Origin of the sequence: Neorhizobium sp. T7_12 (assembly GCF_002968535.1) — a bacterium.
Classification (GTDB): Bacteria; Pseudomonadota; Alphaproteobacteria; order Rhizobiales; family Rhizobiaceae; genus Neorhizobium; species Neorhizobium tomejilense.
The window spans coordinates 1-53751 of sequence record NZ_PVBK01000026.1 but is presented as its reverse complement, the minus strand read 5'-3'; the positions used below and the strand labels follow the sequence as shown (position 1 = coordinate 53751).

Genomic DNA, 53751 nt, shown 5'->3' with positions numbered 1-53751 from the left:
CCGTGCCCGAAATCCAGGGAACCGACACCCGAAGGGCCGAGACCAAGACGGCCTCCGGCTTTGCGATCGTGTCCGGCGAGGGAGTGGCGCAGTGGTCGGGGCGGTCCTATGCGGCGCTGGCGCGGGCAGGGTTCATGAAGAACCCGGTCGCCTATCGGGCGGTGCGGATGATCGCCGAAGCCGCCGCAGCCGTGCCGTGGCTTGCCTATGATGGGGCGACGGAGGTTGTCGAACATCCGGCGCTGGCGCTCTTGACGCGGCCGAATGGCCGGCAGGGCGGGCCTGACTTTTTCGAGGCGCTTTACGGGCACCTGGCGCTTTCCGGCAACGCCTATGTCGAGCCGCTGTCGATCGGCGGGAGCTTACGCGAACTGCATCTGCTGCGGCCCGACCGGGTGAGCGTGGTCGAGGGCCGCGACGGCTGGGTGGCGGGCTACGACTATCGCGCCGGCGGCACCACGCGGCGGCTGCCGGCCGAGAGCGATGGCGTCTCACTGCTGCATCTGAAGCTGTTTCATCCGCTCGACGACCATTGCGGCTTTCCGCCGCTTGGTGCGGCGGGTGCCGCGCTCGACCTGCACAATGCGGCGGCGAGCTGGAACAAGGCGCTGCTCGACAATTCCGCAAGACCTTCCGGCGCGCTGGTCTACCAGCCGAAGGACGGCGGCAACTTGTCTGCCGATCAGTATGAGCGGCTGAAGGACGAGCTGGAGGCGGGTTATTCCGGCGCCGTCAATGCCGGTCGGCCGCTGCTGCTCGAAGGCGGGCTCGACTGGAAGGCGATGGGCCTGTCGCCGAAGGACATGGATTTCATCGAGGCGAAGAACGGCGCCGCCCGCGACATCGCGCTCGCCTTCGGCGTGCCGCCGATGCTGATCGGCATTCCCGGCGACAACACCTATGCCAATTACCAAGAAGCCAACCGCGCCTTCTACCGGCTCACCGTGCTGCCCTTGATTGCGCGAACGGCCGCGAGCTTTTCCGCCTGGTTGTCTGAAGCTTATGGGGGCAGGCTGCGGCTGGAACCGGACCTCGACCGGATCGCCGGCCTTTCCGCCGAGCGCGAGGCGCTGTGGGCGAGGGTCGGTGCGGCGGCGTTCCTGAGCGACGAAGAGAAGCGCGAGGCGGTGGGGTATTAATCCGTAAGGAAGGGGTGTAGATTGTAATACGTCGTATTACAAATGGAGGCTCTGATGGCCAAGCCCGTTCTTTCAGACCCGATCACGCTGCGCCTGCCGCTCGACATCCTTGAGGACATCGAGAAGATCGCTGAGACAGCGGACAGAAGCCGATCCTGGGTGATCGTCCGGGCGCTGAAAGCCTACCTGACCACGGAGGGAAGCGAGCTTCTGGAAATTGCCGCGGCGCGCCAGGACGTGCGCGACGGCAAGGTCATGGATATGGACGACCTTCTCGATGAACTGGATGGCTTGAATGCTGCGGATGAAAAATCCCGGACCGATGCCGCATGAAGAAAGTCCGCATCTCCACGATGGCTGCGGACTACATCAGGTCCGAGCGGACCTACCTCGGCAGGTTCAGTGCTCCGGCGGCACGGGAACTGCACAGGAAACTGCGGAATGCCCGGTCGCTTCTGTCACAGCATCCGGAGATCGGCAAGGTCAAACCGGGCTCCAATGGCGTCAGGGTCCTGGTGATTGCGCCCTATCTCATCGAGTACGAAGTCGATTCCGACGGCGTGCTGATCCTGATCGTCAGGCACGGCAGGCAGGATGATCGGCCCGATGAGGACGAGGACGTCTACGCGGAATAGACGGGCGGCTTGGCGTTGCTCAACGCGTCTTTTGCCACTCACTCAACTTGCGAAGTGCCGGACTCAACTTCCCAGCAGGTAGCCCCAAGCGATTCTGAACATTCATGGAAACTGGATCCGCCGACGCTGCGTCGAGCGCGGAACGGCTGGTTGCATGGCAGCAGCGCCGTTCGGTCCATATGCGTGCATCATAAACAAGAGAGATTAAAAATGGCTGACCTCGGAAACGATCCGGCCGCCCTGGCCGGCATCTGGGCCGCCAAGGCGGTGGGCGCCACGGCGGGAGCCGGTGTGTCGCTGATCTATCTACTGCCGAAGAGCCGCCGCGAGGCGGCGAGCCGGTTTCTGACGGGCCTGAGCTGCGGGATGATCTTCGGAGGGCCGACCGGGCTTTGGCTGGTCGAGCGGCTGGGGATCGAGGCTGAGCTTTCCGGCGCGGAAGTGATGCTGACGGGGTCGGCGGCGGCCAGTCTTTGTGCCTGGTGGGTGCTCGGCGCGCTGGCGAGGATCGCCGTCAGATATGGGGGACGGGGCGGTTAAACTCGGGGTTACCTCTTCCCTCGTATCCGGCTGCAGGTCAAATCCAAGACATTCAGGAGAATACCAATGCACGCTTATCGCGGGCCGCGCCCGAACGCGCGCAAATTCGCCAATCTGGAACTCGCTGGGCTTACAGGCGACGGAGTGTTTTCCGGTTATGCCAGCGTCTTCGGCGAGGTCGATCTCGGCAAGGATACGATCGAGCGCGGCGCCTTTCGCAATTGCCTCGTCGAGCGCGGGGCGATGGGGGTGCGGATGCTCTACCAGCACGACCCTTCCGAGCCGATCGGCGCCTGGCGGACGATCCGGGAGGATGCCCGCGGGCTTTATGTCGAAGGCATGCTGTCGCCGGGCGTCGCCCGCTCCCGCGAGGTGCTGGCGCTGATGAAATCGGGCGCGCTCGACGGGCTGTCGATCGGGTTTCGCACGGTCAAGGCCCGCACCGACGCCAAGACGGGCGTGCGCAAAATCCTTGAGGCCGATCTGTGGGAAATCTCGGTGGTGACCTTTCCGATGCTGCCATCGGCGCGGGTCTCCAACGTCAAGCATGCGCGGTTCTTCCGCGACAGGGAAACCGAACTCGTCCGCCAGATGCGGCGGGCGGCGAAGATGATGATGAAATCAACCTTCAAAGGAAAAGCGATATGACGGAGCAGGCGAGAACGATGGCAAGCGTAGCGCCCGAAGTAAAAGCCGTGCCGGAAACGGTGACGGCGGCCTTCGACGAATTCATGGAGGCGTTCGAGGCCTTCAAGGAGGTCAACGACCGGCGCCTCGGCGAGATCGAGCAGAAGCTGACCGCCGACGTCGTGACCCGCGACAAGATGGACCGCATCAACCGTGCCGTCGACGACCAGAAGAAGGTGCTCGACCAGCTGGTGCTGAAGAAGGCCAGGCCGCAACTCGGCCGCGGCGGTTCGGAGCTTTCGGCAGAGGCCGTGGAGCACAAGGCGGCCTTCGACGCCTATGTCCGCCGTGGCGAGGAAAACGGTCTGCGCGAGCTGGAGGCCAAGGCGTTTTCGGGCGGGACTGGCGCCGACGGCGGTTATCTCGTGCCGCCGGAAACCGACACGGAAATCGGCCGGCGGATTTCGGCGGTCTCGCCGATGCGGGCGCTCTCGACCGTGCGTACCGTATCCTCCGCCGTGCTGAAGAAGCCGTTCGCGGCGGCCGGGCTTTCGACCGGCTGGGTGGCGGAGACCACGGCGCGGCCGCAGACCAATACGCCGCAGCTCACCGAACTCTCCTTCCCGACCATGGAGCTCTACGCGATGCCGGCGGCGACGCAGTCGCTGCTGGACGACTCGGCGGTCGATATCGAGGCCTGGATCGCCGGCGAGGTGGACATCGTATTTGCCGAGCAGGAGGGCGACGCCTTCATCCGCGGCGACGGCACCAACAAGCCGAAAGGATTTCTGTCCTATCCGACGGTGGCGGAAGGCTCCTGGAGTTGGGGCAATCTCGGCCATATCGCCACCGGCGTTGCCGGCGGCTGGAAATCGACAGGTCCTTCGGATACGCTGATCGAGCTCATTTATGCGCTGAAGGCCGGCCATCGCCAGAACGGCACGTTCATGATGAACCGCAAGGCGCAGGGCGATATCCGCAAGTTCAAGGACGGCGACGGCAACTATCTCTGGCACCCGCCGGTATCGGCCGGCCAACCGGCCTCGCTGATGGGCTTTCCGATCGCCGAAGCCGAAGAAATGCCCGACGTGGCGGAGAATTCGCTCTCGATCGCGTTCGGGGATTTCCGTTCCGGTTATCTCGTCGTCGACCGGGCGGGCGTGCGTATCCTGCGCGATCCCTATTCGGCGAAACCCTACGTGTTGATTGTTTTTACACTACTTTCGCGCATCCTCTTAGCAACACTTTTGGGAAGCGCGGGCATTGACGAACATTTCAAAACGACCAGCGTACTCGTACATTCGTATGAGTACAGAGAAACAGATCAAGGGCGATAGTTTACGGCGTCAGTTGGTCTGGAGCGAGAACTTCGCACAACGACATGACCTTGAACTGCAAGACACAACGGCCTTCGCTGATATCGGGGTCAGCGCATGGAAGGGCTTGAACCGTACAAAGGGCAGGCTCGGCGCATTCATCGAATTGGTCAGAGACGGAACAATCCCGTCGAGCAGTTACCTGCTCATCGAAAACCTCGACCGCCTCTCACGAACGACCCCACTTGAGGCGCTGGACCTGTTCAAGGAAATCCTGAAACTCGGCATCACCGTAGTTGCCCGTGGTGAGTACGGCGAGGAAGAGATTTACACGTGGACCAGCATAAATTCCAATTCGAACCAACTCATCAGCACGCTCTCATCCATGCTCCGAGCCAATCGGGAAAGCGAACGTAAGAGCCAGATCATCAGAGAGGCGTTCGAGAACAAGCGGGCGTTGAGCCGGAAAGGCGTGAAGACCAATCAACGGCCTCCGCATTGGATCACGGCGACAAAGATCGCCAAAGGTGAGTTCGAATATTCCCTCAACGACCGAGCACCCCTTGTGCAGTGGATTTTCGAGCGCAGCGCAGATGGCGTGGGCTTCGACAAGATCGCTAGAGATTTGAATGCGCGTGGCGAGGCTACGTTAAAGCCGAGCAAGCAGGGCTGGTTTCACACGAGCGTTGCCAACATCATCACCAACCGCTCTGCGATAGGTGAGTATCAGCCGTATGAGGAAGTGGATGGGACGAGGATTGCGCGTGGTGATCCTATTGCCGACTATTATCCCCCGGTCGTCACCAATGACCTATGGCTACGGGCGCAGAAACTACCACATCGAAACAGAAAAGGCGGTCGCGCCGGGACGAGGTTTAGCAACCTGCTCGATGGCTTGACCAGTTGCACTCACTGCCAATCGCGCATGTACATGCTCTGCAACAGCCGGAGTAGCAAACAGTGGCAATACCTCGTTTGCAGTGGAAACTTCCGCAAACTCACCAAAGAGGTTGAGGTGGAGGGTGTCAAACAAACCGTCCCGATCTGCACCGATGGTACGGCACGTTTTCGTTACGATCTGGTCGAACAGTTCATCCTCGACAACGTGATGGAGTTTGGCATTTCGGATCATATGCGGATCAAGAAGGCCGATGCAGAACTGAAAGCCGTGGATGAGGCAATAGCCGATCTGTCGGTGAAGTTGGAAAGTCTCCGGTCAAGAGAACAGCGATTGTTGACCCTCGTGGAGACCGAAAACGACGATGAAATTCCTGGGCTTCTCACGGCTCTGAAATCCCGAACCAAGGAACGCAAGGAAGCCGAGGAGCAACTTACGACGCTCACCCATGATCGCGATGTGACTATGGCGAAGCAGAAGGCGCTTGATCCGGCCAGTGCGATTGAGGTCATGCGTGAACAGTGGGAAGCCAGCGAGGACGACGGTATCAGGTATGGCCTTCGTGTCCGCACCAACACGGCAATGCGCGAGGTTATCGACTTTATCACTTTCGACAGCATCGAGCAGACCTACACCGTGATCCTGTTTGGTGGTCTCCGTGCGTACAAGTTCCCCAACGTCAAGTTCGTGAAAGGCCCGATCAAGGTCACTCCGATGGTTGTCGATCTCACTCGCTTTGCCGCTGAGATGCCCTCGCACTTCGACATTCATCGTGCTGATCAAGCCGGGAAAATCCCGCTCGATCCTAAACGGCGTCTGGTCAACGACATGCTCGTCCGTAAACGGATGAAATCCGCATCGTAAAGAGTTGGTCGGGCTTCAACTCTTCACTCGCCCTTTGATTGCACGGCTATAAAACTCTGAGTTGTTAACAACAACAGGAGTTTGCAATGCTGTTTCGGGTTTGGGGTAAGATCGACGGTGCGAAGTTTGATCAGGTCTATTCGAGCGTAGCGGAGTGGAAAGCAGAGCGCGCAATGATCGAGCGCGTTTCGGCTGTTTCGGTTCTCGGCATGGCAAGCGTTGAGGTCGCTTGATGGAATTGCTGCCGGATATGCTTCGACTGCGCCTGATGCTCAATCATCAACTGCGCAACGCTGACCACGTGCCGGTCGTGAAGTTCTTCACACCATGGGCGAATGCGACGTGGTTGATTGTGGACATGGACCCCGACGACAGGGATCTGATGTTCGGCCTTTGCGACCTGGGCCTTGGTGAGCCTGAACTCGGATACGTGCTTCTCAGTGATCTTGAGGAACTTCGAGGTCCAGCGGGATTGACCGTGGAACGCGATCTCTATTGGAGACCGACTAAGCCCTTATCGGTGTATCATCGCGCGGCTCGTGCTGCGCAACGCATCGTAGAACCGGATTGATGGGAATGAGCGTTGGCGTTATAAACTCGCGCCATCGCTTCCGCAATCGCCTTCTCAACCGGACTGTCACTGATAGCATCAGGGTCGTGTGCGATGACGTCCAACGTCTGGTCAATCAGTGCTTCTTTCTGCGGCCCAGTCAGATAGTACGCACCAGCAATGCGTTCCAGATACGGCCTCAGAATGCCCTTGGATGCACGTGATCCAAACATAACGATCCCTCCCGACATGCAGACGTGAGCACACGGATGGTCGCGCCTGATGAACAGATTAGTAGCGGCGATTACGCATATCTGAGAGAAATATGCGGTGCATGGCCAAAAAACAAGACTCTCTCCACGTCAGCGGATCTGGGTTATTTCCGACTACGTTAAGGGTACGTTCGATGAGGTCTTCTCGGTCGGCCTCTAGTCGGTAGAACCTAGCAGCGTAGCGGAGAAGTTGCGGTCTCAACGGGACACGATCTTGAGTAACGATGCGTGAGTGAGGGTTGAGCATCACGCTCCTCCTTCAATCAAAAGAGTATCAAATCTTCCGGTGAAAGCATAGGACTAAAGTCTAATGTCTGATACCGTACGAAGCGGCAGACGACTGACGACATCAGTGCTTGAATGCTTCGACAAGACCTTTGACACCGCCGATGACGAAGTACACGCCGATGTACGCCCCATATGCGGCGAGCAGATACCACGCGGGCATCGACATGACGTATCGGATGAGGTCGGACACGGTGAAGGCATCCATTTGCTTGCTCCTTTGACGCAAAAAGCCAGCGTTAGTGCCGCTGGCTTCAAAGGGCGAGTTTTCATGTGCCGAAGGGTAAATGAGGGGAACTACGCGAGCAAACAAGTTCCCCTCACCAGAGCGATCAATGCGGCGGGCATCGATTGCATATTGGAATGCTAATATATCGAGTTTAACGGTTTGTAATTGACGATTGTCAATTCACCAATCACCCGCGATTAGGTCAGCCAGTTCTTCATCCATCGGAGGTTCGTTATCGTTGGCCGCACCTTCACGCACTTTCAGAAGGTTGGCCTTGTGATAGGCGAGGAACCATTCGGCCTTCTTGCGCTCTTGCTCGGTCACATCGCCGACATCAGGAATGACGATCCTTTCGCCGTCATCCAGCGATCGCAAGAAGTCTTCGTACACGGTGATATTCGCCTGATTCGATTTGATCAGTTCCAGTTCCCAAGCCTCATATTGGCGTTCCATTGGGTGCTCCGCGTTTTCGGCAAGTGTCTCCCATGTCTCTAATAACCCCCTGTAGTCGGGTTCGTTCAACTCATCCGCGAAATTACACACGGCACAAGGCCTTCCAGCGCCACCACAGTCACAGGCATACTCGCCTGTCCATGGCCTGTGTGAATGGTTCTCGCACACCCATCCGGTGTTATGGCAGTTATCGCAAAGCGGTCTCATTCGGGGGTAACTAGGTCACTTGCCGATCTTGAAAAGGCAAAAGGAAACCCACTCGGAAGGAGTTAAGAACCGAGTGGGCGTCGTGAGGAAAGATGAATCATAAGCAAGCGCCTCGTAGCATAGAGACGTATTCATCAATCCTATTTATCCGGCTGACTGGATTTGGCTGCTCTTAACTCGGCAAGCCATTGGGTCTTCGTCAGCGTGGTTCGCTCGACGACCTCTTCGACTAACTGCATCTGTCGATCATCCACTTTACGTGTCCGGCGTTTCCGTGGTTTGGTATTCATTTGTGTGAGATTTTCCATACCCGCATTATACGAGCCTTCGCCGGTGACTGCGATATTCATGACTACGGGCGAGACATCATCGCCCCGCCCGTTGAGCAGCCAGACGATCATTGCGTCCGCCGGTATTTACTGCAAAAAACCAAGTTCCCATTTGGAGGGCTCATGCGGATCAAGTTTCAATCGCCAACGGACGATCTCCGATTTCCGATCAATCTGCTGGACGATCAGTCGGTCGTGACCAAGGACGGCGAGTATCTTGGCACGTGGGGTGATATTGACGACGCCATCTACACGTTCACCCCAGATGGACATACTGACGAACTCTGCAGCCATCCTTTTATTTCCGGCCTATGCGAGCGGATTGAAGATTGGATGAAAACGCGCTGATGCTGCAGAAAAGTGTCGTGTTACCCGACACTTAGGAAACTCTTCAAAGAGGCCCAAAGAGCAGCGGCACGGAAACGCGCACTGCGACTGCGCAGGCATCGCGAACGCAGCGGACGACGCTGTGAGACGTGCTGCCGAGCGTTTTGAACGCGGCTGCTTCGCGCTGTTTCGGTTTGCTTTTCGCGCCCCTTTTTCTCTCAACCCCAAGCGGAAACAAAAGCCTTGAACGGAGGAGCAAAGCGACCAAACGGAGTGACGACGGAGCGGAGCGACCAAACCAATGGCTATGCCGCCAGTCGTAAGTGGAGTTTCCAACTGGAAACGAGCGCAGCGACACGCGAGTAGCAGAGATGAGCGGGTTTTGAGTGCCAACGAAAAACGCGAAGCGATGCGTGAAGCCGCCATTTATGGGTCGTTGCTTCTAGCCAAGGTGGGGCTATCTACTTCTACGAAGTAGATGGTTCTACGTTGTTTAGTAGTAATGATCCATGCTTGTTTATAATAATATGGATCTATTTTGTTTAGTACCTGAAAACAATATTGACGCCAGAAAAATCAGTCAAGCATAATGGATAAATAAAAGATAACATAATTATTCCAGGTGCTTAATGACTATTCGAATTTCCCCACAACAGGTCTTGGCCGCGATCACTGCTCCACGCAGCGGCCGTTCGATCAGCGCGGAACTGCGCGAAATACTTGAAATCAAGTACGATGCATCCCGCCGTTATCAGACCAGCCGGAACAAGGTCCAATTCGACCTGACGCTGGAGGAATACATTGGGCTGATGACGCCTTGGCAACTCGCCCAAATGGAGAAGAAACTCGCAACGGGTAATCTCCGCAAGTTCATGGGTTCCGATTTCGGCTACGTGCTGGGCTGGAAAGACAAGGCTGGCAAAGCGTCCGGCATCATGAACGCTGAAACTGCCGTCTTCTGCAATCGCGAAACCAGCAAGCGAAATCTCCAACTCAAGAAGGGAGATAAGCAGACAGAGGCAGGTAAGGCCAAGATCGCCAAAGCCCGCACAGGGACGAAGCATTCGGCTGAAACCAAGGCTGCGATCAGCAAGACCAAAAAGGGCGTTGCTCTGACGGACGAGCATAAGGCAGCGCTGAGCGTTGCTAAGAAGGGCCGCAAAATGTCTGACGCGCACAAGGCCGCTATCGCTGTGGCTCAAGCAGCGCGACATGCCGCCCGTAAGGCAGTGAAGGAGGCAGGTAATGTCTAACCAGCCCGCGACGGTCGTTCTGGAATTTCCCATGCACATGGTGCTGGAAGAAACGATCGATATCGGCGACCGCCTCGAAATGATGCGGAAGACAAAATCCGGTCTGCAAACCTACGCGATCCTTTGGCAGTACGTGGATATTGCCGTGCTTGCCGCGCTCATGCGCCGCGAGTACCGGAGCGAGATCAACACCTTTTACAACAGTTCAGAGAATTTCAACTGGCAGGCAGTTGCAGCGGATGGCGAAGTTTATGTCTTCGAACACATCATCTGCCGCCGCTGTTGGGAAGACATTAACACCGGGAATTATATCGGTGAATTTGAGTTCGATAATCCGCAACTTGCGATGATCATCAAACTTGCAGCCAAGACACCCAAGGACGCTTGGTCATTCTAACAACAAGAACAAGAATAAGGAGATCGACCAAATGCAGGAACTAACACACGGACAGAAGATCAGTCAGGCGCTCAAAGGACGCAAGTTCAGCGCTGAGAGCAGGGCCAAGATGAGCGCTTCTCATATGGGCAAGCCACGTAGCGAAGAGACGAAAGCGAAGATCAGCGCGTCTCGAATGGGCAAACCACGTGACGAGGCAACTCGCAAAGCCATCTCAGAAGGCATGAAGGCCGCGATGAAGGTCAAGCGGGAGTTGAAAGCAGCGACACAATGGAAGCACCCGAATAACCGATAAGGCTGCGTTTTGATCACCAGAAGATAAATAAAAGATAGATAACAAACAGGAGTTTCAAATGTCAGATAATCGGCAATTAATTGAAAAGATCGACAACGCAATGGCGCTGCTTCAAGCGGCTCGTGATCAACTTCATAACACTGCAAAGAAGCATATCCAAGAACCGCAAAAAACTCCCGACCTACGGCCATGGAGTGTGAAATTTGCGGAGTTTACGAACAACTATAGGAACGATCCAAACAACCAATACTAAGAATAAGAACACTAAGGAGTTAGAACAATGGAATTTTCAACAAGCGTATTCGAAGATATTTTCGAAGTCATCAACACGGTCATCGAAACTCATCCCGACACACTCGCACTTGATCCAATTGCGGATCTCAAGGCGAAGTCAACCGTGCGTATCCCATACACGAGGAAGCCCAAACTGAACGCAGCATCAGCATTCATGACGATCAAGAAGACGCAGAAGAACTGGATCGGATTGCTGTTGGGTGAACTCTCGCATTTCGTGACAGGTGCTCAAGCAGACATCGCCATCATGCACACCACGGCTAACGCGAAAAGCAGCGTGAAAAGGGCAACTCAAATCTGGCATGAGTTTGTTGTCGAACTCCACGCCGACAAGATCATCCAGCGCAACGATATCAGCGAAGCGCAAGCACGTCAGTTGGTGAAACTGATCGATCTGCTCAGCAAGAATGGTCACAAGTTGAAGAACTGCGGCACGCTGGAATTTGTTGATGAGACAGGACAGGTGCTCGCATGAAGAAATTTGATATCCGTGACCTACTACATGGCGGAGGCTATGCGAACACTGATACGCCTAGTCAATCAGCCTTTGCAGCAGCATCGATGGCAGGAATGATGAGTTTGATGACGGCTCTCGTGAGACGCGAGGCCATCAAGGATACCATAGAACGAATTTCTCCCACGTATGAGGTTGTGACCGCCAGCGGTATCACAGGCCTTCCAAAGGGAGACGATGAGAGCATTCTTTGGAATGCGATTCGTAGCGAGTGTCTAGAGTTGGTCGCGTATTATGAGCGGGTTGAGGCGAGTTTGAGAAACGGTGCCACGGAGATGATCATCGACTACGTGCCTGATCTAGGCCGCATCTCCCATTTTGCCGGGGCCTTTGCTCGCGGTGATCGCTTCATCGTCGCGAAACTCGCCTACGATGGAGGCGCAGCATAATCCTGTCCAGCAGCACAAAACAAAATGACCGCCGAAGCGGTCATTTTTCATCAGTGAGTGAGCGAACTCTTAGGCGATCTTTGGTGGTTCGCTGACAGCAGGTGCAGCACCCGGCACGTTCACGTGAACGTTGAAGATCGGTGCAACCGTGTTGGTGTTGGTGTTCGTGTTGTTGACGCCTTGGCCGTAGAGGCCATTCAGAATATTAGCCTGACGCACCATCGACCCCAAGAAAAACAGGTCGAACAACTGGCCGAGACCAAGAAGGCCAAAAGTGAAAAGCCAGAGCAGGCCGGTCATGGGCCTGTTAACGTAGAAACGATGTATTCCGCAAACGCCTACAAGGCATAGAAGCCACAATAGAAATGCGCTGAAACCCTTCTTCTGCATGATAAATCCCCCGAATGAAGTCCAATAGAGATATCACGCTTCAATGGATTCGCAATCTAAGATTTAGTTCGATCTCAGTTGTGAAAAGTATTTCAGCCGATCACGACGGGGGATTGAGGTGTTTGTTTATCATGGCGCTGATTTCGGCAATCGTACCAATCGCCAGAGCAAACGCTATCATATAGAAGCCCCGGTCGATCATGTCGGCGGTCGGCATTCGATTGGTTATTGTAGGATCTTTCTCCCATACCCCAAAGGCTATCAGCAGCCCACCCCCGGCCATCACGCCGCCGAGCAGCAGAAGAATAGTCGCGACGAAAAGCGTTATACGAGTAAAAAACAAATCAGTACCCCCTATTGATGCACCGATATAAGCGCTCAATCCACATCCGGTCTAACGGTATTTTCCAGCCGATCCCAGTCGTGGTCTTTTAGAAACGGGTTGAGCCAAGGCGTAAAAAAGGCCCGCTGCGGGCGAGCCTGTTTGAGTTGGGCATCTCGGCCAGGGGTAAAACCGTTATTGATGCTCTGGCAGACAGAAGCGGCAACTGATGACAAGGTTCCGTCACGGTCGCGCACATTTTCGTTTGTCCCCACAGCGTTCCGGTACAGCAGAGTTAATCCAGAGGCTTCAACAGCCGGAGCCGGTTATCGCCCAACAGTTCGATGGTCTTCTCACTTTCCAGCGCGAACAGCGCGTACATGATTTCGTCCTCGGTGAACTGCGCTTTGACCAGCGCGACACCAATCTCGTAGATGACGATCGGCTTGGATGGCTCCGCGTTTAACTCGCGCAAGCGGTCGATGAGGGCGGCTTTGGTCTCGTCGTGGCGGTCCATACGGTCTCTCTCGGTTTCCCCAAATATAGGTGCGGCTGAGCCAACGGCGAAGCTTCGTTCACTATCGCTCACTTCGAGCGCATATGAGCGCGTATCTGAGGATAGATAATAAATAGAACGTGGCGAAGGATACCAAGTCTTAGGTTGAACATGGTAGCCATTGGCAATAACGCTGGAGAGTCATATAGTTAAGGAGTTTCATAATGTTTGAACAACAGGTATCAATCGCGGACTTTAAGGCGGAGTTTGAACAGTTCCTCCGTGAAGCAGATGAGGTTGACGACTTTCGGCTTGCGTATCGCAGAGCGATGAACGCAGGACGGACAAATATCGCGTCCCTCGATATTCATGTTGCGACGCCCTATCGCTTCTTCAACCGAGAAGTCATAGCGCAGACACGGAAGATCATCGATACGGTCATAGTGGATGAGAGCGATCTAAACTGTCTCGTCTATCGTTTGCACGCAGAAGGTTCGGACGAGAGAACCGCGTTCTTCGACGGTTGGCCAGCATCAGCCGGTGCCGCTGAATTCACCGGCAATCTAGCCGGTTGGAACAACAAGAAGCGGATGGTGATCGGAATGCCGTTCTATATCGGCTTCGGTTCCGAGGGCGCTTGGTTCGACAAGGAGTTTATGGTCCTGCCATTCAAGGAAGCCAAATGGGCAACCGCGTTCAAGTTGCGGTTATCGACCACCAACAGCGACACATGGGAAGACATCGCTCGAATGTTCAACTGAGCGAAGCTTCGTTCACTAGCGCTCACTCCGAAAGCCCCGTTCGCAGCGGGGCTTTTTCATGCCGGTGAGAGGCCAAGGTATTTCAGCCCCGGCATCAAAATGTATGGGTAGAAGAACGTCATCATGAATATCAGGAGGACTAGCGTGTAGATCCAGTCCAAGCGTTTTCTGTTGCCGTTTAATGCAGCCATCATCTCGTTGAACTGATCATCGGTCATTAGTGCAGTCCCTTTGCCAGATGCGGTTTTACCGCTTTGGTAAATACGGGATGGCAATCAATAAAGCATCCCTAGACCTCATCAAGTCCTTCGAAGGACTCGAACTCACCGCATACCTATGCCCCGCAAACGTGCCCACGATTGGCTACGGCACGACCAAGGGCATCTCACGTGCTGATGTAGGCAAGAAGACAATCACGCTAGCGGAAGCCGAGCGACTTCTCCGAGAAGATGTCCAGCAGTTCGAAGCCGCCGTTGACCGGCTCGTCAAAGTCCCACTCACGGAAAACCAACGCGGCGCGCTGGTCAGTTTCACCTACAACTTGGGTGAGGGCAATTTCTCCAAGTCCACGCTGCTGAAGCGGCTCAACGCTGGCGATCTCAACGGAGTAGCGGTGAGTTGGCCGCAATGGAATAAAGCCGGTGGCAAAGTCCTGGCTGGTCTCGTCAAGCGCCGTGCTGCTGAACTCCGACTGTTTCAGACACCATGAGCGGCTATCGAAATCGCCTAGAGGCGAAGGTCGCAAAGACGCTCCCGGCAAGTTTCCAGTATGAGCCTCGTCGTTTCCCATTCCAGATCACCCGGCATTACCTGCCGGATTTTGTCGATGAGACGGCAAAAGAGATCATCGAAGTCAAAGGCCGGTTCACGGCGGAAGACCGGCAGAAGCATAAGGCTTTCCGCAAGCAGTACCCGGATTGGACGGTCACGCTGGCATTCCAGAAGCCGGACACACCCATCAACAAGGGCAGCAAGACCACTTATGCGGACTGGTGTGACGCCAACGGCATCAAGTGGAAGCAGGCCTAAAAGACACACCAGAGGTTATTATAAGCGCGCTGGTTCCACAGCCAGAGGATTGCATGTAAGTTCGAGTTGTTCCCTCCCAGGAGATGCGGTTTGTCTCCTACATAGACCCGGCTTTTAGTCGGGTCTCTTTTTGTTCGGATGGCTCAGGTTTTCATCTAGCAAAAATCAACATGTCGGGAACGCGCAGCGAACAACTGATGGATATCCCCAGAACACACACGGCGGGATAAGAAGCCTCTGATGGGCTGGCCCAATTAAATACTGGAGAAGACCAATACGTGTTGGTCACCAGTAGGGCAGACCAATGATCGAAACTATCGCCGCTTTTCTCGTCTCCATCGGAATCAATCCATCACACTTGCTCGCGGGTCTCGCCGGAGGCTTTGCAAGGATGATCGTGCAGGGCAAGCGGCTCACGTGGGAAGTCGTCAGCGGTAGTCTCGTCGGCACCCTCTGTGCGGTCTACCTGACGCCGCTGATCGGCAAGTGGGCGCAGTTCGACATGGCAGATATCTCCACGAACAATGCGATGGCCTTCGCAATCGGCATCATCGGCCTGTCGCTGGCTGAAGGTTTGGTGAAACTGGCGCAGCGTTGGGCTGCAAACCCTAAACTCCCCACAACACCTACGCTCGACGCGCTGGCAGAAGTCACCAAGGACGAACCAGAAGATAAATAACTGAAACAACAGGAGTTTCAGTTATGGCCACCACAATCTCACACACCCCACTAAACATCGACAAGAAGGGTGACGTGTACATCTGCACCTCTGCATCTGGCTCGGTGATTTCAACTGACCCAGAGGAACTTATTGCAGCAGTTGCGACCAATGTAGCAAAAGACCTAGCCGTCATCGTAGGCGAAGATGACGCGGCAACCTGGACCTTCGTTAAATCAGATGTCGCAGAACATTTTGTCCTGATCGATTGCCTGACATCCGGGATTTTACCTTCGAACATGAAGGTCGATCCTGCTTCACGGGCGTCACACGTCTCATACATCCTTTCAAAATATCAGCCCGAAATGATCGCCGCCGTAGAATGGATCAGGTCTAATACCAAAGGCAAAGTGAAGCCGCTGAGCGCATCAAGCGGAAACGCCCACTATTTCATGTTCGAAAACCGAGATGAGGCATTGCTGTTCAAACTCGCCCATGGAGGTGAAGCATGAGCAAGCCCCACACGCTGTTCGTGGAAGTCGACAAGGACGCGGTGCTCTACGACGAGCAATACCTTTGCCTGAGCGCCTTCGTGCTGCCCAGCGGCATCAAGGTCAACGAGGCATACGCGGGAAAGAATGAGAACGAGAATTTCATCATCGCCGCACAGGAACGGCTAAGGCAAGCCGTTGTCGCGCTGCATGTCTATCGGCTGATCGAAGGCAACGCATGGCTGAACCTCAGAGAGATCACAGCGCGTGGCGATCGTTACGGCGCAGATGTTGAGTTCAAGACCAAGGCCGATGCGATGCTGTTCAAACTCTGTCTCTAGTAGGCCTCGGTCACATAGTATTTTTCCTCATATGCGACTTCAATATTGTGATGCGCCCGCAAAATGGCATGGCGTAACGAATCGATGTGATTGTCGGAAATGACATGGGCAACTCCCGCCGCCGATTTCCCGTTTCTATGGACGCAATCGTGCCGGATTTCGACCTGCTGCATCATGAACTCTCGATCTTTCTCATCGGCGAATATATTGCAGCCAAACACCTCTTTGTAGAGCGGGTTCACCTTGCCGAAGTTGTGGTAGAGAAGTTTCGATAGGCCGGTGATCACGCGATTGCGCACGACTTCAACGGCATCGAACACATCGAGGAATGGAATAGACGCGTCCTTCAACTCTCGAAATGTGCTGATGATCGCCTTTAATGCCCGTCTATCTTCCTCCACGATGCGAATGAGCCGGTCGGACAGATAAGTCTCGAATATCGCAAAGTGCTGGCTAAAGACCATTCTATTGAAGGTTTCAGAACCAAAGCGACTGGTCTTCGCCAGATCACGCACCACGTCGAGATCCTCTAGAGCGGCAAGGAATACCCGTTCAGGCTGTTTCGCTACAACGTCGTTGATGTACCCGGAAACGTCACCCTCGGTGAAAAGGTCTTCAAGGTCGATGTCTTTGATGAGTTCGAAGGAGCCGCCCTCGTGACAGGATGCCTCGTAGTTCCATTTCTGGTCGTCGGTAGTGATGTGAACAGGAATATCAACGTAGCAGGCAGGACACTTGAAATGCACAATGGCTTGGTTGTTCGCGTCGAAATGATTGAGCATTATCGAACGCGATGAGATGCCTTCGCTGAGACGTTTGCCACACCTACAGGTGCCTCTTAAAGTAAGCATTTGATCCTCCCTTAATCGGCAACCACGGCAACGAGCCGGCGATCAACAACGATAGCATCGAGCAGGCTAACGTTCTCGTTCAGCACGTCGATAAGCCCATCAATATCAGGCAAGCGCAAGGTGAGCCGGTAAATCGCCATAGCCCCGAGCGGATCGATATCCGGGTCATTCCTCCGAAGTTCTTCCCGCTCGGATAAGGCATTGCGCTGGCATTCCTCGATGGAAGCAGCGAATGCAAGCGGCTCATCACGGCCAGGTACGATCTGAAACCCGAACACAACTAATTCCATTCCATCCCCCTCGGAGAATCACCCGCATAGGTATAGCGGCCCACAGTCATGGGGGAACTGGCAAATATGAGGGGTTCTCAAAGGCCGTCGCTATCAAGGCTTGGCGATAGGAGCGTCTTTGCCGAGCCGCCAATAATAGGCAAACACGGCAGCGCCAGCCAGATCAAGGAAGAACCAGATACCCCGAGCAAGATGGACCGGGATGAGCGGGTTGAATAGCACGGCCATGCAAACCCAGATGTACGCCCAGCCAGTCATTCCCTTGTTCGTATCCCACTGGATGAAAGCCAGCCAAGCCGCCGACAAGCAGACGACCATGCGTAGGAACGCGTAAAAGGTATAGGGCAGGGGAAGTATGGCCAGCACTAGGAGCGCGGCGGGAACTAAAAGCAGGTTTCTAACATCGTTTGTCAATTGAATGCCCCTCGGAGAATCACTCGCAATGGTATAGATTGCCGCCGGGTTTTCTACCTAGCAAGTATGGGAGTTTTGATTGGGCCTCTTAGCAGAGATACAAAACGACGCGTTGTCGGATGATGTCCCGGTATCGACCCTACTTCGCAAAGTGATGGTGCTGGCTTCAAATCTGGACAGCGACTTGCTTGAGGACTGGGTCCGGCACGAATTGCACGGGTATCCGAATGAGGTTGAGGTTCCCGCTTATCGAAAGTTCTCGATCAACTTCAAGGTCAACGGCGCAAACGCCCGCTGGCAGATGACCCGCCAAGCGGTGCCGCCTTACCTTGTCTGTCAAATCGTAAAAGATGACGACTTCCAAATCTTCGATTGCCGACAAGCAATCGGCACGATCAATACGGAAGAAATCAAGGCGAGTAATGGCAATATGTCGATCAACCTCGACAACTACATTCTCCTTATGCAGGGCAAATTGTACGAACCCAGCGTTAGTTTGACGCGGTTTTGGGGCGAGGTGTCGGCATCACAAGTTCTCGGCATCATTGATGCGGTTAGAAGCCGAGTTCTTGATTTCGTGCTCAAACTTAAGAAGACCTACCCGGGCGCTGGTGAAGTGGACGGTTTAACGATGAAGATGCCTGATGTGGAGAAGAAAGTGACCCAAATCTACAATACGACGATCCACGGCGATAACGCTGGAGCCGTAGGCAACAATACGGGTGCGACGATCACAATCACCGTCAATAAAGGGAATAAGAACGAACTCCGCCAAGAGTTGCAGAAGCATAGCGTTGAGGAAGCAGACATCCTCGAATTGGAAGCCGTGCTTGATGAGGAACCCACGCTCGATGATCCAAAGAAGTTCGGCCCCAAGGTCAAGACTTGGATCGGCAATATGATGAGCAAGGCGGCATCTGGTGCATGGAGCATTGGCCTTGGCGCTGGTGGCGCTTTAATACAGTCGGCCTTGCTTGGCTATTACGGATACAACTGACCGTGGGACGGGATAGCCAGTGGAAACGTTCGTCACAAACCTCACGACGGCAGCGGCAGTTTCGACAAGCCTGATAGCGGTATTCGCCGTAATTGCGGCGTTAGTCAAAGCAACTCGCTTCTTAGCAAACCTACCACAAGAGGTTCGGACGTACTTCTTCAAGCCCCGTTACCTTGTTATACCAACGCCGGAGGAACTGGCGAAATATGCGGTGCAGGAGTTCGAGGCGAACAGATTACCCTCGCGAGAACAGTGGCTAGAAGAGTTGCGAGGACACTATGTTGCACGGTATCGCGCGTGGAGGAAGATGTCTTGTTTCCGCGTCAAGATTATCGCGATTGGTTTCGCTGCGTTTTATTTTGTCGCGCTCGGTGTTCTCATTAATCGCGGTTCAAATCAGTACACAGAAGGTGAGTTCGCAAAACAAGTTGTAGTGGGATGTTGGGTCATATTGCTTGTTGGGTCAGTTATATGGCTTGCAATAGGAAGGGTAGGGTCAATGCTCCGAAACTACTACTGGAACTCGCAATGACTCCATGAATAGATCGTAGTTCAATAGCCAAAAGCAGGGAGAGTGCATGGGAAAGGCAAAGTCTTGGGACATGGACCTTGAGGAAATGTGGCGCGCGTTCGAGGACAGCGTCAAAGGAGAAACCCCTCGCGGTATGGCATTGGTACACGGGGCAGTCATCGAAGATATACTTACCCGTCTTCTAAAGTTTTATCTTGTGCCGGGAAAATCAACCGAAGCGATGTTCAAAGACTTCAATAGTCCATTGGGAACATTCGCATCCAAAGTGTCGACAGCATATGCAGTTGGTTTGATCGACCAAGAGGAGTTAGATGCGCTTCTTCTGTTGAAGGACATCCGAAACGATTTTGCGCATAGCCTAAGCGCACCTCTTGAAACGGCCTCGGTTAAAACAAAACTCGAGAACTTCAACCATCGTTTGCAAGGCATTTCCGGGATTCCAACAAAGGACCAATATCAAATGCTGGTATCGTTCCTGGGGGCGACACTAGCGAATAGGCTGAACCTCATCGGCAATGATCCTGATCAAAACAAACCCCTCGGTGTGACTTGGAGCAACAAACGGCCTTTCGTACTTAGCCAGAAGGAATTGGAAAAAGTGCGGTCGAAGAAAAAGTCAAAGGATGAAAGATCAACCATTTAATAGGGGATCATCCGCGACATAACTGTGCCCAGCAGACTTCACATAATAAACACGTCCATCGCGTCCGCGCTCGTCCCGGTGCGGATAATTCCGCTCTGACAACATCAGCATGAAGGGCGAGACATTCTTGTCCTTTTGCATCAAAGGGCAACCGATCTTTTCACTCGCCCTTTAATCTTTTCGGCAGCAGACAAAGAACGCACGTTCAACGTCTGAGGTCATTATGCAATACGTCGCATACTATCGAGTTTCCACACAGAAGCAGGGACAATCAGGTCTCGGACTTGAAGCCCAACAAGCAGCCGTGAAACTGTTCGCTGGTTCGCATCCGATCATTGCCGAATACACTGAGGTTGAGAGCGGCAAGCGCGATGACAGACCCCAACTAGAAGCCGCACTAGAAGACGCTGCAAAGAACAAAGCAGTGTTGGTTATTGCCAAACTAGACCGGCTATCACGTGACGTTCACTTCATCAGTGGATTGCTCAAGCGGAACGTTCCGATCAAAGCATGTGACATGCCACATGCGGATAACTTTCAGTTCCACATAATGGCAGCAGTTGCGGAGAAGGAACGCGAGATGATTGCGGAGCGGACTAAAGTGGCAATCGCTGCAAAGCGGGCACGTGGTCAAGAGTGGGGAACAAACGCTGCGCGAGTAGATGAAGCAAACACCTTTGCGAGATCGCTCTACAAAGAGATCCAGATGCTCATCAACAGCGGCACTGATACACCAGCAGCGTTGGCGCGTGCTCTTAATGAACGCGGCGTACGGACATCTAAGGGCGGTCTATGGGGTACGGGTCAAATCGTTCGGTTGCTCTCACGCATCAACGGCAATACGTCCACCGACTAACGGAGGACGAAGCAATGAGTGAACTAACACAACAATACGCTGATCAACTCATCCATGCGGTAGAAGTGCCCATGGATGATCCGTTTGCACGGCAACTCCTTGCATTAGCAGTTGCGGAAAAAGAATGCCAAATCAATCACTTCTTCGGTTGCCCTACTTACTCGATGGAAACAGGAAGAGAGCACGGAAGCAACGGTGCTTTCGGTAGATCGAAGGAAACTACATAATGGCAAACGCAATTGAACTGCTCAAGGCCGCTGCAACGACTGGTGCTGTAGGTGGTCGTAATCCGCTGGAGATCTTCAACAGCAAGATCGATGCGCAGATCGCATATGCGGGTCAAGTGAAGGATGGCAAGACGATCAATACGCGGTCGCTGTGGTTCCGCAAGGATGGTGCCGGATACGTTGTCCGCATCGGTCGCAACGGTTTCGAAATCGCTGGTAGCAAACTGTTCAAGGCTGCTGATCTCGATGTGGTGGTCGAGGTGCTGAAGGCGGCGAAGGATGTGATCGCAGCGGATAAAAAACTGCAGGATACGATTGCCCTGCATAGCATGGAGCGGTCGGAACGGTTGAAGGTCGGACGCGCTAAGAGCAAGGCGAAGAAGGCCAAATAAACACTAATCGGATTGCGCAATCCGAATGGAGCCCGGTCGGAAACGGCCGGGCTTTTCCATGGCTGCTAAATAGAACGCGCTGATGGTTTTAATCTCCTTTCGAGCGTGTGAAATTTAAGAGATTAGGGCCTCTTAATTTCCGATGGTTGCGATCAATAGCCTCAGCAGTTTCCCGCTACTGCTGGGGCTTTTCCATGCCCTCATGCTTGGCCTGGCTGCAAGCGCGGCTAACTGCGAGAAGCAGCAGGAGAGACGCACAGATGCTCTTCCGCTGCGGTCGTGGGGTTAAATGCATCAGCATGTGCGGAAGGGCTGAACGCGCTGGAAGAGCCTCCTAAGGACCCGGTGCGTACGATGTGCATCCCCCCCTATGGGTGCCTACAAAAATCTATATACCCTGCCATCCTACTGATACGATTTCCGCAATGTTTCAGTTCCTCGCTCACTGCTTAGAACATATCCAGCGGCAAGTTCAACTTCAGTTCAAACGCCTCGTCGTTAGTCATGATACCGATAAAAATCTGATTACGGGCGTGATTGAAATTTTGCCAGTTGTATGGGTTTACGCGCTTGTCATTAGGCGCATTCGTCCAATACGCATCGATGTAACAGAGGTCGGTTTGTGCGGGTAGTTCGAAACTCTTGTCCTGACCCACAAGTTTAACTAGATCGTCGTGCTGCTTTTTTTCAAGGATACCAATAAATTGATTTCCTAGCATTCGACTATATGCCGCCCCTAGATCACGGCGTATCAAACGCATACGTTTACTGCCAGCCGTTACCATATGAGTAGATTGGAAATGTCCTCCGGCTTCGTAGGTCTGCCGAATGCTGTTCTGATCCTCGTCTGTGATTAACCTGACGTTGATTTGATAACCTTGAAAGAAATCGTCAATGCCCATTGCTTGAATGCTCTTAACGGTATCCATCGCCTTTATGAATTCGGCACGTGCTTCACGCATTAGAATCCACCCCTGTACTGTTGCATTTTCGCGATACGGTTTTTCAATATAACGTTCGATTGTGCTTCATTCGTAGGAGGTTCGGTTCCGAGTAGCCGTGTCAACCAAACCTGTTGTAATCGATTGAGAGTGTTCGCTTGATTGATTTGGTTATCTTCGGCACGTTCGCAGAGATAGACTTCGTAGCCTTCTAAAGCGCGATAGGCGTTGTAGAACCGAAAGCCAATTGGCTCGTCGTGATAACTTTTAAGATACGCTGCATCCGCAAGCCATTGCTGTGGGATATCCATATCGGCATCGAACACGAACTCGCTGTGATAAACCTGCAGAAGTTGTTCCGCCTCGCTCATGAAGGCATAGCGGCGCTCTTTCTGTTTTTCCGTCTCAGTCTCTTCAGTCGTGATGCGATTTGCGTTCAATGCGAACGTGATCCGCTTCATAAGATCAGCGGTTCTGTCAGCATAATTGCGCCCGAACGCGCTCAAAGCGTCGAGGGGGTTGAATTGCTCGCGGTTAGCAAGTGCGTCTTCATATTCGCGATATGAGCGCCCGAGATACGCGCTCATGTCACTTGCGCTGAGTTTGAAACTCGCGTCTTCTTTCAGGTGTTCGATGTCTGCGAGGATCTGTTGCCGGGTGAGCGCAGATATTTTCGACATGGGTTTCTTTCCAAAAACTAGAAAGGGTGGAGACCCGAAGATCTCCACCCTTTTTGTTGGTTCAAACAGCCGCCGTGGACGTTGACTTCTTAGATGCGACCTTGTCCATGGACACCGTCACCTGCGCTTTTGCAGCGGCAAGGCGTTCCTTGTGGAACTCGTAGCCATCTGCAATCAGCGAAGTGATGTCAGCATTCTCAGCCGTTCCGAAGCAAAAGCCATACTTGCCCGGTCCCACCTGAACGACAGTGACCAGAGCATACCCGTCTTCGTTCACAGGAACGAGTTCTGGGGGAGCAGTGAAAACTGCAACCGGCTTTACTTTGGATACAGCAAGCGGAATGTAGTTGCGGACAGCGCCATTCCCTTTGCGGGGCTTGGCGTTTACCGCACGGTCCTTCAACTTGGCCGCTTCGATACCACGAACAACCTTTCCCTTTCCTGCATCAGCAGTAAGGTTTTCAAGGACAGTGGTTAGTCCGTGAACATCGGCTTCAGCCGACTTGTAAAGGTGCCGCATCGCACCCGGAAAGTTCTTGAACGAATACTCGTTCGGTACCCATTCACCGGTTGCGTCGGTCGAGCCGACAAACAATCGAGTGAATGGCAGCATGGGGTTCACACCGTCCACCGTCGGCTTCGACAAGTCGAAACCCTTGGGGAGGGTGATTTTCCGCGTCGTAGCGAGTTCGACCATCTCCTTAGAGAGATCATCGCTCTCCATGATCTTCTTCGCCATCACCACCAGATTGATGATGATCTGCGAGGAAGTCATATTCACCTGTTTGAGGTGACTTTCCAAAACGCCCGACTGCCTGGACAAAATGTCCGCAGCCGGCATGATGCTTTCCGGGGCCTTAGCCCATTCTGCAACTGACATAGAACCTGAGTTCGAAGAGTTATCCATTGTGTACACCTTTTCTTCCACTGTTATCCCCATGATCGGGGCGTGCCACCGAAGTGACGGTATGTTGATCATGGATCATTGCAGCGTATCGGCTCGGCAAAAGCGAGTTAGACCCTTCCTAACGCGGTCGAAACCTTGCCCCACGACGGGCGGCGACTGGACTGGTTAAAGGCATAGGAAATCCGCCGAAGCGGCACCCTCGTACACGAACATCAACTTCAAAGAACTGTCTGATCGATTTCTCTTTCCGACAGACCCGTTCTAGCGGACGGTCGTTGATACGAGGTGAAGGGGCGTGGTAAATTATAGACTTCGTTTGGCGTGCTAAATATCGCACCGGGCGGAGGGATCTTCATAATTATGAAGCAATCTAAAACCGACGTTCCTTTCGCGAATTTTTAGTCCCGAACTCCTATGTGTCGTCCTGGTCCTTTGGAGCGGGTAGGGTTTCAACGTAATCCGCTTCGATCACCGCACCGCGTGTCTTGGCGATACGTGCGAGAAATTCGCCCATCGGCGTAACGGTCACGTCAACATCCACCTTCTGCGCGGCCTTGCTGACGAACGGGTCGATGAAATAAGCGGCGGCTCGTTGGCGTGTCGCTGCGTTCTCGCTACTCATCATCAACTCCCGCATTACCTCAACGGCGTCCAGCGCGTTCATCTGCACGGCTTCCTTGATTTCGGCTAGTTCAGGTGGTCTACCCTTGATGTTGCCGCTCTGGCCCTTTTTCCATCCCATGTTTTTCAGTGCCTCTTTCCGTTCCGGTGTGACGATCTTTCGTTTGTCGTCTGGCTTTGTTGATTTTAGTCTCGGGATTTTCATTCGGTCTCCAACGAACGACCACCCAACTTGCGCAGGAATGCGAGAGCATCAGCGTTCTGAGGAAAGTCCACGCGGAAGCCCAAAGGCGTCGTTTCGTAGATGCTAAAGTTCTCGGTGATGTTGTCTGTGATCCACTTGCCGAAGCGCTGTTCAATCCACGTGCGTTGAGCAATCTCAGTATCCAGCGCTGGATTAGCAGCGATGAAGTTCTCCATATCACCGCGACGATGACCGCCTGCGACTTCGTATTCAATTTTCATTTGCATTCCCCGCGCCGTGCGCAATATCAACCATTCACAAGTATTTAACTCGGGGTCATCAAAACCATCATCAAACCGAAAAGGAGAACAATATGAGTGATGAAATCAGAGCCATGTTCGCGGCGAAGCGAGCAGAGGCACCAGCACGCGGTCAACGTGACCCAATTACGCTGTTCAAGGCGTCAGTTCAGACGCAAATCAAAAAGATGGATCAGGAAATGAAGAAGCCGGGTAGTGCTAAAGGCACAGCGGCGACCAACTGGTTCAAGTCCTACGGAGGTGGCTATCGTTTGCAGTTGGGCAAGAAGCCCATCGAATTGGACGGAGCAAAGTACTGGCAGGTCAACGATCTTGAAGAAGCGAAGGTGCTGTTCGAAGGCGCGCTAACGCTTGCTGATACGGATCGCGAGTTCCAGAAGGCAATTCAGGCGGCCAAGGTTGAAGCGGACACAGCGACTGTTAAAGAGACAGCAACAGCGAAGCCTAAAGGTAGCGGTAAAAAAGCAGCAACAAAGTAGGATAAGAGCCCCGGAAACGGGGCTTTTTCATTTGAAGCAGCAGGAACGTGCTGGAAGATAAATACCGCCGATAGCAATCGGTGGTACATGCAACTTACACAACAACAAGAAGCGCAATTAGCGCCACTCCTCAAACTTTATCAAAATGACATTGCAGCGTTCGTCGTGGACCTATGGGGCGACGAACAGGCGCTTCGACCCAAGCAGTTGGAATTCTGCAACGCCTTTCGCGACAACAAGCGCATCACCTTTAAAGGTGGTGTTGGCTTCGGCAAGACGCGCTCCCTCGCAATCCTCATCTGGTGGGCACTGGTAACGTTTGCCGACGTGCAGGTAACTGTATTCGGACCAACAGAAGCAAACCTTCGCGACAACGTCTGGAAGGAACTGAAAAACCTCCACGATAAGATGGACGCCGCTTGGAAGTCGCAGTTCGATATGAACTCGTTTCGAGCGTGGAGTATTGGCAAAGAGACTTCGTGCTTCGCCAGTTATCGCCTCGTCAACAAGGATAACACCGCAGCGGCTCGTGGTATCCACCAGATCAACAACTTCGTTTTCGTAGACGAGGCTGATGGTGTCGATGATATCATTTACACCGACGCGCTGACGAACATCCTTTCCGACCCCAATCCGAAACTTTGCTTGATCTCGAATCCATCGAAGAACAGCGGGTACTTCTGGGAGACATGGAACGGATCAATTGCGCCGCTGTGGACGAAGATTCACGGCAAGATGACGGATGCACCTCACGTCACGCAAGCCGACCTAGATGCAAAGGCGCTTGAATTCGGTGGTGTAGATTCGCGTCTCTACCGAACAATGGTTCTCGGTGAATTTCCAGAGAACGACGGTGATGGACTAATTCCGCGTTGGATGGTCGAGAAGGCGGTCAACAACGCAACGGCCGTTCCCGCGATTGGTACACCGCACATCTGGGGTGTCGATGCTGCTGGTTCCGGCGACAACTCCGACAATAGCGTGTTGATCAAGCGACAGGATACTGTCGTCGCCGAAATGCCAAAGACATGGCGCGGTCTCGATCCTGCCCAGTTGTCTATCGCGATCCGCTTGGAATTTGAGCGAACCCCTCCCGAACAACGTCCCGAATTCATTTGCGTAGACAGCAATGGCTTGGGCGAAGGTTTGGCTGGCAATCTCCGTATGATGGGCTTGCCGGTCAGGTTCGTGAATGTCGGTACTTCACCAACGCGGAAGCCGCACTTTTACAGCCGCCTGCGTGACCAGTTGTGGTGGGAAGCCGCGGAATGGTTCCGAAATCAGAACGTATCGATCCCTGATCATCCCGACCTGATCAAAGAGTTGGTCACGCCAACCTACACGAGCGACACCGGCAAGATCAAAATCGAAAAGAAAGACGAGATGAAGAAGCGGTTGAAGGGTGCATCACCCGACTACGCAGACGCACTGTGCCTGACCTTCGCCATCAGTCCAACACGTTACAGCAGCCTGAGCCGCGCGTTCGACAAGTTCAACAATGAACGTGATTTGCGCTGGCTGGAATAAATATCAGCAGGACTCCCAGGAAGAAAACAACGGCAGAACCAACTGCCGCGAAAGGCCAAATGGCAAAAAAGAACAAGAAGGCTGACGAGGCCGCTGTAGTCAATCGTATCGCGGTCATGGTGCGTGACGCAGTTGGTGTCTCCGTTACGAATATCGCAGACAAGCAGGCCGTTGGTCTTTCCAGTTATCGCCGCGAACCTCTTGATGGTGATCTCGACAAGAACGGCAAACCGCTACGACCGGGCAAGTCCAAGTATGTCAGCGCTGACGTTCAGGAGCGCACGGACTGGCTAAAATCCAATCTCTACAAGTTGCTGGTCAGCCAAAAGCAGATCGTCAGTTTCGAGCCAAATGGGGCGGAAGACGAGGCACTGGCAGAGCAGCAGAACGATGTAGTCAACCACATTGCCACGGTCAAAAACTCGTTCGGCATGATCATGGAAGACTGGATCGCGAACGGCATCATCACCGGTATAGGTATTGCGACGGTCGAGTTCAAAACCGAGCAAGAGGAAATGCTCCCTGAACTGATCAAGGGCCTCACCGATGAGCAACTGGTTCAGTTCGTAAACGACGAAGAAGCCGGCAAACTTGAAATCATAGAGCGCAGCGATGCCTATTCGGCTCCCGCTCCACCACCACAGCCAGGAATGCCGCCTGAGATGGCAATGCTTTCGCGACCGGTCGCTCCGATGGTTCGCGACATTAAAATCCGTCGCAAGCGTCTGAATATCACCATGCCCATCCGTGCGCTTCCACCGGAAGACTTCATCGTCTCCAAAAACGCGCACATTGACCCTCAGACCGGCGGCATTTGCGCGGACTTGCAAGGCCACAAGCGTCTTGTATCGAAGCAAGACCTGTTGGACATGAAGTTCGACAAGGCGAAGGTCGATCTAATCCCGTTCGCCAGTGACGACGATGCGCCGATGGCCGTCGAGCGCAGCAAGAATACAGACTTTGACCAAGGCGTAGACGAGACCGGCGATAAGGTGACGGTCTACGAAATCTACACGAAGATCGCCATCGATGACGACACGCCTCGCCACTACCGCATTACGATTGGTGGTGATCTGGAGAACGCGCCTGTCATGCTTGCGCATCAAGAGGTCCGCAAGTTCTATCCGTATGCGCCGTTTGTCCCATTCCCTGAGCCAAACACGCTGTTCGGCCAAAGCATGGCTGACCGCGTTGGGCAGGAACAGAACATCAAGTCAAAGTTCATCCGAAACACGCACGATAGTTTCAACAAGTTCGTTGACCCCCTCGTGTTCGTCAATCGAAACGAAGTCAACTTGGACGACCTTCGCAACCCGTATCCGGGTAAGACGATCCGCACCGACGGCAATCCCGCAAATGCGATCTCATATAACCAGCCTCAGTTTGCTGGTGCCGCTGCTATGGGCTTGATCGCACAAATCGACCAGACCATGGACAACGTGACCGGCGCTGGCGGCAACATGATGAGCGTGAACCCAGCGGATTTGCAGAACACAACTGCCACGGCAAGCACCCAGCGTATGAGCGGCCAGCAGATGCGCGTCGAGCATATCGCCCAGACTTTCGCAGCCAGCGGCATTCGCTACCTATTCCGCGTGATCATCGACCTTCTCCGCAACAACGCAGATGACGCCGCAAAACTGATCACCCGCTTGACCGGTAAATACGAGAATATGCGCGTTGACGAGTGGGACTCGGATTTAGACATCACTACCAATGTTGCGTTCGGAGTGACCGATAAACTCGGCTCGATCCAAAACATGCAGATGATTCAAGCCTTGCAGGGTGAAATGGCGCAGTTTGGTCTATCCAACCCGCAGACCGCCTATAACCGCGCCGTTCGCACTCTGGACGTTCTCGGACAGAAGAACCCATCGCTGTATTTCATCGATCCTGAGACCGCGCGGAAGCAGGCCGAGGCGCAACCAAAACAACCACCACCACCAAATCCGCTTGTCGAAGTCGAACAGGTCAAGGCTCAGGCAGCAATGGCCGAGAAGGAAAAAGATCGTCAGTTGGAGATTGCAATCGAGACCATGCGCAATGACCGCGAGAAGGACAAGGCTGCAATGGAATTCGAACTCAAGCGCGCCGAGATCACGGCCAAGTACGCGGCCCAGGTCGATATTGCCCGCGTTGAGGCTGAGACGGCCAAGCAGCGCAACGATCTGGAAATGACCATGCTTGCAAACGAGCAGGCGCAAAAGGCAGCGCAGGAACGCGCTCAGGCAGAAGCACAGGCCGCTCAGCAAGCGCAAGCGCAGCAGGTAGCAGCAATGCAAGCGCCACAACAGCAGATGCCGCCACAGGGCATGTAAGGAGTTAAATTGAAAAAAGAGGAAATCATCAATCGCGGCAATAACGCGAAACTGCTTTTGGAAGCACCGTTCTTCATCGAGACAATGGACGCGTTGAAGCGCAATGCCTGTGAGCAAATGTGGAAGACAGCGCAAGACGACACCCATAGCAGAGATATCCTGCACGCGCAGATGTTGAACTGGAACCTATGCACGAGCCAACTCAGCAAATGGGTTGAGCAAGCCGAGTACTACGCCAACGACGACGTTCCAGAGGCATAAGACAAGAGAATTCAATGCCCTGACTAAATAGTTGCACGATCAACTATTACCCAAGGCATACAAGTGGAAACGAGCAACAATCCCGACATGGGAACTGCATCGGCTACTGACAACAATTCAGCAGCAGATACATTCAAACAACTATTGGACAGCGAAAACGCTACAACCGATATTGAACGTACTGAAACTACCGAAGCACAAAATGCTTCAACATCGGAAGATGAAATCGAAGACGACGCGGAACAACCTGATGAGGACTCCGAAGGCGTTGAAGGCGATGAAACTGAAGATGCAGCGGACGACGAACAGGCAGATACTTCAAACGCCATTCCAGATGACACACTCGTAGACGTCAACGGCGAGAAGTTCACTGTAAAGGAATTGAAGGAAGGCTACAGACGTCAGTCCGATTACACGAAGAAGATGCAAGAGATTGCCTCACTCCGCAAACAGTGGATGGTGCAGGAAGTCGATAAGCATCAAATTCGTAGCGCATTTGAAAACCAGATCAACGGCCTGATGACGGTCGTTTCTCAAGAGTTTGATCTCACGGAACCGAATTGGGAAGCGGAATGGGAAAACGACCCATACGAAGCCCAGAAAAAGAAGTTCCAGTGGGAGAAGCAGCAGGAAAAGCGCATCAAACGCCTCCAAGAGATTGCTGGTTATAAAGCGCAGATCGATGAACAGAAGAAGCAATTCGAGGTCGAACAAACACGTCAACGTAAAATTGAAGCACGTGAAGTTCTAGCCAACGAAATGCCCGAAGTGTTCGGAGATAAGCACGCCAACACAAATCTTGGTGCTGTTGAAACGTTCCTCAATGAACAGGGCGTTCCAGCGGACATGATCGCAGGCATCGATAATCCGGTGCTGATCAAACTCGCATACTACGCGATGCAGCATTTGAACATCGCAAAGCAAGTTCCGAAGGCAGTGAAGGCGGTTGAAGCAAAGCCAGTTATGGCCGCGCCTACAACATCTGCATCCTCAAAGAAGCCAGCCGGCGATCACGTGACCAACTCGATCCGCAGATATCAGAAGACGAAGTTGGAAGACGATGCAACGGCGATCTTCAAAGACCTTTTGAATAATTAATTAAGGAGAAGCCAAAAATGGCCCCGGTTAAAACATCCGATCTAAAGACAATTAAGCAGTCGTGGCATAATGCCGTTTCCACAATCGACCGTGAGGAAACACCTTTCCTGAGTTCGATTGGTACGACTTCGACCACAAACATTCTTCGCGAGTTCTTCTCTAAAAAGTTGAACGATGCGGCTGCAAACGCACAGGCTGAAGGCGCAGATGCTCCAGCAGTTACAAGCACGCTCGCAGCACGCGCGGCTAACGTTTGCCAGATCTTCGCTAAGACACGTTCGGTCAGTACGACTGTTGAAGACAGTTCCACTGTCGGCGAGGTTGATCACATGGCAGAGCAGATCAAGGACGCCTCCAAGGAAATCAAGCGCGACATCGAGAAGGCTATCACTGGTCCTCAGGGTTCGGTTCTTTCCGGTACTCGCGAACTTGCTGGTGCAGAAGCGTGGATCAAGACCAACGCATCTCACGGTGCTACCGGCGTGACCGGCGGCTATAACCCAGCGACAAACGTTGTTGCTGACGTTGTTGACGGTACTCTGCGCGAATTCACCGAAACAATGCTCAACGACGCTTTCCAGGATATCTGGGAACAGGGTGGTCGTGCGAAGACAATCATGCTCGGTGGTTCACTGAAGCGTAAGTTGTCCACATTCAATGGCGGCACAACCGTTAATACGGCTGCTGACAAGAAGACAATCGTTAACGCGGTTGACTACTACGAAGGCGACTTCGGCAAGTACATTGTAAAGCCGAACTTCATCATGCGTACCCGTACAGTCCTGCTTTTGGACGAATCCACATGGGCTACATCGTACCTCACCACATTCACCAAGAAGGACTTGCCTGCTGGTGGTCTCTATGAGGCCAAGATGATCCATGCGGAACTTACGCTGGAAGCACGCGACGAAACCGGCAACGGTAAGATCGCAGACGTTCAGGCCGCAGCAGTCTAATCGAACTAACGAAGGGGCCTAATTGGCCCCTTCATTTTATCGCCCGATAAAAACAATAACAAAGAGGCGAACGTGAACAATGACAATATTCTCGACCTCACCATCGACTTCTTCCTGAAAGACGGAGAAACGAAAGTCGTACATGAGGACGCAAACAAAACCGTAGTCTGGACACGTCAAGGCAACCACGTTGTCGAAGACGTTTACCACCGCAATTTCCAAAGCCTGCTTGAACAAAATGCCGAAGAGGCAAAGGCGTTCAGCGCGACCGGTAAACTCGGCACGAACGTAAAAGTCGCGAGCATTCCGGCCAGCATCTACTACGCATGGGAACAGGAAGGCATCACAGAAGACGACGTTGAAATGGCACGTCGCCTGAATGATCCCGACTACAAGAAGTTCCGCGTGAACGGTTTGAGGCTCTAACATGGCCCTGAACGATTACGCCGCGCTCCAATCCAAGATCATCGAATACGCCGAAGAAATCAGTGTTGACGAGCCAATTGCCGATTTCATCGCCTTGGCCGAAGTCGAATTGAACGTGATCCTCAAGCACTACCGCATGGAAACTGAGGCCGTCCTAACGAGCACAGCCAATGCGGTCGAACTGCCCGATGACTTCCTCGAAGCACGCCTTATTGAAGTCGATGGCAAGATGGCCGTGCGTGTCAGCATCTACGGCGACGTTCTGAATTTTGATGAGATCGGCTATTACCAAGTCGGCAACACCTACAAGATCGTGCCCGAACAGGACGAGCCGCGCACGGTGCGTCTAGTCTACTACCGCAGCCTGACACCGCTGTCCGATGCAAATCCGACCAATTGGCTGCTGACGAAATTCCCGAACGTATACCTGCGTGCATCGCTGGTGCAGGGCTACAAGTATTTCGACAATCCGCGCATGGAAGCATCTGAGCAAGCAGCGCTGGATAAGGCGCTCGCGCTTGTCGATGCGGATCACCGTCGCGCGTTTAACAGCGGCAATACCATCATCTTCGATGGAGGTATGGCCTAATGCTCGTTGATAGCGTGTTCGGTCCTTGGACCCCTGATCTTCCCGACCTCAACAATCCGGGTGTGACAGTCGCACATAACGTCACTCCGGGTGTCGGCTCGATACCTGGCAGCGTCACCTATGGCCCGATGAAACGCGCCAGCGTCTATTCGGCTACCTCGATGGCTTCACGTCCCTTGGGCACGGCTGTTGGGCAGGATAGTTTGGGCACCGCCAAGGTCTACGGCGGTTGCGCAACGAAACTCTACAAGGTCAATCCAGCGAACCGGCAATGGCTCGACGTGAGCCGTGCTGCTGGATACGCGACCGCTGACACCGAGCAATGGCGCAGCGCCCAATATGGCTCCGCCGTGATCATGTCCAACTACACCGATGCTCCGCAGTTCATCGACATGAACGTGGATACGCAATTCGCTGACCTGACAAGTCTCGTGCAGGGCAGGTATGTCAGCGTGTTCAAGAATTTCGCGATCCTCGCGAATACCTATGATCCATTTGACGGCGCAAAGACAAACCGCATTCGCTGGTCAGCAGATGGAAATCCGTTCGACTTCAACTTCTCTGTCGCCACGCAAAGCGACTTCCAAGATATCAACGACTTCGGCTCGATCACTGGTGTTGTCACGGACGATTACGTTTGGGTGCTGATGCAGCGCGGCATTGTCCAAGGCACCTATAGAGGCGACGAATACGTTTTCCAGTTCGACACCGCTTGGAATGGCAAAGGCTGTTCGGTTCCGCAAAGCGTGGTCACAGTCGCCGGTAAGACCTTCTTCCTCAGCGATGATGGTTTCTACCAGATGGAAAAGGGCAACTTCTCCAACATCGGTATCGGCAAGGTCAACAAGACATTCCTCGCGGATGCCGACCTGAGCAAAACCCACCGCATGAGCGTTGCTGCTGATCCAGACACCTCGCTTGTGTACTGGCAATATTGCAGCAAGGCCGCAACAGACGGCTCTCCTGACCGGATCATCATCTACAATTACAACACCGGTTGTTGGTCCGATGCAGACGCGACAAGCGAAATCATCTTCAACGCGATGAGCCTTCCTTGGACAATCGACCAACTCGACGTTTACGGCACGATCGATGATATCCCCGTCAGTTTGGATAGCGCAGTTTGGGCCGGTGGTAAGCCAATGCTCTGGGGCGCAAGCCTTACCGGCGACATTCTCGTCCTTGGCGGTGCGACGCTGCAAGCGACAATCGAGACGCAAGAGCAACACCTGATCAACACGCTTCGGATGATCAACCCGCAGACGCAGGGTGATCGAACAACCGTCATCGGCGTTCGACCATTCTACGAGGGCAATGGTGCGACTGCCTCTCTCAGCGTGGGAACTCGCGCGCTGACCAACGACACAGTTGAGTGGACCCCGATTAAAACGGCAGGCGGTCGCAAGGGTTTCGCATACTTCCGAAAGCAGAGCCGGTTCCACCGTTTCCGATTGCTGCTGAACGGTGAGTGGACACAGGCATCGCTCCTGCAAATTGAAGCAAATCCGGCTGGCTACCGCTAAATACGGGATAACCAAGAGACAACTAAATGCCGATCCCATCAATCTATGACGCGACCAATGCGAAGCAGGTTCAGTCAACTGTAAATCAGTTGGTTCGTCAGTTCGACAACACAGGCAAGTTTGATCTTCCACCGAACGCAACGACAATCACGGTGCAGAACGGAAAGGTCAATCCAAACAGCGTTGTGACCCTTGCACCAAACAGCGACAACGCAATTGGTGCAACATGGTCAGTCACGTATACGACTGGCTCGTTCACAGCGAAGTTTGGTCAGGCAGTCACGACAGTTAGAACGTTTAGGTACGCAATTCACGGAGTGTAATGGCAGTCACAAAGCACGATAGTTTCGAGACATTCACACGCGAATATCATCGTTATCGTAGCCTACTGATTGAAGCCCTCAAGCATTCCCACGGCCACACGATTGAACAAATCGACGCTGGCCTGATCAATCGAGATTACCAGTTCTGGACCACTGACAACGCTTGCGCTGTGACATCGCTCACGGAGTGGCAAGGCAAGTCCGTGTGCTGCTTCTTCCTCGTAGCGGGCAACAAGTCCCGCGCATTGCTCGAAATCTTCGAAGTCGGTTTGCCCTCGGTCGAGGAATACGCGCGGTCGCATGGCTGCGAAGGCGTGCTCGGAATTGGCCGAGCCGGTTGGTCACGCATCACAACAGCATTCGGTTTCACCACCCACAAAGGGGACGACGAAACGATATATTTTAAAGGACTTGCATAATGGGTAGCACGCCAAAAGAGACCACCACAAAAACAGAACCATGGGATGCGGCAAAGCCAATTCTTCAGAAGTACTACAACAAGGCTGACAAACTCTTCGAGGCTGGCGCTCCGCAATATTATCAGGGGTCCACTGTTGCGGATCAATCCAAAGCGACAAAAGACGCGATGGCGCAGCAGGAAGCGATTGCTCGTGGTGGTCAAGGAACGGCTGCGCTGACCAACGCGCAGAACGCAGTTGCCAATATTGCTGGCGGCTCGGCTAATCCCACACAGGCCCAAGACACACTCTCGCGCTTGCAAACAAGCACAGCCGCTGGAACGAATCCAGCAGCCGGCCAAGTTGCCAACGCAGGTAATTTCACGAACGCAGGAGCGGGCTTGCAACAGCAGCAGGCGAACAATCTGGCTTCATCGAAGAACCCGGTGTTGTCGAACCTCATGGCTACGGCATCCGGCGCGAACGTCGGTAAGAATCCATACTTGGACCAGATGGTAGCAACACAGCAGGGCAAGATTGCCGACCAGTTGAAGAACGTCACGATGCCGGGCATTTCCGGTCAGGCGAACATGCTGGGTCGTTCAGGTTCGAATGCGTTCGCAACTCAGTTGAACAACGCGACATCGACAGCAGCGGAAGCGATGGGTCGAGCAGCAACCGACATGTACGGTGCTCAGTATAACACCGATATTCAGACACAGTTGAACGCGAACCAGCAGGTCGGAAACTTCTACAACAGCGACCAGCAAAACCAGATTTCCGCAAATGCGAACGTGGCGAACACCAGCAATTCTCAGCAGGCACAGCAGTTGGCCGCATTGGGCTTGCAGAGCGACATTCACAATCAGGACGTCAACAACGGCTTGAACAACTCGAAACTCCAACTGGATGCAGCGAATAGTCAGGCCGGAAATGCAAACGCCGCTGCAAACACTCAGTTGGGCGCGGCTGGCATGGCTGGCGATGCCTACGGTTACGGTTACCTGCCTTCGCAGCAATTGGGCCAGATCGGCGCAATTCAAGATACCCGCGCACAGGACGTGTTGAACGCCGACATTCAGAAGCACGATTTCGAGCAGACACAACCGATTAGAAATATCGCCGACATGATCAACATGGTCAACGGCGGTGGTTACAACAACGTGACTACCCCTGTGTACTCGAACACGGCGGGTCAGGTTGCTGGTGGTTTGGGTTCGCTTCTCGGGCTGCTCACACTTTGCGACGAGCGCACCAAGCGCACCATCCGTCAGATCGGTTTTATGCCGGTTGCCGATGGTTCGACAATCCCGATGTACGAGTTCACCTACAAGGACGATCCAGAGCAAACCACATGGGTGGGTCCAATGGCTCAAGAGGTCGAAGAGATCATTCCAGACGCGGTTATTGAAATCGGCGGTCGCAAACACATCATCACCGATACATTCGTGGAGGCCGCGTAAATGGCAAACTTCGATTTCCTAAGCATGTGGCAATCACTGACCGACGAGGACAAAAAGAAACTGCAGGAGCAGGCTCAAAGTGGTCTGCTCAACGTTGATCAACCTTCACAGGCTCCTGCACCCGCTCTGCTCGACACTTCGGCTCCTGCTGAACCTGAGAAGAAGAACCGAACGATGTTTGGCCTGCTCGACGGCATCGTTCCGCAAGACGACGAGAAACGACAAGCCCTCGCAATGGCTCTCATCCAAGGTGGTGCTGGTGCTATGATGGCTGGTGGACCTAGCCGCGATCCAATGAACTTCGGCTCTGTCCTCGGCGCTGGTATCGGTGCAGCGGCAAAAGGCTATGGCGACGCTCGCAAGGATGGTCTTGAGGAACGTCTGACCAACGCGAAACTCGGCGCGAACCAGATCAAGTTGCAGCGCGATCAGGCGAACAAAGATGCCATCGCTGCGCTCGGTATCGATACCAACAGCGATCAAGCATATAGCATCTCTCAGTTGAAGGCGTTTCACAAACTCGCCTTGGACAACAACGAGTTCGGAGCCGCAAACGCGCTGATGGAACGTATTCAGCGGCTTGATGACGAGCAGCGTAAGAACGGCGCGCTGCTCGGCCCTGATGGGTACGAACTTGCTCCCGGCGTTGCGCAATCGGCAGAAGACCTATCCCGCGCCAAGGATGCTGGCCAGTACACGACCGACCGCAAGGACTACGAGTTTGGCCTTGAAGACCCGAAATTCCGTCAGGAACGGATCGACCTTAAGCGCGCGGGTGCAACAAACATCACCAATGGCGGCGGCTCGGATAAGCAGATCTTCGACACGATGCTTGCTGAGAACGAGAAGGCACGTCAGGCGCAAAACGGCTTGAAGGGCATCTACGAGGCACGCAACGCGGTCGAAAGCGGAGGCGTGTTCGGCGCTGGTGCTGACTATGTGCTTGGCCTTCGAAAGATCGGTCAATACGTGGGCATCGGTGACGTGGACAAGATCACAAACACTGAAACCTTCCGCTCGGCTATCGCTCCGCAAGTTTCGGCAATGCTCAAGATGACGGTCGGTTCGGCCAACATTTCGAACAGTGACCGTGAGTTCGCTGAAAAGGCTGCTGGTGGTTCTATCCAACTGGACGAGACCAGCATCACACGCCTGCTCGATATCATGGAGCGCGGCAACAAGGACTTGATCACCTCGTATAACAGCAAACTCGACACCGTTTATCCCGGCGACAACGACACCTTCAAGCGAGAGCGTTCGGTTCTCGGTGGTGTTTCCGTTCCCGAATACACGCGGCCTGAGAAGAAATCGAACCTGCTGGACATCGGTGACGATGGAAAGGCTAGTCGCCCGGTCGAAACACCACCGGCTGCGGTCACGACAGTTGATGATTACAACAAACTGCCGTCGGGAGCGTCGTACATCGATCCCCGCACGAAGCAGATCAAGAAAAAGAAATAACTACCACAAGAAGCCCGATCAACGGGACGAGGTGAGACATTGGCAAGACCCGCATTGAATAACGATGCGCTTTACGCGTTCAAATATTATCAGGACAAATACAAACTCAAGCCGCATCAGGCCGCTGGTATCGTAGGCAATCTCTTCCAAGAGAGCACGATGAACCCAATGGCTCGCAATCCCGGCGATGGCCATGATGGCTCCGATAGTATCGGGCAAGGCCAATGGAATGGTGACCGTGCAAAAGCACTGAAGTCATTCGCAGCGGAGCGCGGCACGGATTTTACTGACCGTGACACGCAACTGGATTTCGTCATGCACGAAATGCAGGGGCCAGAGAAATACTCTTACGACCGCTTGATGAGCGCGCAGAACGAGCACGATGCTGCCGCTGCGATGATCGGGTACGAGCGTCCACAAGGCTACAGCAGGGCAAACCCAACGGCTGGTCACGGCTGGGATAATCGTCTTGGTGTTGCACAGGAATTGCTTGGTCGCACGCCGGAAGAAATCGCCGCCGCCGCACCTTCTCAGGTTCAGGCACGAGCACAAGGCCCTTCGCTTCTCGCTGTCGATAAGCCGGAAGCACCCGTGATCGAAACGGCAAAAGCCGACAAGCCACTCATCGACATCCCGAAAATCCTGCCGGATGAAATCTTCGGCATGGACACGGCTAAGACCGGAAAACTGCTCGGCGGTCTCGGTGAGATGATGGGCAAGAACGCCGACAGCATGAACAAGCAGGTTGCCAAAGGCGGTCGCACACAGGACGCGCCAGTGCAACTGACCGGAGCGGTTAGCGGCGTGACGCCAATGCGCGGTGACGGGACTGACGGAATGGAGCCGTGGGAACTGCTTCAAATGATGATGAAGCGCGGTAATCGCGGCGGGAGGCTCATCTAATGGCTGGTAGTGGAAGCATTTTAAAGAAGAAGCCGGAAGACGAGTTGTTCTCCCTCATGGACCAGGACGAGGTTGTCAGCGATGTTGACCCCGGCTTGGCTGCTCTGATGGATGCCGACGATGACGTTCGTGTCGGTCCAGATGAAAGCAATATCGATCCCGAAGGCGAAGCACCATGGAACGTCCGTATGGAAGTTGGTGCGCTTGAGAAGCCAGAGGACAAACTAGTCGCGCTTCGCAAGACCTATCCAGATGCGCAGCCAACGAAAGACGGCAGCAACTTCATGATGACCAACCCCGAAACGGGTAAGACCATCATGTACAATCGTGAAAGTTGGAACCCACTTAATCTCACAGCCGGTGACTTTGCCAGCATCGCACCTGAGATCGGTGAAATCGGTGGCGGTATCGGTGGTGCTGTCGGCGGTGGTATCGGTGGTGCTGCTGTCGGTTCGGCTGTCCCTGTAGTCGGCACGGCTGCTGGTGGTGTTGCCGGTGGTATCGCTGGTGCGGGCACAGGCGCAGTCGCAGGCCGTGAAGGCGTCCAGCGCGGTCTAAACTACCTGTTCGGCAACGAGGACACACGAACCGGCTCGGAACAATTGACAGACGCGGCTAAGACCTTCGCATTGAACGCGGCTGGTGAAGGCGCAGGCATGGCCGTTGCGAAGGGCGCTCGGATGGCGATCGACGCTGGCCGTCGCGCTATTGTCGGCAGTGCTGATGATGCGGCGAAGGCTGCTCAACGCGCCACGGATCTCCGCGCTATAGGTGCTGAGCCGACCGCAGGGATGGTCAATGGCAATGCCCGTATCGCGACTAAAGAACACGCACTTGCCAATACCAATTCCGGCAAACGAATTCAGGATCGCATCTCTCAGGCTTTCAATGCCCAAGGCGATGAGCACTTGCGGGTTGTTGATGGTCTCACGGGAGGCCGTGGAGCAGCGAGCAAGCAGGAACTAGGCGAGGCACTGCAAGGATACGCCCAGCGTGCCAAAGAAGCGGCTACAGCCCGCAGCGATGAACTCTACGGCCAGACCGCCCAACTTACGCAAGGTGTGAAGGCCAGCGGCGACAATATCGGCGCGGAACTGAAGCGCCTCCAAGGTCAGCGCAAATTGCTCGGCAAGTCCGCTGAACTCAATCAGGGCAAAGCCTACGATGCCGCTATTCGGCAGGCGTCGGCGATTGTCGAAGATGTCGGCAAGGGTGCTGATTTCAACGCCCTCAAACAGGCTCGTACTTCAATCCGAGAACTTGCAAATGACCCCGGCGCTGATGATGTTCTCAAGACCCGCCTCAACAGCGTTGCGGATGCTCTGACCAAGGACATGGAAGCCACTGCTAGTGCGGCTGGTCCTGATGCTTTGCAGGCATGGCGTAAGGCGAACAACCAGTTCCGTCGTCGTGTCGCAGATGACAGCATCTTCAATGAGAAGCAGTCGATTGATCCGATCCTCAAGATGACCCCGGACAAGGTGCACGACTACGTTCTTGCGCAGTCCACAAAGGGTGGCACTCGGTTGCAGGCCATTCGCCGCCAAATCGAAAAGGCCGGTGGACAAGAAGCATGGGATGATCTCGCCGGTAACACAGTCCTTCGCATGGGCCGTCAGGTCACCGAGGCAGGCGAGAGCGTCTATAATCCGACCCGCATGCTCAACGAATGGAGCAGGCTTTCGCCGGAAGCCAAGGACGCGCTGTTCAAGGGCACGAGCCGTGCGCAGTATCGTCAGGACATGGATCGTCTTGCGCGTGTGGCTGAGAATTGGAAGCCGTATCAGGGCAAAGCAAATCACTCCAACACGGCTTCGCATCAGTCGGCATTGGCAGAAATGAACCCATTGGATCGCACGACGATCTTGGGTGCGTTGTTCGCCGGTCCAACTGGTGCAGCAACAGCGATTGCAGGCAAAACCCTTGCTTGGGGCGGTCGTCGTTATCAGGCCGCGTTGCTGGCTGACCCTGAAGTGGTCAATCGCTTTGCAGGCTTCTCACGAGCATCGGTCGAAAAGGGCGGCACTCGCAAGTTCATCGAAGGCATCGCTTCGCTCGCCAAGACGGCAGCCAATCCGGCCACTCGTACTGCGCTCGACGAGTACCTACGCGAGATCAATTACCAAGAAAAAGCATGGGAACGGTAAATACGTAAGCGCGAGAGCGTGAGCACCGACAAAAACAATAAAAACAAGGTGGTAAACGCCAATGGCAGACATTTCAGATACAAAGTGGTCAGAACTTGACCCGTCGAATAACAGCGCAAGCCCGGATGGTATTCAGGGCAGTTATGCGCCGAACACAGTTGCTCCGATCCTTCGTGCAACTCGCGGTGCCATCAAGCGCGACTATGTGCAATCCAATCCCATCTACACGAGCACCGGCACTTCGACCGCTTACGTTCTGACCTACGCGCAAGCACCCGCTCCGATCACCAAAGGCAAGAAATTCGTATTCTGGGCGCATGTGACGAGCGCTGGTGCAGCAACATTGAACGTCAACGCTCAAGGTGCGAAGTCGCTGCTTCGTCCAGATGGCTCGGCTCTGCTGCTCGGTGATATTCAGGCCAGCACGGTCGTCATTGCCCACTACGATGGCGCGGCCTTCCGTATCACGAACCCTGCTTTTACAGAAATCGGTCGTGTCTCGGGCAACATTCTTGACGCAAGACTACCTACGACACAGACCGGTAAAACATTCACGTCTGCAACAACGATAAGCGGCGATATTCTCTCGGTCGATGATGACACGTCACCACAGATCTACCTTCGCAAGAAGACTGGCACGATCAACCGTGGCCAGATTTCCGCTAACATCGCCGGTTCAGCCGTTACAATCCAAACCTACAATGCTGCCGGCGTCGCAACTCAGAAACTAGATATTCCCGAGACCGGCAATATGCAGTTTGCCGGTGCAACCGTTTGGACCGCTGCCAATGACGGTGATGGCTCTACGCTTGATGCAGATTTGCTCGATGGTTATCACGCAACTGCGCTTCCCGTATCGACGCCTCAACAAACGGCTCTCGATCTCAAAGCGAACCTAGCGTCTCCTGCGCTGACAGGTACTCCAACCGCTCCAACAGCAACCGCCGAAAGCGATAGCACTCAACTTGCGACAACCGCCTTCGTGAAAACAGCGGTTACAGCAATCCCAGGATTTCCGGCTGGTTTCATCGTCATTGGTGCGATGTCAACGCCGCCGACGGGCTGGCTCAAGTGCAACGGCGCGGCGGTGAGCAGAACTACCTATGCTGATCTATTCGATGCGTTGGTCACGAATGCTGGTTACACGCTGGAAGACTTCACGGTGACGATCGCGTCGGCCCTGTTTGCAAAGACCGCTCACGGTTTTGTAGGAGGCGAACGGCTCCGACTAAGCACAACCGGCGCGCTCCCGACTGGCCTCAATACTACGTCGGACTATTTCGTCATCTCGGTCGACGCGAACAACTTCAGACTTGCAACGTCTCAGGCCAACCAGCAAGCCGACGTTTTTGTCTCCACGTCCGGCACGCAGTCTGGAACACATTCCTATCTTAGAAGCGATTGGGGTTTGGGTGACGGCACGACGTTCAACCTTCCTGATCTTCGCGGCGTCTTCGCGCGTGGCTCTGATGACGGGCGTGGCTTGGATGCTGCGCGCGCACTCGGATCATTGCAGACTGACGCGATGCAACAGATCTCAGGTTCGATTGGTGGTGTCCTTGCCGGTTCATCAACGGGTCCATTCTTTCGCGGTGCCGCTACGGATTCGTGGAGCAGAGGCGGAGGTAGCGGAACGGCGACATCAGTTTCTGTCTCGATGGATAGTTCGCGTCAGGTGAGAACGGCAACTGAAACGCGCCCGGTGAACGTCAACGTGAACTACTTCATCAAGACCTAAGAACCAATCGACATTGGCCGGAGCCTTCGTCGGAAAGCAGCAAAAACCCTTGCGCTGCAACGCTTTAAAAAAAGTAGTGTAAACCGCGTTTAGCACTTATGTGCTCTTCTACACCACCAAGCGCGTCGGCGGCGGGGTGCAGAATTTCGAGGCGATCAAGGTGGTGAAGTTTGCGGCGGCATAATTCGGCCTCCGTCATCCTCGGGCTCGACCCGAGGATCCAGCCTTTCTAGCGTGGCGCCTCTCCGCATTGATACCCATCGGGCTCGGCCTGGATCCTCGGGTCGAGCCCGAGGATGACGGAGTATGCGGAGCCGGCGTCGGCCAAGCTCTCGAAGGATCCCCATGACCTACGCCCAAACCACTCCGCCTTCCGCGGAGCCGCTGACGCTTGCCGAGGTGAAGGCGCATCTGCGTCTCGATGGAAGCGATGAGGATGCGCTGCTGGCCTCGCTGATCAGCACCGCCCGCGAACACCTGGAGCGGGAGACCGGGCTTTGCCTGATCTCTCAGGCCTGGCGGCTCTATCTTGACAGCTGGCCAGCGGACGGGGTGATCCGGATTTCGAGATCGCCGGTGCAAGAGATTCAGAACGTTACGGTTTACGACGCTGACGGCACGGCGCTTGAAGTTCCACTGGAAGATCATCTGCTCGACGGCAAGGGCCGTCCGACGCGGCTGTGGCTGCGGCACCCGCCGGCACCGGGCAGATCGGTCAACGGCATCGAGATCGACTTTTCGGCCGGTTTCGGCGAGGCGGGCACCGATGTGCCGGATACGTTGAAGCGGGCGATGTCGATCCATATCGGCCACATGTTCGCCTTTCGCGGCGTCGTTTCGCCGGAGGACCAGCCGGCCGGCATCCCCGACGGCTACGAGCGGCTGATCGCGCCCTTTCGGATGCGGAGGCTCTGATGGTCGTGTTCTTCGATCCGGGGCTGATGACCGCAAGGCTCGACCTCGAGGCGCCCCGGACGGTGCCGGACGGGCAGGGCGGCGCGACGGTGGCCTGGGAGGTGATGCTCTCGCTGTGGGCACGGATCGAGCCGGTTTCGTTCGTGGTAGCCGAACAGGCGGCCGCAGAGACCGGCACCATCAGCCACCGCATCTGGGTACGGTTTCGCGATGGCATTTCAGCCGGCCAGCGGTTTCGCAAGGGCGCGCGGACCTTCCTGGTGAAGCTGGTGCACGATCTGGACGAGACGCGGCGCTATCTCGTCTGCCAATGCGAGGAGGAAACCCGATGACGGCGGGAAACGCGCTTCTGCAGGCGATCCATCAGACGCTTGCCAATGATGCGGCGCTGACTGCGATCGTCGGCACGGGCGGCATCCGTGACCGGCTTCTGCCGCGGGCAAAGCTGCCGTGCGTGGTGTTCGGCGAGCTGGAGACACGGGACTTTTCGACCGCCAGTGAGGCGGGCGAGGAACATCTTCTGGTTCTGGAAATCTGGTCGGATGGCGAGGGACGGCGGCAGGCACAGGAGATCGCCGGCCTGCTGCACGCCCTGCTGCACGATGCGGCGCTGGCGCTGGAGGGCGCGGTGCTGGTGAACCTGCTGCAAGTGGGCACAAGGACGCGGCGGGAGCCGAAGACGAAGTTCTATCTGGCGGAGATGCGGTTTCGGGCGGTGACGGAATAGGCTTGCGTAAATTACACATTTTGCGTATTTTAAGTGGAGCCAAGGAGCAGCTTCATGACTGAACCCCTCCGCGTTGCGGCGACGGAATTCGCCCGCAATTTTGCAAGATATCAGGACGAGGCGATCAGCGCCAAGGTGATCAGTGTCACCAGTCACGGGCGCGTGGTAGGCGCTTATCTCTCCGCCAGCGAGCTTGCCCATTACGAGACGCTGAAGCGCAAGGAACGGGAGATCCTGACTGTCGGTGAACTGGACGAGGAGACACTCTCTGCTATCCGTGACGCCGAATACGGCTCGATTGCCAGGTGAGCTTTCCGGAACCGAAGCCGGGTCTCGTCATTCGTTACGCGTTCCTCTGGAGCAGCGAGGAAGATCGCGGCTCAGTGGAGGCGGGCAAGGATCGTCCCTGCGCCATCGTTGTCGCCGCCTATAACCAGGCAGGCGCGATCCAGACGATCGTGGCGCCGGTGACGCATTCGCCGCCTGGTCAAGGCAATCCGAAGGCCTCGCTTGAAATACCTGCTGCGATCTGCAAAAGCCTCGGCTTCGACGATGGCCGTCATTGGCTGCGGCTGGATGAACTCAACAGGTTCCTGTGGCCCGGCTACGACCTCAGACCGCGTCCGGACGATCCAGGCCGTTGGGATTACGGCATGCTGCCGAAGGAATTCTTCGAGCAGATTCGCGGCCGCATCATCGACCTGGATCGCGAGCGAAAGAACAGGATCATGAAGCGGGACTAGGTTCCGCCGTCCGCGCATTCGCCCGCCGCACCAGCCTCACCAGCATCAGCACCAATACCAGCGAGATTGCCGAGAGCACGGCGCCGGTCACCAACGCCGCGGTGACGCCGGCACGGTCGAGGATGGCGGTGAATATGACCGGCGCGGCGGCAGTGGCAAGGTTCTGCGGCAGCGACAGGCGGGCCGATTGCAGGCCGAATTCGCGCGGTGAGAAGAGCGACAGCGGCAGGAGTGCACGGGCGACTGCAAGCACGCCGGTGCCGAAGCTGTAGAGCAGCATGAAGACCACCAGGACCGGGGCAGAGGACGTGACGGTCGCGGTAAGCAGGAAGCTGAAGAGGATCAGGCCGGTGCCGACGAGCGAGGTGAGCAGCGCATTGCCGCGTCTGCCGAGAGCCATGTCGACGAAGCGGGCGGAAACGCCGATCGCGCCCCGCGCCGAGCCGAGCTGCAGCGCAAGCGCCGGCGAGGCGCCGGCCTGTTGCAGCAGGGCCAGCAGCGAGGGCGACAGGCCGAAACTGATGAACGAACTGATCGCGGTTGCCGCCGCCACCAGGAAAAAGGCGCGACGGCGTTCCGGCGGCGTGAAATCGACAGGGGCCGTATCCGTGGCTTGGGTCTGCTCGTTGCGGTCGATCGGTTTGGGAAGACCGAACAGATAGAGCGGCAGGCAGATGAAGAGCTGCAGCATCGCCGAGAATACGAACGTCATCCGCCAGCCGACGAGATCGTTCATCAGCGCCAGGAGTGGCCAGAAAATGGTCGCCGAAAGCCCGGTGAACAGCATCAGGATGGCGATGATGCGCTTGCCGTCCAGCCCCTCGCGCTCGACGACCGCCGTATAGGCCGGCGCCGACAGGCCGAGCGCACCGCCGATGCCGATGACGATCCAGGCGAGGCCGTAGACCAGGATTTCGTGGGCGCTCGCGAGCAGCAGCAGGCCGATCGCGAAGATGACGGATGCGCCGGCCATGACTTTTGCGGCACCATGGCGGCCGAGCAGCCGCCCGGTCGCGGGACCGGCAAGCGCACTCACCAGCATCATGATCGACAGGCCGAAGAAGACGACCTCGTTCGGAAGGTCAAGTTCCGGTGCGACGATGCGGCCCATGACCCCGAGCATATCGAAGGTCGTGCCCCAGGAAATGATCTGGGTGACGGCGAGCACGGCGATCGTCTGCGCCGAGCGCAGCGGGAGAATTTTGGGCATGGCGGCGGAAGGCATTCGCGAAAGGGACGGTTGAGCGCCCGATGCTCTAGCACCGCTTTTTACGGTGCGGAAGCGACAAACGGATAACAGCGGAAAGGACTTCCACATGGTGGCGCAGAAGGGCAAGGACCTGCTCTTGAAGATCGACAATGACGGCGCGTTCCTGACGGTGGCGGGGTTGCGCTCGAAGCGGCTCGCCTTCAATGCCGAGACCGTCGACATCACCGATGCCGAAAGCGCCGGACGCTGGCGCGAGTTGCTGGGTGGCGCCGGCGTGCAGCGCGCTTCTCTGACCGGCGCCGGCATTTTCAAGGACCAGGAAAGCGATGCGCTGGTGCGGGCGGCGTTCTTTGCCGGCAGCATTCTGGCCTGGCAGATTCTGATCCCGGCCTTCGGCACGGTGACCGGACCGTTCCAGGTGACGGCGCTCGAATATTCCGGCGAGCACAATGGAGAGATCCGCTTTGAACTGGCCTTGGAATCGGCCGGCAGCCTGACCTTCGGAGTGCTGTGATGGCGGGCGGACACGCAAACCGCAGGCGCGGCGAGGTGGAGGCGGTGATCGATGGCGACCGCCGCATTCTCTGCCTGACGCTCGGCGCATTGGCGGAACTGGAAACGGCGTTTTCCGTCAGCGACCTCAACGGGCTGGCGGACCGGTTTTCCTCCGGGCGGCTGAAGGCGGCGGACATGATCCGGCTGATCGGTGCCGGCCTGAGGGGCGGCGGCAATCTCTTCTCCGACGACGAGGTGGCGGCAATGAGCGTCGAGGGCGGAATTTTAGGCTACGCACGGATTGTCGGCGATCTGCTGGCGGCGACGTTTGGGGCGCCGGGCGGGGAGGCCGCGGCAAACCCTTGAGTGCCGCAGCGGGAATCGGACCAGTCGCGGGAGGAACTTCGAGTGGGTTCTCCGCCACAACTGCGATCGAAGAGGCGAGGCGACCGTTTCCGTGGGATGCGGTGATGCATGCCGGCCTCTGCCTGCTGCGGCTTCCGCCGAGGGATTTCTGGGCGCTGACGCCGGTCGAGTTTTTGGCCATGACCGGCGGGATGAGGGGACGTGGCGCAGGTATGGAGAAGCCCGGGTTGGAAGCGCTGATGCGGGCGTTCCCGGATGGGTGAGTCAGGGCCGCGGCGACGAAACGGGAGTTCACCATGGAAGACGACAATAATTTGGCCGGCACGCTCTCCGGCGCGGAGGCGCTGACCGGGGTGATGGCGGACCTCGAAGTGCGTTCGCAGCGCTTCGGCGTGGCGCTGACCGGGGCGCTCAGGTCCGCGACGACAGGCGGGCGCGGGCTCGAAGACGTACTCAAGGGGCTTGGCAACCGGCTTTCGGACATCGCGCTGGCCGCTGGCCTGAGGCCGCTCGAAAACATGCTGGGCAATGCGATCGGCGGACTTGTCGGATCGGTGACGCCGTTTGCCGACGGCGGTGTCGTGCGTTCCCCGAGCTTCTTTCCGATGGGCGGCGATATGGGCCTGATGGGCGAGGCGGGGGCGGAAGCAATCCTGCCGCTCAGGCGCGGGCCGGACGGCGCGCTCGGCGTTGCGGCGGCCGGCGGGGCCACGCCGCAGATCGTCTTCAACGTGACGGCGAGCGACGCCGCGAGCTTTCGGAAAAGCGAAGGGCAGATTTCCGCCATGCTGGCGCGCAGTGTTTCGCGCGGACGGCGCGGCCTGTGACGATGTTGCGAGGATGAGATGAGCGGTTTTCACGAGGTTCGGTTCCCGTTGCGCCTGGCGCTCGGGGCAACCGGCGGGCCGATGCGGCGCACCGATATAGTCAATCTTTCCAACGGGCGCGAGCAGCGTAACCAGCGCTGGCGGGATTCAAGGCGCAGCTATGATGCCGGTTCGGGGGTGAAGTCGCTCGCCGATCTTTATGCGGTGCTGGAATTTTTCGAGGCGCGGGGCGGGCAGCTTTACGGCTTTCGGTTCCGAGATCCGGTCGACGGGAAATCCTGCGCGCCGGGCGAGGCGGTATCGGCGACCGACCAGGCGATCGGCATGGGCGACGGGGAGACCGCGGCATTCCAGCTCGTCAAAACCTACGCGGATGGCGCGGGGAGCTGGACGAGGCGGATCGCCAAGCCGGCCACTGGCTCGATCGTGGTGTCGGTGGACGGCGTCGCAGTACCGGCGGAGGCCTGGTCCGTCGATGCGGCGACGGGGATTGTCACCTTTGCCGCCGGGCATGTTCCGCCGGTCGGGGTGGCGGTGCGGGCGGGTTACGAATTCGACGTGCCGGTGCGGTTCGATACGGACCGGATCGACGTTAACCTCGCGCATTTCGATGCCGGGCATATTCCGACCATTCCGCTGACGGAGGTTTTGGCATGAAAACAGTACCGGCTGATCTGGCCGAACATCGGGCGCAGGAGACGACAACTACCTGCCATGCATGGCGGGTGACGCGGCGTGACGGGGCGGTGCTGGGATTTACCGAACACGACCACGACCTGACATTTGGTGGGACGACCTTCCTGGCGGCGAGTGGCTTTTCGGCAAGCGAGGCAGAAGCGGCAACAGGGCTTTCGGCGGGTGCCGACGAGGTGGCTGGCGGGTTTTCGAGTGCGGCGATCCGCGAGCAGGATCTGGCGACCGGTAGGTATGACGGTGCGCGGGTGGAGCTGTTTCTCGTCAACTGGGCGGCGGCGGATCAGCATGTGCTCTTGAACGTGCGGGAGATCGGCGAGGTTTCCCGCGCCGGCGGGCAGTTTCGCGCAGAGCTGCGCAGTCTGGCGCATCGGCTGAGCCAGCCGCAGGGACGCGTCTATAATCGGCGCTGTGACGCAAGCCTTGGGGATGCCCGTTGTGGTGTAAACTTGGATCTGTGGCGCGGCGAGGGGGCGGTGATCGCGGTGAAGGACGCGAGCCAGATTGTCGTCTCGGGCCTCGGCGGTTTCGCGAGCGATTTCTTTCGGCAGGGCGTGCTGACGTTTGCGGGTGGCGTGGCGGTCGATGTCGACGCGCACGAAAAGAGCGCGGACGGCTCGGTGGAGCTGATTTTCTGGTTGCCGCTGGAGGAGCCGGTTGCAGCGGGTCACACGTTCACGGTGACCGCGGGTTGTGACAAGTCGTTTGCGACCTGCAAGAGGCGCTTTGCGAACCATCTGAATTTTCGCGGCTTTCCACATGTCCCGGGCGCCGATTTCGCCTATTCCTATGCCGACGGGGAGCGGGTCCACGACGGAGGCCCGATCTTCCAATGAACGGACAAAGCGAGCGGGTCGTGGCACTGGCCGAGCAGTGGATCGGCACGCCCTACCGGCATCAGGGCGCGACGAGGGCTGTCGGCTGCGATTGCATCGGGCTCATCCGCGGGATCTGGAGCGAGCTTTACGGCGAGGAGCCGGAGACGGTGCCGGCCTATGCGCCCGATTGGGCGGAGCGGAGCGGCGAAGACAGACTTGCGGACGCGGCCGCGCGGCTCTTCGGGCCGAGCGTGCCGTTGGCTGAGGCGGAGCAGGGAGATGTCCTGCTGTTTCGCTGGCGGCCGGACTGTCCGGCGAAACACGCCGGGGTATTGGCCGGGCCGCAGCATTTCATCCACGCCTATGAGCAATCGGCCGTGACGCGTTCGGCGCTGGTACCATCGTGGCGGCGACGGGTTGCGGGCGTGTACCGGTTTCCCTTGGCGTCTCATTGAAAAGAAATGCCGCTTGGAGTATCGTTCTGGAGTGGTGAGCGGAGCTGCTACCCCGCCCACCGTTTGCTTATGTTTTGAAATTGATCCGGACGGCTATAGACCAGCCCGTCCGGGTCACCTTCAAGATAAGCGTAATGCCAATCGGCCTGAGCCTCATCACATTACCTCCATTCTCGAGAGCAAGGCCCTTGCCTGGGTCGGCGTGGCCTATCCTCGCCGATACGCCGGCTGGCGCGGCGCGTGCTGCTTCTGCTCCCGAATTTTCTGACGCTACCACAATCTGAGCGAGCATCCAGTGGCAGCGCTGGGCGGCGGTGAGGTATTTCCATGGCCACTATCCTTTTCCAGGCGGCGGGTGCGGCGCTCGGCAGTGTGTTCGGTCCGGTCGGCGCGATCATCGGGCGGGCGGCGGGCGCGCTGGCCGGCAGCATGGTCGATCGGGCGCTGATCGGCGGCAGCGGCGCGACCATCTCCGGGCCTCGTCTTGCGACTGCACGCATCCCGGGTGCTGACGAGGGGGCGACGGTCAACCGTATCTACGGGACGGCGCGGATCGGCGGCACGCTGATCTGGGCGACGCGGTTCGAGGAGGAGGTGACGCGCGAGCGCTCCGGCGGCAAGGCGACGAGCGGGCCACGGGTGGAGACGTTTCGCTATTTCGCAAACCTGGGGGTCGGGCTCTGCGAGGGGCCGATCGCTGGCGTGCGGCGGGTCTGGGCCGATGGACGTGAGCTCGATCTGACGGCAATCGAGATGCGGGTCTATCGTGGCGACGGGGAGCAATTGCCCGATCCGCTGATCGAGGCGAAGCAGGGCGAAGGCAATGCGCCGGCCTATCGCGGACTGGCCTATGTGGTGTTCGAACGGCTGCCGCTCGACAGTTTCGGCAATCGCATCCCGCTCCTGCAGTTCGAGGTGCTGCGGCCGGTGGGCAGGCTCGAACATCAGATACGCGCCGTGACGATCACTCCGGGCGCGACCGAACATGGTTATGCGACTGTGCCGGTGACGGAGAAGACCGGCGAGGGCAGCGCGCGCATCCTCAATCGCCACACGCTGGCATCCGGAACCGACTGGCAGGCGTCGCTCGACGAGTTGCAGGCGCTCTGCCCGAACCTCGAGCGGGTGGCGCTGGTTGTCTCCTGGTTCGGGACGGACCTCAGGGCAGGGCATTGCCGGATCGTGCCGGGCGTCGAGGTGCCCGAGCGGTGGGAGGAAAGCGCGGAGTGGTCCGTGGCCGGGATATCGCGCGGCGGGGCACATTTGGTGAGCCAGCTCAGCGGGCCGGCTTTCGGCGGCACGCCGAACGATGCGAGCGTGGCGCAGGCGATCGCCGACCTCAGGGCGCGTGGGCTGAAGGTCTATCTCTATCCGTTCGTGATGATGGATATTCCGCCCGGCAATGGCCGACCGGATCCCTATGGCGGAGTGGAGCAGGCGGCCTTTCCCTGGCGCGGGCGGATCACCTGTTTCCCGGTGTCGGCGGATAGGACTGCGGCTGCGCGGGCGCAGGTGCAGGCTTTCAGCGCGGGTTCCGAGGGATACCGGCGCATGGTGCTGCATTATGCCGGCCTGGCGGCGGCCACGGGCGGGGTCGATGGTTTCATCCTCGGCTCGGAGCTGCGCGGGCTGACGCAATTGCGCGACGAGACGGGGATCTTTCCTTTTGTGCAGGAACTGGTTCGGCTTGCGGCGAATGTGCGGGCGATCGTCGGGACGGGGACGAAGCTCACCTACGGCGCCGATTGGAGCGAATATTTCGGCTATCACCCGCAGGACGGTTCGGGCGAGGTGCATTTCCACCTCGATCCGCTCTGGGCTTCGGTGGATATCGATGCGGTCGGCATCGACAACTACATGCCGCTCGGCGATTGGCGCGACGAAGATCTTGTCGCGGACAATCCGGATGGGTTTCGTCTTGCGGATGATGCCCAAGCGATGGCGGCTCAGATCGCCGCCGGCGAGGGTTTCGACTGGTATTATGCGAGCGATGCGGACCGACGAAACCGGCTGCGATCGCCAATTTCGGATGGGCTGGCGGGCAAGCCGTGGGTCTATCGTTACAAGGATCTCCTGGGATGGTGGTCGAACCGGCATCATGACCGTGTGGGCGGTGCCGAGACTGCAATGCCCACGGCCTGGGTGCCCGGCATGAAGCCGATCTGGTTTACCGAACTCGGGTGCCCGGCGGTCGACAAGGGCGCCAACCAGCCGAATGTCTTTACCGACCCGAAATCGGCCGAAAGTGCGCTGCCCTATTTTTCGAGCGGCGGGCGGTCGGACAGCATGCAGCGTCGGTTTCTGGAAGCGCATCATGGCTGGTGGCAGGGCGAAGCGCCGCCGACTGGCATGGTCGATCCAGACCACGTCTTTGTCTGGACTTGGGATGCCCGGCCTGTTCCGGCCTTTCCCGGCGATCTTTCGGCCTGGAGCGATGGCGGCAACTGGCGCACCGGCCACTGGCTCAATGGCCGGCTGGGCGGAACTACGCTTGCCGATGCCATTGCCGCGATCCTGACGGAGCATGGTTTTGAAGATTTCGACGTTTCGGAAGTGAGCGGCGACCTGACTGGCTACGTGCAGGGCGAGGTGACCTCCGCGAGGGCGCTTCTGGAGCCGCTGCTCGAGGTCTTTCAGGTGGATGTCGCCGAAGACGGCGGCAGGCTGCGCTTCCGGTCACGGCTGACGGCGAGCCTGGCGGCCAAGGAGATCGCCGTCATTGCCGATATCGAGGATGAGCCGCTGTGGTCGGAAAACCGCGGGCATGACAGCGATTTTGCGGCGGAGGCGGTGCTGACCTCCTACAATCCGAGTCTGGACTACGAACAGGCGGGTGTGCGATCGCGGCGGGCGCGGGCGGAAAGCCAGCGCATCCTGAGTTACGACCTGCCAGCCGTGCTGCCGGAGGAAACGTCGCTCGGTGCGGTCGAGACGCTGCTGCGCACGCACAGGGCCGCGAGGCGGTCGTTGAGTTTTGCGCTTTCGCCGGCGGAGATTGCCGTCGAGCCCGGCGATGCGGTGCGGCTGGCTCTGCCGGATGCCGCTGGCCCGGAGGGGACGTTTATCGTCGAACGGATCGAAGAGGGCGCAGCGCGGCGGATCGAGGCGCGGCACCACGCGCCGCTTGCGCCTTTGAACTATGCTGTCGGCGAGGGGTACAGGAATGGCGGTAGCGCCGTCTCCGACGCATTTGCGCCTGTACTGCACTTTCTCGATCTGCCGCGGTTTGCGCCCGGCGAGGCAGCGAACTTCGCCCGCGTTGCGGGTTTCTGCCGGCCGTGGCGACGGACGGCGTTATCCTCGTCCGTCACGACCGAAGGGTATCGCATGCGCTCAGTGCTCGACCGGCCGGCAAGGGTCGGCATTCTGGCGGCGCCGCTTTCGGACGGCGCGATCGGGCGCTTCGATCGAGGTCCGACCGTGGAGATCGAACTGTTTTTCGGCGGCCTGTCGTCGGCGAACGAGCAGGCGGTGCAGAATGGCGAGAATCGTATTGCGGTGAAAGCGCTGAATGGCGCCTGGGAAGTGGTCGGCTTTGCTGCAGCCGAAGAGACCAGCCCGAATCGCTGGACGCTGTCGAACCTGTTGCGCGGGCTGGCGGGGACCGAGGATGCCATATTGGCGGGTGCCGCGGCGGGTGCAGCCGTCGTCGTGCTCGACGAGGCGGTTGTGCCTCTGGGACTGTCGGCAGAGGAGCGCGGTCTGGCCATGAACTGGCTGGCGGAAAGTCTGGGGC

Annotated in this window: 71 protein-coding genes (1 of these 71 only partly in view); 55 read left to right on the top strand and 16 right to left on the bottom strand. The window is 56.4% G+C overall.

The features are described 5' to 3' along the window. From C5J26_RS29955 to C5J26_RS29920, 9 genes are all read left to right on the top strand, one after another. A protein-coding gene (locus tag C5J26_RS29955; protein ID WP_105405085.1) for a phage portal protein crosses the window boundary here: on the top strand, positions 1-1139 show its 3' portion. It extends 49 nt beyond the left edge of the window; only the last 1139 of its 1188 coding nucleotides appear in the window; its start codon lies off the left edge, out of view; it ends in the stop codon at positions 1137-1139. A 54-nt stretch (positions 1140-1193) separates the two neighbouring features. Continuing rightward, complete coding sequence (locus C5J26_RS29950; protein ID WP_105405091.1) at positions 1194-1472, top strand: CopG family ribbon-helix-helix protein; 279 nt, start codon at positions 1194-1196, stop codon at positions 1470-1472. Continuing rightward, positions 1469-1774, top strand: coding sequence for a type II toxin-antitoxin system RelE/ParE family toxin (locus tag C5J26_RS29945; RefSeq protein WP_105405084.1), 306 nt, complete (start codon positions 1469-1471; stop codon positions 1772-1774). Before C5J26_RS29950 ends, C5J26_RS29945 begins: the two co-directional genes overlap by 4 nt. Before the next feature lie 210 nt (positions 1775-1984). Beyond that, complete coding sequence (locus tag C5J26_RS29940) at positions 1985-2314, top strand: DUF6107 family protein (RefSeq protein WP_105405083.1); 330 nt, start codon at positions 1985-1987, stop codon at positions 2312-2314. 66 nt (positions 2315-2380) lie between these two features. Next, positions 2381-2962, top strand: coding sequence for an HK97 family phage prohead protease (locus C5J26_RS29935; protein WP_046637577.1), 582 nt, complete (start codon positions 2381-2383; stop codon positions 2960-2962). After that, complete coding sequence (locus C5J26_RS29930) at positions 2959-4278, top strand: phage major capsid protein (RefSeq protein WP_105405082.1); 1320 nt, start codon at positions 2959-2961, stop codon at positions 4276-4278. Before C5J26_RS29935 ends, C5J26_RS29930 begins: the two co-directional genes overlap by 4 nt. Beyond that, positions 4205-6019, top strand: a complete 1815-nt coding sequence (locus C5J26_RS29925) for a recombinase family protein (protein WP_172746194.1) — start codon at positions 4205-4207, stop codon at positions 6017-6019. The genes C5J26_RS29930 and C5J26_RS29925 overlap by 74 nt, the downstream gene beginning before the upstream one ends. Before the next feature lie 86 nt (positions 6020-6105). After that, the gene (locus tag C5J26_RS32985; protein ID WP_172746192.1) at positions 6106-6252 is read left to right on the top strand and encodes a hypothetical protein; all 147 of its coding nucleotides are present in this window, start codon (positions 6106-6108) and stop codon (positions 6250-6252) included. After that, positions 6252-6590, top strand: coding sequence for a DUF2958 domain-containing protein (locus C5J26_RS29920; RefSeq protein WP_105405080.1), 339 nt, complete (start codon positions 6252-6254; stop codon positions 6588-6590). Before C5J26_RS32985 ends, C5J26_RS29920 begins: the two co-directional genes overlap by 1 nt. Before the next feature lie 600 nt (positions 6591-7190). On the opposite strand, the gene C5J26_RS32980 is transcribed toward C5J26_RS29920, so the two are convergent. The 3 genes from C5J26_RS32980 to C5J26_RS29910 form a co-directional block, all read right to left on the bottom strand. Then, positions 7191-7334 carry a hypothetical protein gene (locus C5J26_RS32980; RefSeq protein WP_172746191.1) on the bottom strand — a complete coding sequence of 48 codons (144 nt, stop codon included), beginning with the start codon at positions 7332-7334 and terminating at the stop codon, positions 7191-7193. A gap of 201 nt (positions 7335-7535) precedes the next feature. Continuing rightward, positions 7536-7808, bottom strand: coding sequence for a hypothetical protein (locus C5J26_RS32975; RefSeq protein WP_172746188.1), 273 nt, complete (start codon positions 7806-7808; stop codon positions 7536-7538). Positions 7809-8155: 347 nt separating this feature from the next. Beyond that, positions 8156-8416, bottom strand: coding sequence for a hypothetical protein (locus C5J26_RS29910; RefSeq protein WP_105405078.1), 261 nt, complete (start codon positions 8414-8416; stop codon positions 8156-8158). Between the two features lie 51 nt (positions 8417-8467). Between C5J26_RS29910 and C5J26_RS29905 the strand changes: the two genes are divergently transcribed. The 6 genes from C5J26_RS29905 to C5J26_RS29880 all read left to right on the top strand — a co-directional run bounded on the left by C5J26_RS29905 (position 8468) and on the right by C5J26_RS29880 (position 11813). Continuing rightward, positions 8468-8692: a hypothetical protein gene (locus C5J26_RS29905; protein WP_105405077.1), complete on the top strand. Its 225-nt coding sequence runs from the start codon at positions 8468-8470 to the stop codon at positions 8690-8692. A gap of 608 nt (positions 8693-9300) precedes the next feature. Further along, on the top strand, positions 9301-9924 hold the full coding sequence (locus tag C5J26_RS29900) for an NUMOD3 domain-containing DNA-binding protein (protein ID WP_105405076.1): 624 nt from the start codon (positions 9301-9303) through the stop codon (positions 9922-9924). Beyond that, entirely contained in the window at positions 9917-10321 is a 405-nt protein-coding gene (locus tag C5J26_RS29895; RefSeq protein WP_105405075.1) for a hypothetical protein, read from the top strand. The genes C5J26_RS29900 and C5J26_RS29895 overlap by 8 nt, the downstream gene beginning before the upstream one ends. Positions 10322-10352: 31 nt before the next feature. Then, complete coding sequence (locus C5J26_RS29890; protein ID WP_105405074.1) at positions 10353-10616, top strand: NUMOD3 domain-containing DNA-binding protein; 264 nt, start codon at positions 10353-10355, stop codon at positions 10614-10616. Between the two features lie 280 nt (positions 10617-10896). After that, positions 10897-11385 carry a hypothetical protein gene (locus C5J26_RS29885; protein WP_105405073.1) on the top strand — a complete coding sequence of 163 codons (489 nt, stop codon included), beginning with the start codon at positions 10897-10899 and terminating at the stop codon, positions 11383-11385. After that, positions 11382-11813 carry a hypothetical protein gene (locus C5J26_RS29880; protein WP_105405072.1) on the top strand — a complete coding sequence of 144 codons (432 nt, stop codon included), beginning with the start codon at positions 11382-11384 and terminating at the stop codon, positions 11811-11813. The genes C5J26_RS29885 and C5J26_RS29880 overlap by 4 nt, the downstream gene beginning before the upstream one ends. Before the next feature lie 69 nt (positions 11814-11882). Here C5J26_RS29880 and C5J26_RS29875 read toward each other — a convergent pair whose 3' ends face one another. The 3 genes from C5J26_RS29875 to C5J26_RS29865 all read right to left on the bottom strand — a co-directional run bounded on the left by C5J26_RS29875 (position 11883) and on the right by C5J26_RS29865 (position 13042). Further along, positions 11883-12203, bottom strand: coding sequence for an NINE protein (locus tag C5J26_RS29875; protein ID WP_105405071.1), 321 nt, complete (start codon positions 12201-12203; stop codon positions 11883-11885). A 100-nt stretch (positions 12204-12303) separates the two neighbouring features. Continuing rightward, entirely contained in the window at positions 12304-12585 is a 282-nt protein-coding gene (locus C5J26_RS29870) for a hypothetical protein (protein WP_105405070.1), read from the bottom strand. Between the two features lie 235 nt (positions 12586-12820). Next, the gene (locus tag C5J26_RS29865; protein WP_105405069.1) at positions 12821-13042 is read right to left on the bottom strand and encodes a hypothetical protein; all 222 of its coding nucleotides are present in this window, start codon (positions 13040-13042) and stop codon (positions 12821-12823) included. Between the two features lie 203 nt (positions 13043-13245). Between C5J26_RS29865 and C5J26_RS29860 the strand changes: the two genes are divergently transcribed. Continuing rightward, on the top strand, positions 13246-13782 hold the full coding sequence (locus C5J26_RS29860) for a hypothetical protein (RefSeq protein WP_105405068.1): 537 nt from the start codon (positions 13246-13248) through the stop codon (positions 13780-13782). Between the two features lie 56 nt (positions 13783-13838). On the opposite strand, the gene C5J26_RS32970 is transcribed toward C5J26_RS29860, so the two are convergent. Next, positions 13839-14000, bottom strand: coding sequence for a hypothetical protein (locus tag C5J26_RS32970; RefSeq protein ID WP_172746186.1), 162 nt, complete (start codon positions 13998-14000; stop codon positions 13839-13841). 50 nt (positions 14001-14050) lie between these two features. Between C5J26_RS32970 and C5J26_RS29855 the strand changes: the two genes are divergently transcribed. The 5 genes from C5J26_RS29855 to C5J26_RS29835 all read left to right on the top strand — a co-directional run bounded on the left by C5J26_RS29855 (position 14051) and on the right by C5J26_RS29835 (position 16301). Further along, positions 14051-14491: a lysozyme gene (locus C5J26_RS29855; protein ID WP_105405090.1), complete on the top strand. Its 441-nt coding sequence runs from the start codon at positions 14051-14053 to the stop codon at positions 14489-14491. Beyond that, positions 14488-14811: a DUF1064 domain-containing protein gene (locus C5J26_RS29850; RefSeq protein ID WP_105405067.1), complete on the top strand. Its 324-nt coding sequence runs from the start codon at positions 14488-14490 to the stop codon at positions 14809-14811. Before C5J26_RS29855 ends, C5J26_RS29850 begins: the two co-directional genes overlap by 4 nt. 304 nt (positions 14812-15115) lie before the next feature. Next, positions 15116-15490 carry a hypothetical protein gene (locus tag C5J26_RS29845; RefSeq protein WP_046642746.1) on the top strand — a complete coding sequence of 125 codons (375 nt, stop codon included), beginning with the start codon at positions 15116-15118 and terminating at the stop codon, positions 15488-15490. A gap of 23 nt (positions 15491-15513) precedes the next feature. After that, complete coding sequence (locus tag C5J26_RS29840) at positions 15514-15981, top strand: hypothetical protein (RefSeq protein WP_105405066.1); 468 nt, start codon at positions 15514-15516, stop codon at positions 15979-15981. Next, positions 15978-16301: a hypothetical protein gene (locus C5J26_RS29835; RefSeq protein WP_105405065.1), complete on the top strand. Its 324-nt coding sequence runs from the start codon at positions 15978-15980 to the stop codon at positions 16299-16301. The genes C5J26_RS29840 and C5J26_RS29835 overlap by 4 nt, the downstream gene beginning before the upstream one ends. Here C5J26_RS29835 and C5J26_RS29830 read toward each other — a convergent pair. From C5J26_RS29830 to C5J26_RS29820, 3 genes are all read right to left on the bottom strand, one after another. Then, positions 16298-17152 (bottom strand): hypothetical protein, encoded by an 855-nt coding sequence (locus tag C5J26_RS29830; RefSeq protein WP_172746184.1) that lies wholly within the window; start codon positions 17150-17152, stop codon positions 16298-16300. The genes C5J26_RS29835 and C5J26_RS29830 overlap by 4 nt on opposite strands. A gap of 11 nt (positions 17153-17163) precedes the next feature. Continuing rightward, positions 17164-17442 carry a hypothetical protein gene (locus C5J26_RS29825; RefSeq protein WP_105405063.1) on the bottom strand — a complete coding sequence of 93 codons (279 nt, stop codon included), beginning with the start codon at positions 17440-17442 and terminating at the stop codon, positions 17164-17166. Between the two features lie 93 nt (positions 17443-17535). Then, positions 17536-17856: a DUF6804 family protein gene (locus C5J26_RS29820; RefSeq protein ID WP_105405062.1), complete on the bottom strand. Its 321-nt coding sequence runs from the start codon at positions 17854-17856 to the stop codon at positions 17536-17538. Between the two features lie 79 nt (positions 17857-17935). On the opposite strand from C5J26_RS29820, the gene C5J26_RS29815 reads away from it, so the two are divergent. From C5J26_RS29815 to C5J26_RS29795, 6 genes are all read left to right on the top strand, one after another. After that, positions 17936-18853, top strand: coding sequence for a hypothetical protein (locus tag C5J26_RS29815; protein WP_105405061.1), 918 nt, complete (start codon positions 17936-17938; stop codon positions 18851-18853). A gap of 19 nt (positions 18854-18872) precedes the next feature. After that, a complete protein-coding gene (locus tag C5J26_RS29810) occupies positions 18873-19385 on the top strand; it encodes a hypothetical protein (RefSeq protein WP_105405060.1) in 513 nt (170 codons plus the stop codon). Positions 19386-19431: 46 nt separating this feature from the next. After that, the gene (locus C5J26_RS29805; protein WP_105405059.1) at positions 19432-20028 is read left to right on the top strand and encodes a hypothetical protein; all 597 of its coding nucleotides are present in this window, start codon (positions 19432-19434) and stop codon (positions 20026-20028) included. A 223-nt stretch (positions 20029-20251) separates the two neighbouring features. After that, the gene (locus C5J26_RS29800) at positions 20252-20884 is read left to right on the top strand and encodes a recombinase family protein (protein ID WP_105405058.1); all 633 of its coding nucleotides are present in this window, start codon (positions 20252-20254) and stop codon (positions 20882-20884) included. 14 nt (positions 20885-20898) lie between these two features. After that, complete coding sequence (locus tag C5J26_RS32965) at positions 20899-21111, top strand: hypothetical protein (protein ID WP_172746182.1); 213 nt, start codon at positions 20899-20901, stop codon at positions 21109-21111. Further along, complete coding sequence (locus tag C5J26_RS29795) at positions 21111-21503, top strand: hypothetical protein (RefSeq protein WP_105405057.1); 393 nt, start codon at positions 21111-21113, stop codon at positions 21501-21503. Before C5J26_RS32965 ends, C5J26_RS29795 begins: the two co-directional genes overlap by 1 nt. A gap of 449 nt (positions 21504-21952) precedes the next feature. Here C5J26_RS29795 and C5J26_RS29790 read toward each other — a convergent pair whose 3' ends face one another. The 5 genes from C5J26_RS29790 to C5J26_RS29770 all read right to left on the bottom strand — a co-directional run bounded on the left by C5J26_RS29790 (position 21953) and on the right by C5J26_RS29770 (position 25117). Then, entirely contained in the window at positions 21953-22465 is a 513-nt protein-coding gene (locus C5J26_RS29790; RefSeq protein ID WP_105405056.1) for a hypothetical protein, read from the bottom strand. Next, positions 22465-23124, bottom strand: a complete 660-nt coding sequence (locus C5J26_RS29785; RefSeq protein WP_105405055.1) for a hypothetical protein — start codon at positions 23122-23124, stop codon at positions 22465-22467. Before C5J26_RS29785 ends, C5J26_RS29790 begins: the two co-directional genes overlap by 1 nt. Before the next feature lie 61 nt (positions 23125-23185). After that, positions 23186-24031: a hypothetical protein gene (locus tag C5J26_RS29780; protein ID WP_172746180.1), complete on the bottom strand. Its 846-nt coding sequence runs from the start codon at positions 24029-24031 to the stop codon at positions 23186-23188. A 412-nt stretch (positions 24032-24443) separates the two neighbouring features. Next, positions 24444-24857 (bottom strand): DUF5681 domain-containing protein, encoded by a 414-nt coding sequence (locus C5J26_RS29775; protein ID WP_105405053.1) that lies wholly within the window; start codon positions 24855-24857, stop codon positions 24444-24446. Further along, on the bottom strand, positions 24854-25117 hold the full coding sequence (locus C5J26_RS29770; protein ID WP_172746178.1) for a hypothetical protein: 264 nt from the start codon (positions 25115-25117) through the stop codon (positions 24854-24856). Before C5J26_RS29770 ends, C5J26_RS29775 begins: the two co-directional genes overlap by 4 nt. Positions 25118-25209: 92 nt before the next feature. Between C5J26_RS29770 and C5J26_RS29765 the strand changes: the two genes are divergently transcribed. The 20 genes from C5J26_RS29765 (at position 25210) to C5J26_RS29670 (ending at position 45151) form a co-directional block, all read left to right on the top strand. After that, positions 25210-25635 carry a hypothetical protein gene (locus C5J26_RS29765; RefSeq protein WP_105405051.1) on the top strand — a complete coding sequence of 142 codons (426 nt, stop codon included), beginning with the start codon at positions 25210-25212 and terminating at the stop codon, positions 25633-25635. Positions 25636-25722: 87 nt separating this feature from the next. Beyond that, positions 25723-27162, top strand: a complete 1440-nt coding sequence (locus tag C5J26_RS29760) for a hypothetical protein (RefSeq protein WP_105405050.1) — start codon at positions 25723-25725, stop codon at positions 27160-27162. Between the two features lie 59 nt (positions 27163-27221). Further along, positions 27222-29480: a hypothetical protein gene (locus C5J26_RS29755; RefSeq protein WP_105405049.1), complete on the top strand. Its 2259-nt coding sequence runs from the start codon at positions 27222-27224 to the stop codon at positions 29478-29480. 9 nt (positions 29481-29489) lie between these two features. After that, a complete protein-coding gene (locus C5J26_RS29750; RefSeq protein WP_105405048.1) occupies positions 29490-29741 on the top strand; it encodes a hypothetical protein in 252 nt (83 codons plus the stop codon). A gap of 63 nt (positions 29742-29804) precedes the next feature. Further along, complete coding sequence (locus C5J26_RS29745; RefSeq protein WP_172746177.1) at positions 29805-30839, top strand: hypothetical protein; 1035 nt, start codon at positions 29805-29807, stop codon at positions 30837-30839. 17 nt (positions 30840-30856) lie between these two features. Continuing rightward, the gene (locus C5J26_RS29740; protein WP_105405046.1) at positions 30857-31795 is read left to right on the top strand and encodes a DUF5309 family protein; all 939 of its coding nucleotides are present in this window, start codon (positions 30857-30859) and stop codon (positions 31793-31795) included. A 72-nt stretch (positions 31796-31867) separates the two neighbouring features. Then, the gene (locus tag C5J26_RS29735; protein WP_046641527.1) at positions 31868-32221 is read left to right on the top strand and encodes a hypothetical protein; all 354 of its coding nucleotides are present in this window, start codon (positions 31868-31870) and stop codon (positions 32219-32221) included. Between the two features lies 1 nt (position 32222). Beyond that, positions 32223-32810, top strand: a complete 588-nt coding sequence (locus C5J26_RS29730) for a hypothetical protein (RefSeq protein ID WP_105405045.1) — start codon at positions 32223-32225, stop codon at positions 32808-32810. Then, positions 32810-34333: a hypothetical protein gene (locus tag C5J26_RS29725; protein ID WP_105405044.1), complete on the top strand. Its 1524-nt coding sequence runs from the start codon at positions 32810-32812 to the stop codon at positions 34331-34333. Before C5J26_RS29730 ends, C5J26_RS29725 begins: the two co-directional genes overlap by 1 nt. A gap of 322 nt (positions 34334-34655) precedes the next feature. Further along, the gene (locus tag C5J26_RS29720) at positions 34656-35075 is read left to right on the top strand and encodes a hypothetical protein (RefSeq protein WP_105405043.1); all 420 of its coding nucleotides are present in this window, start codon (positions 34656-34658) and stop codon (positions 35073-35075) included. Continuing rightward, positions 35075-36517 carry a tail fiber domain-containing protein gene (locus C5J26_RS29715; RefSeq protein WP_172746175.1) on the top strand — a complete coding sequence of 481 codons (1443 nt, stop codon included), beginning with the start codon at positions 35075-35077 and terminating at the stop codon, positions 36515-36517. Before C5J26_RS29720 ends, C5J26_RS29715 begins: the two co-directional genes overlap by 1 nt. Then, positions 36518-37978, top strand: coding sequence for a hypothetical protein (locus C5J26_RS29710; protein WP_105405042.1), 1461 nt, complete (start codon positions 36518-36520; stop codon positions 37976-37978). It begins immediately after the preceding gene. 39 nt (positions 37979-38017) lie between these two features. After that, on the top strand, positions 38018-38881 hold the full coding sequence (locus C5J26_RS29705; protein ID WP_172746173.1) for a phage tail tip lysozyme: 864 nt from the start codon (positions 38018-38020) through the stop codon (positions 38879-38881). Further along, the gene (locus tag C5J26_RS29700) at positions 38881-41028 is read left to right on the top strand and encodes a hypothetical protein (protein WP_105405040.1); all 2148 of its coding nucleotides are present in this window, start codon (positions 38881-38883) and stop codon (positions 41026-41028) included. The genes C5J26_RS29705 and C5J26_RS29700 overlap by 1 nt, the downstream gene beginning before the upstream one ends. A 61-nt stretch (positions 41029-41089) precedes the next feature. Further along, positions 41090-42766 carry a phage tail protein gene (locus C5J26_RS33120; RefSeq protein ID WP_105405039.1) on the top strand — a complete coding sequence of 559 codons (1677 nt, stop codon included), beginning with the start codon at positions 41090-41092 and terminating at the stop codon, positions 42764-42766. Between the two features lie 345 nt (positions 42767-43111). Further along, entirely contained in the window at positions 43112-43681 is a 570-nt protein-coding gene (locus C5J26_RS29690) for a head-tail connector protein (RefSeq protein WP_105405038.1), read from the top strand. Continuing rightward, positions 43681-44013: a phage head closure protein gene (locus tag C5J26_RS29685; RefSeq protein WP_371681963.1), complete on the top strand. Its 333-nt coding sequence runs from the start codon at positions 43681-43683 to the stop codon at positions 44011-44013. The genes C5J26_RS29690 and C5J26_RS29685 overlap by 1 nt, the downstream gene beginning before the upstream one ends. Further along, positions 44010-44408, top strand: coding sequence for a DUF3168 domain-containing protein (locus tag C5J26_RS29680; protein WP_105405037.1), 399 nt, complete (start codon positions 44010-44012; stop codon positions 44406-44408). The genes C5J26_RS29685 and C5J26_RS29680 overlap by 4 nt, the downstream gene beginning before the upstream one ends. A 54-nt stretch (positions 44409-44462) precedes the next feature. Further along, entirely contained in the window at positions 44463-44717 is a 255-nt protein-coding gene (locus tag C5J26_RS29675; RefSeq protein WP_105405036.1) for a hypothetical protein, read from the top strand. Next, a complete protein-coding gene (locus C5J26_RS29670) occupies positions 44714-45151 on the top strand; it encodes a hypothetical protein (protein WP_105405035.1) in 438 nt (145 codons plus the stop codon). The genes C5J26_RS29675 and C5J26_RS29670 overlap by 4 nt, the downstream gene beginning before the upstream one ends. Here C5J26_RS29670 and C5J26_RS29665 read toward each other — a convergent pair. Further along, complete coding sequence (locus C5J26_RS29665; protein ID WP_245441327.1) at positions 45135-46361, bottom strand: MFS transporter; 1227 nt, start codon at positions 46359-46361, stop codon at positions 45135-45137. The genes C5J26_RS29670 and C5J26_RS29665 overlap by 17 nt on opposite strands. Positions 46362-46467: 106 nt before the next feature. Here C5J26_RS29665 and C5J26_RS29660 point away from each other — a divergent pair, with 106 nt between their 5' ends. The 8 genes from C5J26_RS29660 to C5J26_RS29620 form a co-directional block, all read left to right on the top strand. Further along, positions 46468-46875: a phage major tail protein, TP901-1 family gene (locus tag C5J26_RS29660; protein WP_046611658.1), complete on the top strand. Its 408-nt coding sequence runs from the start codon at positions 46468-46470 to the stop codon at positions 46873-46875. Then, entirely contained in the window at positions 46875-47222 is a 348-nt protein-coding gene (locus tag C5J26_RS29655) for a gene transfer agent family protein (RefSeq protein ID WP_105405033.1), read from the top strand. The genes C5J26_RS29660 and C5J26_RS29655 overlap by 1 nt, the downstream gene beginning before the upstream one ends. Before the next feature lie 104 nt (positions 47223-47326). Beyond that, the gene (locus tag C5J26_RS29650) at positions 47327-47485 is read left to right on the top strand and encodes a rcc01693 family protein (protein WP_105405032.1); all 159 of its coding nucleotides are present in this window, start codon (positions 47327-47329) and stop codon (positions 47483-47485) included. 33 nt (positions 47486-47518) lie between these two features. Next, complete coding sequence (locus C5J26_RS29645) at positions 47519-48049, top strand: phage tail tape measure protein (RefSeq protein WP_105405031.1); 531 nt, start codon at positions 47519-47521, stop codon at positions 48047-48049. An 18-nt stretch (positions 48050-48067) separates the two neighbouring features. Next, complete coding sequence (locus C5J26_RS29640) at positions 48068-48706, top strand: DUF2460 domain-containing protein (protein ID WP_105405030.1); 639 nt, start codon at positions 48068-48070, stop codon at positions 48704-48706. Further along, positions 48703-49578, top strand: coding sequence for a DUF2163 domain-containing protein (locus C5J26_RS29635; protein ID WP_105405029.1), 876 nt, complete (start codon positions 48703-48705; stop codon positions 49576-49578). Before C5J26_RS29640 ends, C5J26_RS29635 begins: the two co-directional genes overlap by 4 nt. After that, the gene (locus C5J26_RS29630) at positions 49575-50015 is read left to right on the top strand and encodes an NlpC/P60 family protein (protein WP_105405028.1); all 441 of its coding nucleotides are present in this window, start codon (positions 49575-49577) and stop codon (positions 50013-50015) included. The genes C5J26_RS29635 and C5J26_RS29630 overlap by 4 nt, the downstream gene beginning before the upstream one ends. 327 nt (positions 50016-50342) lie before the next feature. After that, positions 50343-53751 (top strand): glycoside hydrolase/phage tail family protein (locus C5J26_RS29620; RefSeq protein WP_105405026.1); only part of this gene is annotated, 3409 nt, incomplete at its 3' end.

Bases quoted from the DNA above. Each gene is read 5' to 3' on its own strand.
- C5J26_RS29950 (WP_105405091.1), top strand. From the start codon at position 1,194: ATGGCCAAGCCCGTTCTTTCAGACCCGATCACGCTGCGCCTGCCGCTC.
- C5J26_RS29945 (WP_105405084.1), top strand. From the start codon at position 1,469: ATGAAGAAAGTCCGCATCTCCACGATGGCTGCGGACTACATCAGGTCC.
- C5J26_RS29940 (WP_105405083.1), top strand. From the start codon at position 1,985: ATGGCTGACCTCGGAAACGATCCGGCCGCCCTGGCCGGCATCTGGGCC.
- C5J26_RS29935 (WP_046637577.1), top strand. From the start codon at position 2,381: ATGCACGCTTATCGCGGGCCGCGCCCGAACGCGCGCAAATTCGCCAAT.
- C5J26_RS29930 (WP_105405082.1), top strand. From the start codon at position 2,959: ATGACGGAGCAGGCGAGAACGATGGCAAGCGTAGCGCCCGAAGTAAAA.
- C5J26_RS32985 (WP_172746192.1), top strand. From the start codon at position 6,106: ATGCTGTTTCGGGTTTGGGGTAAGATCGACGGTGCGAAGTTTGATCAG.
- C5J26_RS29920 (WP_105405080.1), top strand. From the start codon at position 6,252: ATGGAATTGCTGCCGGATATGCTTCGACTGCGCCTGATGCTCAATCAT.
- C5J26_RS32980 (WP_172746191.1), bottom strand. From the start codon at position 7,334: ATGGATGCCTTCACCGTGTCCGACCTCATCCGATACGTCATGTCGATG.
- C5J26_RS32975 (WP_172746188.1), bottom strand. From the start codon at position 7,808: ATGGAACGCCAATATGAGGCTTGGGAACTGGAACTGATCAAATCGAAT.
- C5J26_RS29910 (WP_105405078.1), bottom strand. From the start codon at position 8,416: ATGATCGTCTGGCTGCTCAACGGGCGGGGCGATGATGTCTCGCCCGTA.
- C5J26_RS29905 (WP_105405077.1), top strand. From the start codon at position 8,468: ATGCGGATCAAGTTTCAATCGCCAACGGACGATCTCCGATTTCCGATC.
- C5J26_RS29900 (WP_105405076.1), top strand. From the start codon at position 9,301: ATGACTATTCGAATTTCCCCACAACAGGTCTTGGCCGCGATCACTGCT.
- C5J26_RS29895 (WP_105405075.1), top strand. From the start codon at position 9,917: ATGTCTAACCAGCCCGCGACGGTCGTTCTGGAATTTCCCATGCACATG.
- C5J26_RS29890 (WP_105405074.1), top strand. From the start codon at position 10,353: ATGCAGGAACTAACACACGGACAGAAGATCAGTCAGGCGCTCAAAGGA.
- C5J26_RS29885 (WP_105405073.1), top strand. From the start codon at position 10,897: ATGGAATTTTCAACAAGCGTATTCGAAGATATTTTCGAAGTCATCAAC.
- C5J26_RS29880 (WP_105405072.1), top strand. From the start codon at position 11,382: ATGAAGAAATTTGATATCCGTGACCTACTACATGGCGGAGGCTATGCG.
- C5J26_RS29875 (WP_105405071.1), bottom strand. From the start codon at position 12,203: ATGCAGAAGAAGGGTTTCAGCGCATTTCTATTGTGGCTTCTATGCCTT.
- C5J26_RS29865 (WP_105405069.1), bottom strand. From the start codon at position 13,042: ATGGACCGCCACGACGAGACCAAAGCCGCCCTCATCGACCGCTTGCGC.
- C5J26_RS29860 (WP_105405068.1), top strand. From the start codon at position 13,246: ATGTTTGAACAACAGGTATCAATCGCGGACTTTAAGGCGGAGTTTGAA.
- C5J26_RS32970 (WP_172746186.1), bottom strand. From the start codon at position 14,000: ATGACCGATGATCAGTTCAACGAGATGATGGCTGCATTAAACGGCAAC.
- C5J26_RS29855 (WP_105405090.1), top strand. From the start codon at position 14,051: ATGGCAATCAATAAAGCATCCCTAGACCTCATCAAGTCCTTCGAAGGA.
- C5J26_RS29850 (WP_105405067.1), top strand. From the start codon at position 14,488: ATGAGCGGCTATCGAAATCGCCTAGAGGCGAAGGTCGCAAAGACGCTC.
- C5J26_RS29845 (WP_046642746.1), top strand. From the start codon at position 15,116: ATGATCGAAACTATCGCCGCTTTTCTCGTCTCCATCGGAATCAATCCA.
- C5J26_RS29840 (WP_105405066.1), top strand. From the start codon at position 15,514: ATGGCCACCACAATCTCACACACCCCACTAAACATCGACAAGAAGGGT.
- C5J26_RS29835 (WP_105405065.1), top strand. From the start codon at position 15,978: ATGAGCAAGCCCCACACGCTGTTCGTGGAAGTCGACAAGGACGCGGTG.
- C5J26_RS29830 (WP_172746184.1), bottom strand. From the start codon at position 17,152: ATGCTTACTTTAAGAGGCACCTGTAGGTGTGGCAAACGTCTCAGCGAA.
- C5J26_RS29825 (WP_105405063.1), bottom strand. From the start codon at position 17,442: ATGGAATTAGTTGTGTTCGGGTTTCAGATCGTACCTGGCCGTGATGAG.
- C5J26_RS29805 (WP_105405059.1), top strand. From the start codon at position 19,432: ATGGGAAAGGCAAAGTCTTGGGACATGGACCTTGAGGAAATGTGGCGC.
- C5J26_RS29800 (WP_105405058.1), top strand. From the start codon at position 20,252: ATGCAATACGTCGCATACTATCGAGTTTCCACACAGAAGCAGGGACAA.
- C5J26_RS32965 (WP_172746182.1), top strand. From the start codon at position 20,899: ATGAGTGAACTAACACAACAATACGCTGATCAACTCATCCATGCGGTA.
- C5J26_RS29795 (WP_105405057.1), top strand. From the start codon at position 21,111: ATGGCAAACGCAATTGAACTGCTCAAGGCCGCTGCAACGACTGGTGCT.
- C5J26_RS29790 (WP_105405056.1), bottom strand. From the start codon at position 22,465: ATGCGTGAAGCACGTGCCGAATTCATAAAGGCGATGGATACCGTTAAG.
- C5J26_RS29785 (WP_105405055.1), bottom strand. From the start codon at position 23,124: ATGTCGAAAATATCTGCGCTCACCCGGCAACAGATCCTCGCAGACATC.
- C5J26_RS29780 (WP_172746180.1), bottom strand. From the start codon at position 24,031: ATGGATAACTCTTCGAACTCAGGTTCTATGTCAGTTGCAGAATGGGCT.
- C5J26_RS29775 (WP_105405053.1), bottom strand. From the start codon at position 24,857: ATGAAAATCCCGAGACTAAAATCAACAAAGCCAGACGACAAACGAAAG.
- C5J26_RS29770 (WP_172746178.1), bottom strand. From the start codon at position 25,117: ATGAAAATTGAATACGAAGTCGCAGGCGGTCATCGTCGCGGTGATATG.
- C5J26_RS29765 (WP_105405051.1), top strand. From the start codon at position 25,210: ATGAGTGATGAAATCAGAGCCATGTTCGCGGCGAAGCGAGCAGAGGCA.
- C5J26_RS29760 (WP_105405050.1), top strand. From the start codon at position 25,723: ATGCAACTTACACAACAACAAGAAGCGCAATTAGCGCCACTCCTCAAA.
- C5J26_RS29755 (WP_105405049.1), top strand. From the start codon at position 27,222: ATGGCAAAAAAGAACAAGAAGGCTGACGAGGCCGCTGTAGTCAATCGT.
- C5J26_RS29740 (WP_105405046.1), top strand. From the start codon at position 30,857: ATGGCCCCGGTTAAAACATCCGATCTAAAGACAATTAAGCAGTCGTGG.
- C5J26_RS29730 (WP_105405045.1), top strand. From the start codon at position 32,223: ATGGCCCTGAACGATTACGCCGCGCTCCAATCCAAGATCATCGAATAC.
- C5J26_RS29725 (WP_105405044.1), top strand. From the start codon at position 32,810: ATGCTCGTTGATAGCGTGTTCGGTCCTTGGACCCCTGATCTTCCCGAC.
- C5J26_RS29720 (WP_105405043.1), top strand. From the start codon at position 34,656: ATGGCAGTCACAAAGCACGATAGTTTCGAGACATTCACACGCGAATAT.
- C5J26_RS29715 (WP_172746175.1), top strand. From the start codon at position 35,075: ATGGGTAGCACGCCAAAAGAGACCACCACAAAAACAGAACCATGGGAT.
- C5J26_RS29710 (WP_105405042.1), top strand. From the start codon at position 36,518: ATGGCAAACTTCGATTTCCTAAGCATGTGGCAATCACTGACCGACGAG.
- C5J26_RS29700 (WP_105405040.1), top strand. From the start codon at position 38,881: ATGGCTGGTAGTGGAAGCATTTTAAAGAAGAAGCCGGAAGACGAGTTG.
- C5J26_RS33120 (WP_105405039.1), top strand. From the start codon at position 41,090: ATGGCAGACATTTCAGATACAAAGTGGTCAGAACTTGACCCGTCGAAT.
- C5J26_RS29690 (WP_105405038.1), top strand. From the start codon at position 43,112: ATGACCTACGCCCAAACCACTCCGCCTTCCGCGGAGCCGCTGACGCTT.
- C5J26_RS29685 (WP_371681963.1), top strand. From the start codon at position 43,681: ATGGTCGTGTTCTTCGATCCGGGGCTGATGACCGCAAGGCTCGACCTC.
- C5J26_RS29680 (WP_105405037.1), top strand. From the start codon at position 44,010: ATGACGGCGGGAAACGCGCTTCTGCAGGCGATCCATCAGACGCTTGCC.
- C5J26_RS29675 (WP_105405036.1), top strand. From the start codon at position 44,463: ATGACTGAACCCCTCCGCGTTGCGGCGACGGAATTCGCCCGCAATTTT.
- C5J26_RS29665 (WP_245441327.1), bottom strand. From the start codon at position 46,361: ATGCCCAAAATTCTCCCGCTGCGCTCGGCGCAGACGATCGCCGTGCTC.
- C5J26_RS29660 (WP_046611658.1), top strand. From the start codon at position 46,468: ATGGTGGCGCAGAAGGGCAAGGACCTGCTCTTGAAGATCGACAATGAC.
- C5J26_RS29655 (WP_105405033.1), top strand. From the start codon at position 46,875: ATGGCGGGCGGACACGCAAACCGCAGGCGCGGCGAGGTGGAGGCGGTG.
- C5J26_RS29650 (WP_105405032.1), top strand. From the start codon at position 47,327: ATGCATGCCGGCCTCTGCCTGCTGCGGCTTCCGCCGAGGGATTTCTGG.
- C5J26_RS29645 (WP_105405031.1), top strand. From the start codon at position 47,519: ATGGAAGACGACAATAATTTGGCCGGCACGCTCTCCGGCGCGGAGGCG.
- C5J26_RS29640 (WP_105405030.1), top strand. From the start codon at position 48,068: ATGAGCGGTTTTCACGAGGTTCGGTTCCCGTTGCGCCTGGCGCTCGGG.
- C5J26_RS29635 (WP_105405029.1), top strand. From the start codon at position 48,703: ATGAAAACAGTACCGGCTGATCTGGCCGAACATCGGGCGCAGGAGACG.
- C5J26_RS29630 (WP_105405028.1), top strand. From the start codon at position 49,575: ATGAACGGACAAAGCGAGCGGGTCGTGGCACTGGCCGAGCAGTGGATC.